The organism is Roseburia amylophila (assembly GCF_025567465.1).
Classification (GTDB): Bacteria; Bacillota; Clostridia; order Lachnospirales; family Lachnospiraceae; genus Roseburia_C; species Roseburia_C amylophila.
This window is the reverse complement of the sequence record NZ_JAOQKI010000017.1, coordinates 1-52,692: the sequence shown is the minus strand read 5'-3', so window position 1 is coordinate 52,692 and position 52,692 is coordinate 1. Positions and strand designations below refer to the sequence as shown.

Genomic DNA, 52,692 nt, shown 5'->3' with positions numbered 1-52,692 from the left:
TGCCATTGTGTGGAGTGACCTCCATAAGATGGATAAATCTTTTACAGAATGGGATTAGCCATCAACACGTTTTGTCCTATAACCCTGATTCGGCCCTGGAAAGTTATATCCCGGCAGTCAGCTTCTGTAAAACAGCAAATCTAATTTTGGAGGAAAACATCATGGGTAAAAGTTATAAACCAATTACAAGTATGAAGGAAGTACCAGAGCAGCTTAGAAAATTACGCCGACAGTATCTGCGTTATCAACAGGCAGAGATTATTTACAGCATTTCTCATAAGAAACTTTTTGAACTCGCCAGTGATGCAGGTGCAATTTACAGAATAGATGGAACCGTATTGATTAACCGGGATATTTTTGATGACTATCTGGAGCGTTTTCATGAACCGGCAACAGGAAATGATAAGGAGAAGAAGACGGATGAGCGGTAATGTATGGATGTTTTCAGATGAAATCGATGATGAAGATCTGGAATTTATGCGCCATGATTACGTGACCTATAACATGGCGTGCGAATACTACAGACTGGGAATCAAACCCGTTGTCCGTATGGCACATGAAGCAGGGGCAGTATATAAAATTGGGAAAAAGGTGTTGATTCGAAGAAGTATATTTGAAGCATATCTGAGAGAGAAGAGAAAGATTTGATGGAGGAGAAGAACATGAGCAATCAGAGAAAAATACTACATGATGACAGGAATGGATTAGATTATGTGTTGGTAGGAGATTATTACCTGCCAGTGCTATCATTACCGGAAGAAACCAGACCGATTGGGTACTGGGGAATGCTTCGAAAAGAATATATGAAAAACTATAAATCAGGTATGTATTCTTATCTTCTGTTGACTGGGAAATTGGACAGCTATCTGGCAGATCTGAATGAACAGGCACAGGAACGGTATGAATTGATTGAGGCACAAATACGAAGTGCGGAGGGAGTTACAGAGGAATTAAAAGCATGTAATCCTATGGAGTGGGTGCGACAGTGTAATAATGTCGAGAATCGTGTGCAGGAAATTGTATTGAGTGAATTGGTATATGTATAGGAGGAGCGTATGAGATACAGGATTGAATATGCTGATGGAAAATGTTGCAATTTCGCAAACAGCAGAAAAGATTTACTGGATTGGTTGAAACTTCTGAAAGATGAACAGATTGTTGATATCCGTAAAATCTATAAAAGCGGTGTTACAGATTCAGTTCTGGATAGTTACCGAAGATATTTAAAATAGTGAAGGGGTAGATGAAGATGTTGAAGCATATATGAGCCAGCACCGTCATGATACAGACATACAGGAATTGAAAACATATTTTACAAGTGTGATAGACTGGATTTCTGGTGTATTTAGTGATGTGGAAAGTGAAATGCGTGGGATTGAGTGGGGAAGATTATTTGAAACTTATCATAACCAACCATATGATCCGGTGGAAGCAGGAAGCGGCACATAAGGAAGCACCGAAAGTAAGAGAAGATAAAGTCAGATAGATGTGAGGACGTGGGAGAAATCCTGCGTCCTTTTTTAATGCGGATAAATATGATAGATGGTAAATAGTGTGTTGTTATTACTCGGTCAACCGACTATGATATATAGTGAATATTTTGTAGAAGATAGAATGTCTGGTGACAGATGAAAAGCAGCATAAAGAATAGCGGTGAAATTCAAACAAAGGAACCTTACATCAAATGTAAGTGGTGTATTTATGCTTTGTGTAGTAAAATTTTAATTGTAAAAAAGTATGAACAAAAAAGAGGTGTTAAGAATGGATTATACAAAAAAACTTTTAGAAGTACGCGACCTGCACAAAGCATATTCCAAAGAGGGCGTTCCCACAAAAGCACTAAACGGAATTACCTTTGATGTTCTAAGTGGCGAATATTTGGGAATTATGGGAGCCAGCGGTTCCGGGAAAACAACATTATTAAATTGTATTGCTACGGTCATTAAACCTACCTCTGGACAAATTTTGCTCTCCGGGGCGAATATAAGTGCCTTTGACGGTGCTAAGTTAGCGGAATACCGTGGAAATAGAATTGGTTATCTGTTTCAAGACTTTGCTTTGCTTGATAATTTGACAGGCAGAGAAAATATTCTGTTGCCCTTATCCATTCACAATATAGATAGTTCCATAGCCGAAAAGCACCTAAATGATATAGCCGGATTTCTTGGAATTACTGATGTTCTTTCAAAGTTTCCGGCGCAAATGTCCGGCGGTCAAAAGCAGCGTGTAGCCGCAGCCCGTAGTTTGATTTCTAATCCAGATATTATTTTGGCTGATGAGCCGACAGGCGCATTAGACACAAAAGCTGCACGGTTGCTTATGGAAAAATTACAGGAAGTCAACCAAGTGCAAGGACGTACCATTTTAATGGTTACGCATGACCCTAACGCAGCAAGTTTCTGTTCCCGCATTTTGTTCATACAGGACGGCGTTATTTTCCATGAATTGCGTCGCAAAGTTCCGACAGAAACACGGGAAGAATTTTATGCGCGCATATTACAGGTAATGGCGCAAATGGGAGGAGGGAGCGCAAATGTTCTTTAACCTTGCATGGAGAAATTCCAAACGTAGCCGCAATGAAAATCTGATTTACTTTCTGACAATGGTAACGGCGGTAGCGGCATTTTACATTGTGCTTTCTCTCGGAGCGCAGGACGTTATACGCTTTTTAAGCAGCCTTGAAAGCGATGCCGTGGAACGGCTGCTTACAAACCTTTTACCTACTGTCTATGTTTGTGCATTATTATTTGTATTTTTCCTTGTAGTATTTGCAAATAAGTATCAGCTCGAATGTCGCAGCCGGGAACTAGGATTATATTTGATGTTTGGTATGACAAAGACCCGATTATTTACGCAAATTATGACGGAGGGGCTTATCACTTCACTTGTCGCCCTCTTGGGTGGACTTATCTGCGGTGGTTTTCTATCCGAAGTTATCAGCCTTGCAACGGCACGTTTAGTCGGACACGGTGTTATTGCACATCAATCAAGTTTTTCATTAAGCGCAGTTTTCTTTACGATATTGGGATTTTTAATCATCCAATGTGTGGCGTTGTTTATACTATGCGGAAAATTGTTTAAGAAAGAAGTCCACCAACTGCTTTATGGAGAAATGGGAAAAAAACAACACACGGGCAGCACACACGGAAGTTTGCTATCCCTTGTAATTGGTACGGCAGTTTTACTTGTTGCATACTGGGTTGTCATAGAACACTTCATGACTGGCGGTGGTGTAATGCTGCTTGTTGCTGTCCTGCTTGGAATTGTTGGAACAATTCTTTTTATCCGAGGCATTGCCCGGCTTTTAAGTATAGTAGCTGCTTCTAACAAACGGAAAGCGACAAATGGACTTTATGTATTTACTTTGCGACAGCTTCACGAGAATGTTGTTTATAAATATATTTCAATTAGTGTTGCGTCTATTCTGATGATGCTTACCATTATGTTTATTGCAAATGGTTCTGCAACTATTATGTCGCATGGGAATGAATTAACAAGAACTTCTGCTGTTTATGATTTTACAGTAATGGGCGAAGAACAGAATGTTGAGCAATACCTTTCCGACGACCAAATGCGAGTTTATGTAGCTAATCTTAACCGTATGGAAACAGGGAACATGAAACGTCCTGCTTCCGGGGAAATGAAATCCTTTGTTGACTGGTCTGTATTAAGAAAAGAGATTGTTCAAAACTTGCCAGAGGGTGTAATAGACCCTGCGACACAAGAAGCTGCCAGTTACGAATTTGGTTCACATCAACCCGCAGCCCTTAATCTGCTTGGATTTATTGATACGGGGAGTGTTTCTCCTTATATGCTCCCAGTTTCATCATATAATCGCCTGTTGGAAGCCGCAGGAGAAAAGCAAATAAATCTTGAAAATGACGAAGCTGTTTTTTACCTCAACCCGGACTTTTTAGAAGATGAACAGGAAGATACCGTTGCTCTGTTAGACAGGATTGCAGAGAACGCACAGACAAGCGGTAATGCGTTGATTTCCATTGACAAAAAGTCAGTTACACTTGTTCCGTCTGTACCGATGAAAGGACTTACTGCTGATGAAAATGTTAAAATTGTAACCGCATTGATTGTTTCCGACGAGATATATCATAACTATGTAGACCCGGACACCTGTTCTGTATATTGGAATTTCTGTATTCCGAATGAGATTGTAGAAGCAAACGGACTGATGCTGTCCGTTATGGAAGCACGCGATTTGCTGAAGCCGTCCGGTCTGTATTACGAAAGCTATCTTGATAATTTCGGGCGGCAACTATTTTATCTTATCTCCGGGAGTTACATGACTTTATATATGGGCTTTATGCTATTGATTATCGCGTGTGCATTGCTTGCTTTGCAATTCTTAACACAAATGCAATCGACAAAATCAAGATATTTGACACTCTCAATTTTGGGTGCGAGGCGAGAACAGATAAAACGGTCAATTTATAAACAAGTTTTATGGTATTTTCTACTCCCCCTAATGTTGGCTTGTATAAGTGGTACGGTTGGTCTTTATGCAATGCAGCAGCATTTATACTCTGACAGCACAAGGATCGGGCAATCTTATCCGTTGTTGATTATTATGGCATTTACTGTCGTTCTTATTATGGCAATTTACGGTGTGGCTGTTGCGCGGACAGCTACACGGGAAATCGGAAAAATAAATTACAAGCCTAATTCATAACAGGCTTACGTGAAAGGAGGTGATCGTATTGGCACGAATTATGGTAGTTGAAGATGATGTTTATATGCGGGAAGAACTGACGGATTTATTGAGAAAGTCGGGGTATGAAACAGCCTCGTTATTTGATTTTGAAAACGCAATACCGGAAATTACAGAGTATTCCCCCGATTTGGTTTTACTCGACATAAATCTTCCATTTCATTCCGGCTTTGAAATCTGCAAAGAATTAAAAGCAAAGCAGCTTGGAACAGTGTTGGTATTGACAGCAAGAGATAAATTGCAGGACGAACTTCACGCATTAGGATTGGGAGCTGATGACTACTTAACAAAGCCGTGTAATATAGAGCGCCTGCTTGCCCGCATTAAAAATTTATTACGACGCAAAGAGGAACAGATACGGCAAGGCTTACTGGACGGGAACGGATTTTTACTTGACCCAAACACCTTTACAATTTATGTGGGGAAGAGTTCTTCCCTCATGCCACCCAATGAGGGAAAAATATTGCTTGCGCTTTTGAAGAAAAGCCCTAATCTTGTTACCAAACATGAGCTGTGCAACGTGCTTTGGGGAACGGAAGAATGCATTGACGAAAATGCGCTGCAAGTAACTTTTACGCGATTGAGGAAAACGCTCCGTGAATTTGGTCTTGAAGAACGGATAGAAACAGTACGCGGACAAGGCTACCGCTTGAAAGAGCAGGTGCGATTATGAAGAAGCTAAAAATATTTTTAACCTATATTTCCTCTAATCGTGTATGGATTATCACACTTGCCTGTTTGGACGTATTCTTTATATTCCTTGCCTGGCTGGCTAATCCAGATTATTTTATCAATTATGTTGCATTGATCATTTTCGTATCATTTGCCACACTTGCTATCCCGCTTGCTATATCAATCAGAAAACGCAACAAGACAGACGCTATTTTTCGGCGTTTTCTATTGGAGCCAGACGATACCAACGAATACTTACTGTGTGAAGCTGTTCCCGCAGTATTACGCCCTTATATCTGTGAATTGGGGCAGCATTTGAGGACGCAGCAGGAATATATCAACGAACAGAAAATTACAGTTACAGATTATCAACACTACATTGAAAATTGGGTACATGAAATCAAAAAGCCGCTATCCCTTATGACCTTGCTACTGGACAATCGAAAAGATGAAATGTCCCCTTTGGTTCATACCCGTATGCTGTATGTACGCGACCATACCCGACAGGATATAGAACAAATTCTATACTTTTCAAGGCTTGGGGCTACTCATAAGGATTACTTTTTTGAGCCGCTTTCAATTCTTGAAATTTGTCGTGAAGCAGTTGAAGATAATTTAACGCTTCTTGAAGAAGCTGGATTTTCTGTTGAATATACCGAAAACGATGCTCAAGTGATTTCTGACAAAAAAGGTTTGATGTTCATTTTAGGACAGATAATCAGCAATAGTGTGAAATATACGGGGAACAATCCTGCTCCTCGACTTCTCTTTTCCATTGCTGATAGTGCGGATAATGAACAGATTTCTTTATCTATGAAAGACAACGGCACAAGCATACCGTTGTCTGACTTACCTTTTGTTTTCGACAAGGGGTTTACTGGAGATACGGGCAGTTACCTTAGTCGTTCTACGGGTATGGGGTTATACCTTGTTCAGAAAATGGCAACTGACCTGTCTATCACGGTGGAGCTAAAAAACAATTCTTGCGGTGGAACAACTGTAACCTTGACGTTCCCGAAAGTGGAGCGTCCATTTGGGAGGTAATGAAATGCAGTTACAAAACGAAACAATAAAAGAGCGCACACCAATAAAAGGCTTGCTCATTGATTGGTTGATTATATTTGGAACATATCTTTTTATCCGTGTATTCTTCGCCCTCTTTGGGCTTCATCAGAATATTGTCATTTTGGGCTGTTGCCTTGCGGTATTGCCATATCTTTTGGGGGCAGTATATTTACAGAAATCCCACAAGCAATGTCCATTATGGCTTTCTGCATCGGCTATTTTAATACCGTCCATTGTTGAAAAAATAGCGATATATTTATTTGGTGCGTACTTATACAATTTAAGCCCGATAAATGTTTTAGGAGTTATGGAAGCGATTAAGAGTAACGCATCATACACAAACTTCATTAAAAATCAATCAGCACAGAATTTAATCAATCTATCATATTTGAATTGGACATACATTCTATGCAGTATAGCTATTTCTGTTTTGGTTATCTTGCTTTTAAATCAGACAAAACAGAAAAGTAATAAAGGATAAAGAGAACTTTATGAAAGTGACATAGTATAAAACATCTGCCACTCGACGGCAAAAGAAAAAAAAACGTCGCACAGCAAATATATAGGGTTAATTGTGAGATGAAAATATGAGAAATTAGCTGTATTTGATATATCTGAATCCGGCAGAGAGATTGGAGAAAAGTTGATACTTTTGCTTGATGAAAGACAACGGAAAGAACTTGCACAGTATTCGCCATATATTGCAATACCAAAGGTGTCTTCGCAAAACAGAAGATATATTCCGATGGATTATCTTGAAGGAGAAATAATTCCAGGCGATAAACTTTTTACAATGCCGTCAGCCACAAGTTACGAGTTTGGAATACTAATGTCCAATGTTCATATGGCATGGACCAGAGCAGTATGTGGTCGACTAAAGAGTGATTATAGTTATTCTAATATGATTGTTTATAATAATTTCCCTTGGCCTTCTCCAACAAATGATCAAAAGGAAAAGATAAGAAAAACGGCACAGGCTATCTTGAATGCTAGAGCACTTTATACAGATAGCAATCTTGCAGATCTTTATGATCCTTTGACAATGCCAACAGAATTACTGAAAGCACATAAAGCAAATAACAGAGCAGTGATGCATGCTTATGGATTTAGCATTAAAATGTCAGAAGCAGACTGTGTTGCTGAATTAATGAGAATGTATCAGAAATTGACAAAAGAAAAATAATGATTACCCCAAAGGGCATTAACCATAAGTGGTTAGTGCCTATTTTTTTGCTTTTTTTCAAAATCATCTGACTTTATACATTCTGCCACATGTGATTAGTGGAAAAATGATTTTTCAAGAAAATCCATGTCCTCACGTTCTCTGGAATATGCAACTAGCGAAGAAGTATTTCATTTATGTACAAAAAACTTGCAAAAAGGGGTTGGTAAATACCATTTCCAACGCTTTATAGGTAGAGGAATAATTATTTTTCAAAATTTCCCAAAATCATGTCCGATTTTGTCGCTCCCAATACAGAGTATATGAAGGGACTAACGAAAGTAAAAGAAAAAATGATAAAAATGTAAAAAAATATCACGAATCTTTTGCATCTTGCAAAGTCATTTGACTTTAGTAATTAGAGGACGTTTTGGAATGTTCCTTTGTTGAACCTTGACAATTGATAAGTGCACCCTGAAAGCCTACCAGGAGTTCTGCCATGACCTTTCTTTTTCTGAAAGCAAGCGGAATCATAATGACACTCCCGATGATGGGCGGTTGATCAAAGCCTTATGATCAGTGACCTGTGTATGCAGGCAGAGGCAGTCTGAGACGGCTGCAGGTGACAGGGAAACGCACAATAGACCGCTGATGCAACAAGTAACTAATAACAATGATTAAAGGGTATCATGCCCGGAAAGGACGTAAAAACTATGAATAGAGTGATTTTAATGGGAAGACTGACAAAGAATCCGGAGATCAAATATGCCGGAAAAGATAATGATATGGCAGTAGCAAGATATACACTGGCAGTGAACAGAAAATATAAACGTGATGGTGAACAGGAAGCGGATTTTATTTCGTGTGTAACATTTGGTAAGAGTGCAGAGTTTGCACAGAAATATCTTCACAAGGGAATGCGGATTGTGATCGGTGGTCGCATCAGCACTGGCAGTTATAAGGATAAGGATGGAAAGACGATTTATACCACAGATGTGATTGTGGAAGAACATGAATTTGCCCAGAACAAGGACAGCGGTGCTGGAGCAGATTCATCAGAAACTCCGAAAACAGATAAAGACGGATTTATGGAAGCGAAGGATGGAGAAAATCCGTTTGACTAATAAAAGCAGAAATCTGTCTAATAAAAATGTGGAGGTTATTTATGAGTGTAAGTTATAACAGATTGTGGAAACAGCTCATTGATAAAAATATGAAGCGAATAGAAATGCAACACCTCACCGGGATTAGTGCAAATATCCTTGCCCGGATGGGAAAAAATCAATATGTATCAATGGAAACAGTCGAGAAAATTTGTAAGAAAATGGATTGTACTATTGACGAGATGATGGAATTTACAGATTAAAGATAGCAAGCCGGATACGGCATAATTCTCTTAGCAAAGCTAAGAGCGCACTTCTATACAGGCAATTACATCTGCCTGTATCGTGCGACCTGCGGTGCCATTCCTGACTTTGAAGAATTTCAATCCGGGAATATAGCGAAATCATAGATTTCGTACAAGGGGATAATTTCCCCTTGCGGCAAGAAGCCTATCCTATTGTAATAACTAATCTATTTTAAAATTGCGGAGGTCAGTATTTCTTTATTGTGAAACAACGACCTCTGTTTTTTATATCCAGGAATCGGCATTTATGAGAAGACCGGTTCTTTTTGTTTACAGAAAAAGGAGGACAGGAAAGTGAGCAGAGCAAAAAATCCGAAATATGAATCCATGTCATTGGAAGAACTGAGAGCCAACATGGAAAAAAGTAAAAAGGAACTGGAACATGCGATCCACAATAAAAATATTCTTGAACAGAGGAAAAGGATAGTGGAGCGAAAGGAACGTTCCCACAGATTGATCGTTAAAGGAGCAGAGTTTGAAAAAGCATTTCCATTATCCAGAGATTTGGAACAGGAAGAAGTTCAGGATGTTATGGAACAGTTGCAGAACAGTAGTTACAACAAGAGTATTGTGCGACAGGTTTACATAGCAGCCTTACACAAAGAGCAACAGCAGATTGCAGAAGCAGTTGAAAGAGCAGAAAAAGGAGATGACAGTTAATGGCATTGTATCATTTTTCGGTAAAGCAGGTGTCCAGAGGAAAAGGTCAGACAGTGGTTAATTCCGCAGCGTATATTTCGGGGCAGAAGCTTTATAACGATTATTATGGACAGACGCATGACTATACAAAAAAGTCTGGAGTAGTTTTCACAGAAATTCTGACGCCGGAATATGTGCCGGAACGTCTGACTGATCGGGAAACACTCTGGAATGAGGTAGAAAAGGTGGAGAAAAGTAAACGGGCACAGTTAGCTTATTCTTTTGATATTGCTTTGCAAAATGAACTGACGCTAGATGAAAATATAGAACTGGCAAGAGCGTTTTGCCGGGAGCAGTTCGTAGCACATGGCATGATTGTAGATCTGGCAGTTCATGAGGGAAAATCAAAGAATGAGGATGAACCAGATAATCCACATTTTCATGTACTTGCTCCAATCCGTCCTTTTACAGAAGATGGAAGATGGGGCAACAAGCAGAAACGGGAATATGTTCTGGATGAAGATGGAAACCGGATAAAAGATGCTAAAGGGAAGGATATATTCAATGCTGTTTCCACTACCGGGTGGAATGATCCGGAGCTTTTAAAGGAATGGAGAAGAGCGTGGACGGAGAAAGTAAATGAAAAATTCCGGGAGTGCCACATGGCAGCCAGAATTGATCACCGTTCTTACAAAGAGCAGGGAATTGACTTGATTCCGACCATACATGAGGGATATGAAGTTCGGGCGATGGAGAAAAAGGGGATTAAAACAATCATCGGGGAACTGAACAGAGCTATTCGACAGTTCAATCAGATGTTTATTTCTTTGAAAGAATCCATTCAGTGGATGAAGACAGCTTATGAAGAAATGAAGGTAGAACTGGATCGCAGACAGAACCCTACACTTCTGGAAAGCCTGCAAGATTATTATGATAAAAAGACACAGGGCAGACTACCGCTCCCAAATTTCTATGCGGAGATGAAACGGAGAGGGAAGAATCTCTCCAACTTACAGGAGTTTGCAAAGTCTATCAATTATCTTCAGACACATCAGATAGAGACAATGGATGACTTGAAGGAACGGATTGATGAACTGAATGGTGTTGTATCAGTCAGTAAAAAAGAGATTTCCGAAAAGCGAGATCAGTTAAAGAAACTGGAAAATCTACAAAAGATGGCAGAAGTAATAAAGATAAACCAGCCATTGATTGATGAATATAACCGTTTCTATTTTCAGAAAAGAAGGGAGAAATATTACCAGCAGCATAAGAAAGAAATCAATTACTATCGCAAATGTGAACGGGAGCTGAAACAGCATCTGGATAAAAATGGAAAAGTGCCAACTGCCAGATGGAAACGGGAAAAAGAAGAACTCCGGACAGCGATCGAAGAGCTGAAAGCAGATAAGCAGCCATATCAAGATGAGTTGGCTTTTGTGAAAAAAGTACAGACCTGTGCAGATATTGCCAGACGTGACCGGGAAATGGCAGAAGCAGATACTTCCGGGCGTTCAGAAGAAAAAAGCGAGAAGCAGACAAAGTTCCCAGCATTTCACGCAGCTCAGACGGAAGATATTTTTGAAGAAAGCGGTAAAGCAGAGCAACAGCCGGTGAATCAGCAGGAGAAGAAGCCAGAAAAGAAGACTTCTCTTCTGAGAAAATTGGATGAAAAGAAGAAAGAGTGTGCAGAGCGTGATGCAAAACAACAGGCAGTGAGGGAAAAACGGAACCATGAGATGAGTTTATAACAGTCTGTCAACAGGACAGATAGGAAAGGATGATGAAAATGCAGTATACAGAAGAACAGATTGCAAGAGCAAACCAGACCGATCTTGTTTCTTTCCTGAACGAACAGGGAGAACAGTTGGTAAAAAGTGGCAGAGAATACCGTTGGAAAAAGCATGACAGTGTAACGATATCCGGAAACCGATGGTATCGGCATAGTCAGAGTAAAGGAGGTTATCCGGTAGATTTTGTAATGGAATTTTATTATGCAACATTCCCGGAAGCAGTGAAAATGCTGATCGGGGAAGAAGGCGAAGGCAGGCAGAAGTCCTGCCCCGCCCCGTCAAAAGACTTCCGATTACCGGAGAAAAATAAAGATAATGAAATGATTGTAAAGTATCTGACAGAAAGCAGAGAGCTTGAGAAAAATCTGGTGATGGAATGGATTGTCAGAGGAGATATTTACGAAGAAAAGAAGCATCATAATGTTGTATTTATCGGCAGAGATGCAGATGGTATTCCAAGATATGCACATTGCCGTGGAACTGGTGAAATGAAATATCGTGGAGATGTAGCCGGTTCTGATAAAGCTTTTGGATTTTGCCACAGAGGAACGGATAATCAGTTGTTTGTGTTTGAAGCAGCCATTGATCTGCTCTCTTTTATTCAGTTGTTTCCCAAAGACTGGAAGAAACGCAGCTACCTGAGTCTGGGTGGAGTCTCCAGTGTGGCACTGATGACCTTTCTTTCTGAACGCCCTCAGATTACTTCTGTTTTCCTGTGCCTGGATAATGACCAGGCAGGGAATGAGGCTTGTGAGAAACTGGCAGGAGAAATCTCAGAAGGATACAGTGTAATTCGTCTGAAACCATCGCGAAAAGACTGGAATGAAATCCTCTGTGATAAAAATACTGACAGAAAGAAAGCAATCGCAGAAACAATCACAATAAAAGTACCAGAAGCAGAAGAACTGGTGCCGATGTTATGTTATGAAGATATTAAGCAGACCAGTGTGGAGTGGTTGTGGTTTCCTTATATTCCATTTGGAAAACTGACAATCATTCAGGGCAATCCGGGAGAAGGAAAAACTTATTTTGCAATGATGCTGACGGCAGCTTGTACCAATCGAAAGTTATTTCCTAATATGGAAGATATTGAACCGTTCAATGTAATTTATCAGACAGCAGAGGACGGTATGGGTGACACTATCAAGCCAAGACTGATAGAAGCAGGAGCAGATCTGAGCCGGGTTATGGTAATTGATGATACGGAAGAAGCATTAACCCTATCTGATGATCGAATTGAAAAAGCAGTCAGACAGAATCGAGTGCGGCTTGTAATCATTGATCCGGTACAGGCATTTATTGGAGCAGATGTGGATATGAACCGGGCAAATGAAGTGCGTCCGGTGTTCCGAAAACTGGGAATGATTGCCGAGAAGACCGGATGTGCCATTGTGCTGATCGGACATCTGAATAAATCTTCCGGAACACAGAGCACTTATCGAGGACTTGGTTCTATTGATATTATGGCAGCAGTGCGAAGCTTGATTTTCATCGGAAAAGTAAGAAAAGATCCAACCACAAGGGTGTTGATTCATGAAAAAAGCTCGCTAGCGCCACCAGGGGAGACAATGGCATTTAAACTGGGAGACGAAGAAGGATTTCGATGGGTGGGAGCTTATGAGATTTCCGCAGATGAATTGTTAGATGGAAAAGAAGGAAAAGCAACAGAAACAAAGCTGGAGCGAGGGAGAAAATTGATCAGGGAACTGCTTGCTGATAAAAAAGAAATTTCAATCAGGGAATTAGACGAAAAGGCAAAGGAGCAGGGAATATCCGGGAGGACAATGCGTGATGTGAGAAGCCGAATGAAGAATGAGTTGGAGTACCAAGTAAATGAAAAGCAGGAGAATAGTATTCGATTAAAAGAATGATGGGTGGCAGAGTCATCGAAGCAAATACAGATTTTTATAGATACCCTATCTGCCACCTGCCGTCTGCCGGTGCATGAATACTTTCAAGTATCAGGAGTAAGTAAAAGTAGATTGACAGATAATATAGAAAAGCGTATTATAATAATAAGAGGTGGGATTTCCCACACAAATGCTTGCGTAGGAGGTGTTGATAATGGAAGCAATGAAAGATTATGTTGCCCATCTGGATAACAAAAAAAGAATTACTCTCAGAGGAGCTGCTTATCAGTATTATAATGTAAAAGAATATGGAAATGGCTGCATTATTCTGGAACCTCGGGAACTGGCAGTGCCAGAGTGCATTTCAGCCAGAACTCTGGCAGATATGGATCGTGCAGTAAGCAATTTTAAAAGAGGCGATGTTTCCCAGGCTATTGACCTGTCAGATTTTTAAAAGGAATGAGAGATGAATTTTAATATACGAATGGGAATTCCTGAAATGCAGGAACTTTGGTTAGATCTGCAGGAGAAATATCGTTCCGGTAATATAAAAAAGAAGGAAGAACAGTTGTATAAAAAATGGGGAAAGGCTTTAAAGCTGTTGTCGGCTGATCCGGGTTATCCGAGTCTTCAAACCCATGAAATAGAGCCATTATCCAGACGTTACGGAATGAAAGTGTGGCAATCTTATCTGGAAAATAAAACCAGTGGCGCAATGAGAATGTACTGGGTTTATGGACCAGACCAGAAAGATATTACAATTATTGGATTGGAGCCACACCCGGAAGATAAGAAAAATGGCGCATACGACCGAATTTCACTGTCGGATTTGTAGAATAAAACTGAATATGGAACTTAACACGAGCAGTTAGTCTATGAAAAATAGGTTAGCTGCTTTTTTCATGCAGAAAAGGAGGTGCGGTGTATGGGATATGCACGTAAAGATGTAGAGAAAACAAAGAAAATAGCAAAGAAATTCGTCCGTTATCAGGAAGGGGCAGAGCTTTACAGCATTGGGCTGACGAAATTCCAGGAGCTGGCGAAAGAAGCCAAAGCAGTGTATAAGATTGACAAGGTTGCCCTTGTAAACTGTGAGATATTTGAAAAGTATCTGGAGACATTCCGGATTGCGTAGGGAAGAAAAAATTGTGGAAGGACGAAAAACAGGGATTGACTTTTTGTCATACGAAAACTATAATGAAGATGTGGAGGAATAAGAACAGATATGGCGAAGACAGGAAGACCAAAGTCGGAAAATGTAAAAAAGAAAGTATTGAGTATCCGGGTGGAAGATTCTATGTATAAGCGTATCTGCGATTATGCCGGAAAGCACAAAATGACTGTGACAGAAGTTGTCCTGCAGGGACTGGAAAGAATTTTGAACAGACCTGAATAACATGAAGTCCTTCCTTTATTGAAGGAGGATTTTATATGGCACAGACAAGAAAAGATCTGCGAGGCAGAGTCTTGCGGAAAGGTGAATCACAGAGACGTTCCGATGAGAGGTATGTATATACTTATACAGATCCCCTTGGAAGACGTAAGTATGTTTATGCACAAGACCTTGTAACGCTTCGAGAAAAAGAAGCACAGCTCATGAAAGACCAGATGGACGGTCTGGATATTTATGTTGCCGGAAAGGCTACAGTAAATTTTGTATTTGACCGCTACATGAGTCTCAAAAACAATCTGAAACCAACGACCAAGAGTAATTATCTTTATATGTATGACCGATTTATCCGGGATACATTTGGAAAGCGGAATATAGCAGAGATTAAGTATTCTGATGTGGTGCAGTTCTATAATCATTTGACCAAGAAGCAGGAACTGAAGATTAACACATTGGAAACCATTCATACGTTATTGCATCCAACTTTTCAACTGGCTGTAAGGGATGACATTATCAGAAAAAATCCTACGGATGGAGTCATGGCAGAATTAAAGAAAAACTTAGGCATGAAGACCGGTGTGAGACATGCACTGACGATTCCACAGCAGAGAGCATTTATGGAATATATTGCTGCGCATCCGATTTATTTTCACTGGTGGCCGATTTTTACGATTTTTCTTGGAACCGGGTGCCGGATTGGAGAAGTTTTAGGGCTTCGATGGGAAGACATTGATTACGAGAAGCGGATTATCAGCATCAATCATAATCTGACGTATTATCCGGTAGGAGAAGACCGGGCATCGGAAAATCACATTTCGACGCCGAAAACAGAAGCCGGAATGCGTACGATTCCCATGTTGGATACAGTGAAAGATGCTTTTGAAATGATCTGGGAAGAGCAGAAAGAAAATGGCTGGACAGATGCAGAGATTGACGGAATGACAGGCTTTGTTTTCTGTAACCGTTATGGAAATATAATGAATGCCCAGTCAGTCAATCGAGCAATCAAGAGAATCTCATCTGCTTATAACGCAACAGAAGAAATAGAGGCAAAAAAAGAGCATCGGGAGCCGGTGCTGTTGCCGGATTTTTCAGCGCACAGCTTGAGACACACATTTTGCACAAGGCTTTGTGAAAGAGAAACAAACCTGAAAATAATCCAGTCGATCATGGGGCATAAGGATATTCAGACCACTATGGATATCTATGCAGAAGCGACAGAGGAGAAAAAACAGGAAACATTTGAACATTTGGCTGCAACAATGGATGTATTTTAAGAAGGGCTTATGAACCCTTTCATCTGACAACAGAAATAACCAAATGACATCAAATTGACAACAGATATGATTTGACAATGATTCATCATGAATGGTGATGAAGAGAAGACAATTTAATAGAAATAGTACAGCGAAGCATCACGAAGGGTAATGAAGAAAAATCAAAAAAATTCCCGACAATGAAGACCCTGAATGATGTAAATAAGAAAAATGATGTAAAATCTAAGGCTACTGAAGAAGTGAAAGCAGAGCCTGAAAAGATTGATTTTTCTAAGGTAAAGATTGAGCCTTTGTTTGAGGAAATGGTAGACTTTGATACATTCAGCAAGTCAGATTTCCGTGCAGTAAAGGTTAAAGAGTGTGTTGCAGTACCGAAGTCAAAGAAACTGTTACAGTTCACTCTTGATGACGGAACAGGCACAGACAGAACCATTTTAAGCGGTATTCACGCTTATTACGAGCCGGAAGAACTGGTTGGAAAGACTCTTATCGCTATCACAAATCTTCCACCGAGAGCTATGATGGGCATTGACTCTTGCGGTATGCTCCTCAGTGCTATTCACGAAGAAGAAGGCGAAGAAAAGCTTCATCTTCTGATGGTTGATGACCACATTCCGGCAGGTGCAAAGCTCTATTAAGATGATGTAAAGATGTACCGTTTTACCAAATAAACGGAACGTACTTCATTTGATAAAAAACTGAAAAAACAGCGATTTACATCAAACTTACATCATTTGATGCAGAAATCGGTGCAAGCAAGAAAAAATCGCATAATAAGCAGAATGAATGGGCAGTCCTTAATGGGATTGCCCATTTTTAGAAGAGAGAGAAATGTAAATCACCGATTAGGTTTTCATTGCAGTGGTTATGGAGAACAGTTATAATGGGGATAAAAGAAAACGACAAATTTGAAGTTATGGAGGAATGATAGTGAGTTATATTACAATGGAAATATGGACTGGAATATGGATATTAGTGAGATTATTTCCAATGGCACTTATTATTTTTGCAGGTGTTATGATTATCGAAGTGGGTATTGAATTTATCCAGAAGAAGAAAATTGAAGTTAAGATTTTAAATTGGTTATGTCAATTCTTATGGATTCTAATAGTTGTATCAATATTAAAAATTACAGGAATTATTGGTGGTAGTTTTGGAATATCCTCACCACTTGATAGTTATATTAGTTTTAAATTATTTGAGGATGGATTTAATGCGGCAACTATTTTGAATATATGTCTATTCATTCCATATGGATTTTTGCCAGTATTTATTTTTAAGAATATCCACAAGCATTGGTGGAATGGCGTTATACTTGGAGCAGTATTTTCGATTGGTATAGAATTTTTGCAAACATTTATTGGAAGGTTTGCACAGTTAGATGATGTGATTATGAATACTTGTGGGACTCTCGTTGGATTTTTGATAGGATGCTTGTTACTTCGTATAACCACAAGGAAAAAATAAATTTCAGTCTGTAGGGATGAAAATTTGAATTCGTAGGAGGTATCGAAAAATGAATAGGAAAACTTTATTCTGTTTTCTGACAGCTTTGATAATGATTTTTGTTCTTGCCGGCTGTAGTGGAAAGAATAGTGGTGGGAATATTGACAATGTTCAAATTCCTGATTGGAAACCATCGGAAATATATTCAGACAGTGATATTGAGGCGGCTTTCCAAACAGTAAAAGACTATTTCGGCAACGAATTTGACGGCTGCACACTGACAAAACTGTCCTATCCCGGAGATACATACGCCGATGAATTTGATGAATGGGCTGAACAATATGACGCGGATGAAGCAATCGTAATATTATCATCTTTCGATGTAGACTCATCAGGCGGGGATGGTTCGCTTAATCCGGATTCAACATATGATGATTGGAAATGGATTCTAATTAGGAATGACAGTGGGAATTGGGAACATGTTGACCACGGGTATTAAAGCGACAAATTCCAGTTGATATTTCACATATTTTAGGAAATTTAATAACTGTTATATTTAATTATCAAATTCTTCGCAAACCCTTGAAAATACTAAGTTTGTAGCAAGTGAGCTTTCCCTTACTCTTTCCCTTGTGTTATATTCTCACATTGGTTTTCATGAACCTTAATATGGGAAAAAATAAGGGAAAGAAAATTTCATAACACAGTATAACAATAACGACATGGTGAACTGATTGAAATGTTTTCGATATTTAACTCTATAACTGATTATTAAAAGAAAATGGAGATAAGATACGATGAGAACAATTTATGCAGAATACAACATAAATCACGATAGTATTGATGTTTACACAAGTGCCGGATATATGCTTCGCATTGATTGCTGGAAAGCTGAAAAAAATCTAAAAACCACATACGGATCAGAATGTGCGCTTACTTCATTGGCTGTGGATGAGCCTTTGGAATATGCAAGATTATATCTTGAGGGTAATTTACAGATGTGGGTAGATGCAGAAGACTCACTAGAGTTATAATCCTTATCCATATAAATAATATGCAAATATATATCCCATCAATATAGCGAATATACTGAAATAAAAGTATCTTTATAATCAATTTTAACCAAAAGAATATGTTCTTAGAGGAGGTGTCTCCCGAAAGAACATATTCTTCTATTATGGGTAATTATAAATATAGAACATGCTTTTCTTGTGCTACAATTTCTTCACTATGAGTTACAACAATAACTGTTTTTCCCTGTTCACTTAACTCATGCAATATATTCATAACAATCTCACTATTTTTTTTGTCTAAGGAACCAGTTGGTTCGTCTGCTAATACAATCGAACATTTCTTTAGCATTAAACGAGCTAACGCAACTCTCTGCTGTTCGCCACCAGATAATTGATAGACTTTTTTGTTAATTACTTTCTGTAAACCAACTTTTTCAAGAGCTTCATTTATTGAAATATCCGTTCTACCTGATTTTTTTATTATTTCTAGATTTTCTTTTACTGTTTTGTTTTCCAAAAGGGCAAAATTTTGAAATAAAAATCCAACAACTTCTTTGAAATATTTCTGCTTTTTTCCTTTTTTTGCCACATCAAAACCATTCACAATAATAGAACCTTTGTCAGGAGTTTCAATACCTCCAATCATATTAAGTAAAGTACTTTTTCCGCATCCACTTTCGCCACTAATTACCAAAAAACGGCTATCTGGAATTTCCAAATGAAAATTTTTGAACAAAATTTTATCATTATATGCTTTGCATAGATTTTCAATTGTTATCATAAGCAACCTCCTTTTAATGATTTCGGTATGTTTGTTTTTTCAACAATTGTGATATTAAAGAAAATAATTGTAAATTCTATTAGTGCCATAAATGAACTAACAAGAATGCTAATTCCTACTTCAGTCTGTACCGATAATAAAGAATAGATAAGCATACCTACTAATATCACAAAATTTTCCACTACAATCATTTTAAGAAGTGTTTTGTGCCGTTCAAATAAACTATATCCAAAGATTTTCATCAAGGAAATTTTCATTGCATTTTCTCGGAACTCTAGTCTACTTACTGTAACAATAATCATAATATTTAAAAGCAATACAATCGTACAAAGAGAACTTAAAAATCCCACGAGTTTTATTAAAAATGTGTGATTATATAAATACTGTTCATGTACGTTTGTAATTACTAGCTGATAATTTCCAAGCATATCTTCATACTTTTTGCTGATATTTCTTAGCTGTTTTTCATCACATTGAAATAAAACTGCTCCTGCTTTATAGCTTTCAAGATACCCACCATTGACTGCTAAATCTTTGTTTGCCTGATAAATAATTATCGGATTTTTGCTTTTTTCGATACCATTTATTCTACTTGTATCTAAATAGGAAAAGTATTCTGTTTCGCTATACTCTATGTACTGAATATTTAATTGTTGTAAATTATCATGATTTAAAACATGGCTCAAGGAGTCATAGGCTAATTGCTTGTTTTTAGCAAAATATCTATTCTTTGGAATGAAAATAATCAAATCAGAAGATTCATTCTCTACTGCATTTATCTGCTTCGTAAAACCTTGTAACATATCTTTTGCATGATTATTTACATATATCACATCATTTTTATCATTTAAAATATTCAAGCATATTACAGGCTTTAATGTGTTATATTCATTCTTGTATAGTTTATTCCAAAAAGCTTCTTCTTTTTCAGCATTAAAATCAGTAGTCTTTACGGTAAAATAATTTGCATCATAATATTCTTCTAACAAATGTTCATTTGTAAATAGGTTATTATGAATACTACTAATATTAGTGGTAATTGTAAAAACAGCGGCTACCCCTGCTATAAATTTTAACGAATAAATTAAAAAATCCACTCCTCTTTTGTGTGTTGCATTTGCGAATGCCTTTCTAATATCAAAAAAGCAAAAAGAACAATATGGAATAGTGGAAAGAATAATTCCAATGGAATATAAAATTGTGACGAGTCTATTCTCATATGCTCCCGATATATAATTTGACAGCAATATTTTTGCAACAATAAATAATGCAATGTCAAAAGTTACATCGAATAAAGCAGCCTTAAATGCTATGAAACCAGCACTTTCTCCTAAGGAAACTCGTACAACAACCTCTTTTTTTCGCCTAACCACTTCAATTACATTTAGAACAATCATCAATGCAATAATCATACCCCATATAATAAAAATCATGTCCTTTTCCGTAGAATTCCAATATTCTGGATAAGTTAAGCTATATTTTTCTGATAATTTCTGATATGCAGAGATAATATTGTCCTCATTTCCTATGTATGAGATAAAGTTTTCATAACCCACAGAGGTACTTTGCAATTCTGAGAGATTATGAAATTTTACTTTCGTAATTCCGGAAACTAAAGCGGTATATTCTGATTCTTCTATGTTTGCAGTATTTTTTAATGTTTGTCTGATTACTTTATCATCGCCATAAATATGAAGTGTTGAAAGGTATTTATTATTGATTTCATTGTACTGAGAAAAAATATGTACATCATTCTCCGTTGCAGTTTCTGATACATCTTTCAGAAACTGCGACATATCTTCACTAGCAACTTCATAGCGTGATGACGTAAAATATGCTGTAGAAAAGTTCCAAAGCTGATCTTGAAATATTTCAGATTGCATAAGTATTCCAAAAATCAGGAAACAAAACAAACATAAGTTTTTAATTGCTTTCATTTATTTCAACCCCAGATTCCATACTTTATTTGCTTTTTCAAATATCGTAGTCAATATTGTGCTATTTTCATCAACAATCCATTGATCTTCTTGATCTTCAGCTTTTTTGCTACTTGACAACATAATTTGAGTATTCAAATCCTTATAGTCATTAAATAGCACGCCTTGACTTATTCCTTGGTGAAATGGTTTTATCCAAATAATTAGTGCATATCGAACATCTGACTCAGCTATCGCAAGATTTCCATTCCAAAGCAAATAATCAGGGACAGACACACTATACTGGAATCCATCTTTATCTGTGTAAATTTTTACTCCAGATTCTTCTATTTCAGGGAAGTCTTTCTGAAATTCGTTATATGGTTTATAACTCCCGAAGTACCAAAATAAATTATAGCAACAGAACAAAATAACCAAAACAATTCCTATATATTTTATTTTTTTCTTCATTTATATACACTCCACAAAAAAGAGTGGTTGGAATTCCAACCACTCAGCCATTATCCCGAACCTTTGTTTAGTAGCTATTACCGTAGGTAATACTATTTCCTTTATGAGCAACCTCAATTTTAGACCAATTACCTTTACCAACATTTGAACCCGAAAAAGAACCATTTCCATTCTTGACATATGCGTAATGATCTTTAGTTGAATGATATGCGTGTGCATAATCTTCATTAATAGCAAGAGTATTATAACCATAAGTCAAAACACCTTTTCCGCCATCAGATGTAGTGCTCAATTCCCACTTTTTATCAAATGTCTTATTCCCGTTTGTAACAGAAAATGCCATTACTGGAATTGATGAAGAAATTAACATTGCACTAATAGCTACCCCTACAATCACTTTCTTTGCTCTCATAAGTTTTACATCCTTTGATCTGCTGTATTTCTATTTATATTTTATCAAATATTTTGTATCTAGTCAATCAGTATCTTGACTTATATAGCGTCGAATTGTAAGATATATTCCTTGTAAAATTAACCAAAAGAACAACAGATTTATTGATAATGCTTTTTTAATTACTTCTCCAAAATAAATGATGACAGCCGCACTTGTCAGTATCATCAGTAGGGTAATAACATCCCAACAGTTTTTCTTATATAATTCTATAACCTTTATTTCTATCAGTATTGCCAGTATCCCTGTCCCTGCCACACATATTCCAACAACCAATATCATCAATAACCAATATATGATTCCGGCTATAATCTCATTTGGAATTTTTGTGCTGATTTGTGCCACAGATTGCCCGGCATCAATCGTCCAACCGATAAAAGTTTGTATGAATGATGCTGCATCATGGAAGAATGATTTGCAATCGGAAAGGAACACATCTGACTGTACTGCCTGAAAAAGAGTGGTTGTCAGCGAATACCATGCAAGAAGGAACAAGGTTGTTTGGAACATTACCGTTTTTGCTTTATATTGTCCTGCAAGTTGCTCTTTTTGTGTTTCGTATCTTGCTTTTGCATTCTGATAGGCTGTCCGGTCACAGGCTTCGCATTTTTTATAGAGTACCGGCTTTTCTACCGGTATCTCTACGATTTTCTGATGTGTCCGGGCATAATCCCGTTGTTGTGTTAAGCATCGTATTTTATCTTGACATTCCTCTATCGTGACGTTTGCGCTTCGCAGCTTCTCTTTCTCGCTCCGCAATGCTCTGTCTGCCAGCTTCAAGTCGTTCTTTAATGCTTGAATATTCCCGGCTCTGTTCTCTTTGTTTAATTTCTCGTTCAAGGTCAGAGATTCGTTGAGCTGCGTCTTCAGTTCCACGATAAGCTGGTCTTTCTGTTCCAACTCTTCTTGTATCTCCTCGGTCAAGAGCAGAAGTTCTTCCAACTGTTCGGCGTTCTTTAATTCTCTGGATTCGTTCATCTATATCACGTCCTTTCTCTACCTGCTGTTCCAGTTCAGCAATTCGGTGTTCTGTTTCAGTAATAAACTGTTTTCGCTGTTCAGCTTCTGTGCCAATATCTGCCATTGCTGATTTTCGTTTTCCAAAAGTTCTATCTTCGTTTTCTGTTCTTCCATCTTGGAAAGTAGTTCCTCGGTATTTGGCAAAATGTTGAGCAGCTCGGATAACTCGCTGTTTAATTTTTGCAATTTCTGATTCTGTTCCTGCATAAGAGAGAGTTGGGTGTCCCGGTTCTGCATTTCCAGAAGCATTTCTGCCATTAAGGTCTGCTGTTCTTCGATTTGCCCAATCATGGACTCCATTAAGGGTATAATTTCCCGGCTTTCTTCTAATGTCATTTAATCGCTCCTTCCATAATGATAATGCACCTGATACTTTCCCAAAGGTGTCCAGTATCTTTTGCAATAACGTGTTTTGTTGTTTTATGATTTGATTTTCCGCTACTTTCCACGAACCTTTTATTTCCTGCCCGGCAAGAAACTTTTGTTCAATCTTTCTTGCGTCAGCACCTTCATGGATGGTAGGAATCTGGAGTTTTCCCTGCTTTTCGTAAGAACGGTGATCGACCTGATTATGCAAAGGCAGATGTTCATTACACACCTTTGCCCACTCGCTCCGCCACAGTTCACAGTTTTTTGGATTGTTCCATCCCGTAGCATCGGTCAGTACCCGTTTCCATTGCAGGCGGTTTCTTGCACCAATCTTCTGGATTCCGTTTTCATCTAATACAGGGATACGGATTCCATGACGGTCAGGGTTTTTCTTATCCTGCCACCAGTTCGGATGGGATTCATCAATCACGATATTTCCGCTTTTATCTCTGACAAAATCCCAATCTTTGACTTCTTTCTTCCCCCAAGAATGATCCGGGTTAAAAGGGCGCATTGTCAGAAGCAGATGGACATGAGGATTGCCATCCCCTTTGTCGTGGATACTCCAATCAGCACACATTCCCTTATCCACAAATGTTTTTTTGATATAGTCGGCTGTATATTGAATCTGTTCCTGTCTGCTCCATTCTTTGGGGAGGGCAAATTCAAATGACCTGCCAAGTTGGGCATCTGCACTTTTTTCAATCTTCAATACCTCATTCCATAACCGTTGTTTCTGAAATGTGATTTTAAATTTTTCTAAAGCAGCTTCTTTATCTTCTGACCTTTTGTATCGGACAGATTTTTGAAAGCGTTTTATATTTTCTTCTGGTACTATCTGCCATTCAGGAGGTGCGTTTTCGCACATCATCAGACTGGTGTAGACCACTTCTTTTTTAGAAGTGTAATAACTGATTCGCCCGGTTTCCTCGTTTTTCATCACATCCCCATTGAGATATGCGGAAGCGGAGATAACAGATTTCCCTTTACTTCGTCCGACTATTTTGATTGTGTAATGAAAAATCGCCATGTCTGGATTCCCCCTTTCTGCACATCCGGCATAGATTTCCGGCAACATTGCTTTCAGTTTTAGAAAAAGCAGTATTGCCGGAACGCCCTCTGCGTAAGAGTGCCCTGCGCATAGCAGCCTGCATGGAATGCGCCCCTCTGGCGAAGAGTGCCTCCTGCGGCATGAGCAGGTCTGGCTGAAAGCCCCGCCGACGGAACGAGCCCGGCAAGCGTGAGCGAAGACCGGTTGCCACTTGTGGCAAACTTATTGGGACGACCTCTGGTTGTCCATAAGTGCGCCCTTCATGAAAAAGCAATGAAGGGAATGAAAAACTCATCCCCCCCCGCCATTACACTTCCTCCATATCGGTATGTGTTTCTTTCTGCATTGCCTTTGAAAAAAATTTCCCATTGGCTTCCTGCTTTTTCAGAAAACCAATCAGCTTTGGGATGTCCTCTTCCTCGATAGGCGCACCGAGAACGGATTCCACCGCACCGCCAACCTGACAGAGCCTATGGGTTCGTTTTTTACTTTCTTCGGCTTTCTTTCGTTTCAGAAGTTCTTTCTTCTGTGCTGCATATCGTTTTGCTTTTTCAAGGCTTTCCTGTTCCTTCTTTTCCATTTCAAGCATTCGTTCTTCATAACTTTTTGTTGATTTTGCCATGATTACATTCCCCTTTCTTTTACAAACATAAGTTCTCGGTTGCGTATCAGAAGAAGCACATGGTATAATCTTCTTGCGTGTAGGTATATCATGGCTTCGGTCTGATAGAACCTTTGGCGGTTTCTTTGGAAGCCGCCTTTTTAATTTGCCGCAGTTCTTGTTACGGCTTTTACATTTCCTCTATCCCTCAAATCACGACCTTCATTCGCTTCCATAAACATTTCCAGAATATCGGTTTTAATCAGGACTTTGCGACCAACCTTTAATACTGGAAGTTTCTTCCATTCTACAAGCTGTCTTAAGGTGTTTCTGCCGATTCCCGTATAGTCAGCAGCTTCTTCGATGGATAATGCAATTTTTCTTTGCGTCATATAATCACCTCCTTATAAATTGCATTATGCAATTCTTGTGATGTAAGTATATCCTTTTCATATCTTTTTGTCAAGCGTTACGAAATATTAAAAATAATTTTTAAGTTGCATATTGCAATTACAGAAAAACAATGCTATAATTCATACATACCGAAAAAGGAGGCAGTCAGCATGAAAGATAAAGAACTACGCAAGCTGATAGGCAGCAGAGTAAAACAGCGCCGTCTGGAATTGAATCTGACACAGCCTTATGTCGCAGAAAAGATGGGTGTTACCGCTTCTACAATCCTGCGTTATGAGAATGGTTCGATTGACAATACGAAAAAAATGGTGCTGGAAGGTCTTTCGGAAGCACTCCATGTATCTGTGGAATGGCTCAAAGGGGAAACAGATGAATATGAAACCGACATTACGGATAAGAGAGAGTTACAGATTCGTGATGCGATGGGAGATATTCTGGAACAGTTACCGCTTGCCCTTACCAAAGAAGAAGATGCTTTTTCAAAAGATTTATTACTGCTGATGTTAAAACAATATGGTCTGTTTTTGGATTCCTTCCAGTTCGCCTGCAAAAACTTCAAGGGGAATGCTGGTCAGACGGATATTGCCAAAACAATAGGGTTTGAATCGAATGATGAATATAATGAGATTATGTTCTTAAGGGAAATCACTCACACCATCAATGCTTTTAATGAGATGGCAGACGTTGTAAGGCTCTATTCCAAGAAACCAAAAACAGCAGAACAAAGGCTTGCAAATCTTTTATCAGAAGTCTTATACGAAGATTCCGAATCGGTATAGTAAGACAACCGGAGTTATGATATACTTACACGCACGAAGCATTTCATCAGTTCCGATTGTCTAATATCGAAAGGAGACATACGATTATGGCAAAAGGATCTGTAAGAAAAAAAGGAAAGAAATGGTACTACCGCTTCTATGTAGAGGACGCAAGCGGCAATCTTGTTCAGAAAGAATGCGTTGGAACAGAAAGCAAAAGTGAAACTGAAAAGCTGCTCCGTCAGGCAATGGATGATTATGAGAAAAAGAAATTTGTTGCCAAAGCGGAAAATCTCACAGTCGGACAGCTTTTGGATGTGTGGGCAGAGGAGGAATTAAAAACAGGTACGCTCAGCAATGGTACGGTGGAGAATTACCTCGGAACAATCCGAAATATCAAGAAACACCCATTGGCAGAACGGAAACTGAAAAATGTAACCTCTGAACATTTGCAATCCTTCTTCGATTTGCTTTCCTTCGGGGGAGTTCATCCCGACGGAAAAGAGAGAAAGGGTTACAGCAAAGATTATATCCATTCTTTTTCCGCAGTCATGCAGCAGTCCTTCCGTTTTGCAGTATTTCCAAAGCAGTATATTACGTTCAATCCCATGCAGTATATTAAACTGCGGTATCAGACGGATGAAGTGGATTTGTTTTCCGATGAGGATATGGACGGAAATGTCCAACCAATTTCACGAGAAGATTATGAAAGATTGCTTGCTTATCTGCAAAAAAAGAACCCAGCCGCAATACTTCCAATCCAGATAGCCTATTATGCCGGGCTTCGTATTGGAGAAGCCTGCGGTTTGGCATGGCAGGACGTAAATCTGGAAGAACAATGCCTTACCATAAGACGCAGCATCCGATATGATGGCTCAAAGCGCAAATATATCATCGGACCAACCAAGCGGAAAAAAGTAAGGGTTGTTGATTTTGGAGATACACTGGTAGAGATTTTCCGTAATGCCCGGAAAGAGCAGTTAAAAAATCGAATGCAGTACGGAGAACTTTATCACACGAACTACTACAAAGAGGTCAAAGAGAAAAACAGAGTGTACTACGAATATTATTGTTTAGACAGAACAGAGGAAGTCCCGACAGATTATAAAGAAATTTCTTTCGTCTGTTTAAGACCGGATGGTTGTTTGGAACTTCCAACTACTTTGGGGACTGTTTGCAGAAAGGTGGCAAAAACATTAGAGGGATTTGAAGGCTTTCATTTCCACCAGTTACGTCACACCTATACAAGCAACCTTTTAGCAAATGGAGCTGCCCCAAAAGATGTGCAGGAATTGTTGGGACACTCAGATGTCAGTACCACAATGAACGTCTATGCTCACTCCACAAGAGATGCGAAACGAAAATCAGTTCGGCTTCTTGATAAAGTGGTGGGCAATGACTAAAAAATTTCCCTTATTTCCCTTGTGATTATCTCATAAGGGCAAAAATAAGGGAAACTACATATCATTTCACTAATGGACAGGCGGGAAAGCCTATAAAATGGGGAAAGTTAGAGGAATAATTATATAAATTTCAGTTTGATTAACTCCCTTTGAGAGAGGAATACCCTTTCTCAAAGGGCTTTTTTAATTTATCCGCATATTCGCAAACTTGGGGCAAGTACCTTTTCTTCATATAATAAAGCCAAAGGAAGGAGAGGATTTGATATGAGTAACAGCTTAGCGGCAGTACATCCGGAATTGGTTGCCGAGTGGTCGGAAAAGAATTTGCCACTGACACCGGACAGCATAACTTTCGGCTCGAATAAAAAGGTATGGTGGAAAGGTGCTTGCGGTCACGAATGGCAGACAACCACAATGCTTGCAAACTCTGAGTTTGTGGCACTCTTGAAGCAGGCAAATACAGACAGTTCAAAGATGGCGGAGGTTATCGGGGTATCAGAGGCACAGCTTCGGTTCGTAACTAATACCGCCTCTGGAATGGGACTTATTAAGTGTGGTTCGGTAGTAATTCCCTTTGATAATCAGATCAGCAAGGATACGGATTTGTACAGGCTGTATAATACCAACATTCATGAGAAGATTGCGGAACAGAAGAAAAAAGAAGCAATGCTGCAGTGATAACAGATGAATTTTTATAGAATCTATAGTATAATCAAGAGGTCGGATGAATGTCCGACCTTGATGATAATAAATTAGATATTCCCTATTTTTAAGAAGAAAGCATATAAGATTCGATATGAAAAATAAATAAGGAAGCAGTTCTAAAATGTATCATTTGTACCGGAGAACATGTGGCTGGATTTTAAGATATGCTTATCGTACACTTTGACGAGAATATGTTGATTGGGGATGCAGCGGACCTGGATGCATTTATGGAAATGTATGGTGTGGAAGCAATTTCCAAGGAATATTTGTAATTATTAGGGAAAAGAAAATTTGAATTTTACGCACTATTAACTTTTGGATATAAAGTGCCGATATTACAGATATAGAAACGGATTTCTGTATCAATTTTCAAGGAGGATGATACCATGATTAGAGCAGCTAATTTAACACAGGTAACAGATTATTATAAGAGCAATACTGTTAGTAAGCAAAATAACACAGAGAAAGCAAAAGATGTGCAGCCCAATGCACAGAAAATAAAATCCAGCGAAGATAAGTTATCTTCTAAGGCACAGAAATATCTGGAAACATTGCGTAAGGATAATGCGGATTTCGATTTTATTATTGCTGATAAAGGCGATGATTTCAGAGGATTAGTAGACCAAAGCGATAAGGAATTTACAGTTGTTTTTTCAAGTGCTGAACTTGAAAGAATGGCATCCGATGAGAAATATGCACGGGAAAAATTGTCTACGGTAAAAACTGCAGTTGAGATGTCAGATAAAATCAATGAACAGTTTGGGTTTGAACGTGCTTGGGGAACGACAGACAATAGTGGAACTGTATTAAATAAGTTAACTATGTCCTTTGATGATGATGGAAAGATGACACTTTTTGCTGATTTGGAGAAGATTACAGAAAAGCAGAAAGAACGGCTTGAAGAATTAAAGGAAAAACGTGCAGAGGAGAAAAAGCAGGAAAAGAAGGATGTAACTGTTAAGCGGACTACAATTCAGGCAAATTCAAAAGAAGAATTACTTGAAAAGATTTCTGAACTGGATTGGAGTAAGATAACAGAAGAAAAGGCAACACAGGGTATGAAGTTTGATATCACTATTTAATCGTAGCATTAACCGGGAATTGGAGGTGTGCTATGATTGCAGGTACAATACGAAACGCTGTGAATCAGATGCAGTTAGTAAATGATTGGGAGCAAAAGAAGGCTACCGGGGATGTTGTAAAGAAGCAAGAGGGTATGACTGTAACAAGTCAGGAAGAAAGCATGATTCAGCATTTCCGAGAGCAACTTGAGCGAGACAAAGAAAGTTCTGCATATAGTCAGATTTATAACAAGATTGCAAGCGGTCAAGAATTAACAGCTTCAGAAGAAGATGCTATTCGTCAGAAAGACCCTAAAGCCTATATGGAATATAAAGCGGCAAGAATGGAACAAGAAGCTTATGAGCGTAGGTTGGAGAGATGTAAGACAAAAGAAGAGGCTCAAAGGCTTCAAGTAAATGAGATGAATGGAAATTTGGCAGAACTAAAAAGTATCGTGAATAATCCAAATATTCCAAAGAGTGAAAAGCTTAAGGAAGCTCAACGTATCATGGGAAATACTTTTAGAGCTGTAGAGTCATTCACAAGATTTGTAAAAAGTACAGAATATAGGGATTTGCCAACAGAAGAGGAAATTGTAGAGACATCTATAGAAAAGGGGCAGGTTGCAGAGGATTCAAACGATACTGAAATGTCTGAACAGTTAACATCAGATACAACTGTTTCAGTAGATGAGGCAGCAAAAATAGTAAATGATTCGAAGCGAGATTTACAATTAAGTGATGTTCACCAAATTGAAAAAGATGTTATAGAGGAAATGAAGGATATCGAAATAAAGCATTTTGGTGAGAAGAAATCATCGGTCAGAATAGACATTACGGTATAGGAATAGTCTGCGTGAAATTTCAGTTTCATGTTGCTTTTAATAATTGAATATTGAATGATTTTACATAGCCGTTAAGGAGTAATTTTTGCTCCCTAGCGGCTTATTTTATTTTTCAAAGTAGGAGGTGAGAAAATTGAAAATTAGAAAGGTTGATGACAAACCGATGGTCATTCACACCAAGGAGAAAGCCAAGATTCATGCCCACGAACCGAAGGGAGCCAAGATTAAGGGGAGTAACATCTATACAGTAGAGAGAGGTCCTAAGACAGCTGGTGCAAAGGTAACTGATACGGATAGAAAGAAGTCCTATCGCAAGAGTACCATTCATCAGTCGGAGCCGAAGAATAAGGGATTATCAAGATTCAAGCAAAACCTTAAGGAATCAAACACTTCCATCAAGACCAAGAACACGAATCTTCACATTGCAGGAAGAACTGGAGCACTTGTAGCGGGGGCAGTAACAGATCAGGTGGAAGGCGGTCAGGAGGTATCGCAGGCAGCATATCTTGCATATGAAGCAAGCCGCCCTGTTACCGGAACTGCTTCTAAGGGGGCTGCACTTTTCAGGAAAAAGGCGGCAGCCGAGGCAAAGAAGCGTATCAAGAAGGTAGAGGCAGGAAAGAAGCTGGCAAAAAAGACAGCAAAGAAAGCTGCCAAAGATACAGCCAAGACTGTAGCTAAAGAGACGGCAAAAGAAACAGCAAAGACTACTGCCAAGGTTGCAACGAAAACTGCTACAAAGGCAGCTGCTACGGCGGCAGGAACAGCGGTTGCACCGGGAGTAGGCACGGCAATCGGCATGGCAGCCGGATATGCGGCAGGTGTGTCCATAGAGGTCAAGGATGAAAAGATGACAAACCGGAGCAGGAAGATAAAGTTCTTTCTGGATAAGATGAAAGCACAGGAGAATCAGACGGATAGTGTGGCAAAGCTGGTAAAGGATCTGATTGTGCGAAAAGCGATTACCTGGGTAAAGGCAGCTGCACCGATTATCGGATTGGTGCTTTTATTACTTGTTCTTGTAGTTGCCATGATTGCGGTTCCGGTTATAGCGGTGATAGCAATCCTTTACAATTCTCCATTTGCTTTATTCCTGCCACCACTTGAATCAGGAGATACCGTGCAGACAGTAACGAGTGCCTATGTGCAGGAGTTTAACCGGGATGTGAACACGAAAGTGAATGAGCATACCGGATATGACCTTGGAGAGCTTGTCTATGTGGATTATGAAGGTATGGAAGAAAATCCAAGCAATTACTATGACATCATGGCAGTCTATATGGTCAAGCATGGTGTCGGAGATACTGCAACAGTCATGAATGATACTTCTAAAGGCTGGCTGCAGGCAGTTGTAAATGATATGTGTTCATACACCACAAGCACCGGAACAAAGGATGTGGAAGAAACAGATGCAGACGGTAATGTAACTACTGTCACGAAGTCGGTTCTGTATGTGAATGTCACACTCAAATCTTATCGGGATATGATTTCGGTGTATGGATTTGACGCTAACCAGGTGGAAATGCTTGAGCAGATTATGAGTGCTGACTTTATGGGACAGCTTGGGTACGCTGGCAGCGGAAGCGGTGGTGGAGGCGGCAGTCCGGGAGTAAGTTCCATGACAGAGGATGAAATCAATGCTATTCTTAGTGGAATCACTGACAGCAGGCAGAAAAAAGTCTGCTCATACGCACTTCACAGAGTTGGTTTTCCATACAGTCAGGATATGAGAGATTCCGGCAATTATTATGATTGCAGTTCTCTTGCATATTACTCATGGAAAGATGCAGGCGTGGATATTAGTTATGGCGGTGCAACCACAGCGGCAGCGGAGGCACAGGGACTGGATGAAGCCGGAAAGACTGTCTCCTTTGATGAGTTACAGCCGGGAGACCTTATGGAATGGTTGTTACACTTGGCAACTGGCTTAATGGCAGATTGTCTTGTGAACAGATAGAACAGCTTTGGTGTGAGCTTATCATACCAAAGCAAAACAAAGAACAAAAAGAAAGCGAGGAATAGCATATGAAGTATTCAATTAAGGTAATCCCGATAAAGAGAAGGATAAAGAGGCAACACCCTTTCGATAATTAGTAATCAAGTTACAGGGGCGGTCAAGGCTGCCCCATTTACAGAATGGAGGAAACAGAATGGATATGGAAGCAGGAAAAACACTTACCAATGAGGAGGTCATAAGAGAACTTCTCGAATTGTTAAAGAAGAATGCCATGAAAGAGCAGGCAAACGATGTATTTGAGATATGCAGCTATGTGGATGGACTGGAGAAAAAGATTGATTCCATGACGGAAGAACTTACTAACATGCAGAACCAGATCAAAGAAATGCAGGAAGATACGCTTGTCAATAATGCTAAAAAGGCATTGTCGGAAGCACAGGAGCGACTTAATGCCAGATGTGAGCAGATAAAGTTACAGGTATTGGAAGTGAAAACACAGGTCAAATCTATAGCAAAGAGCATAGTTGATGAGGCAAAAGAAAAGGGAAGATCTGCATTATACAGGGTGTCTGAGTTCTTAGGAATTAAGAAAAGACTTCTTGATATCAGAGAGAATGTAAGAGGTGCAATCAAGACAACGGATAAGGATATAGCAAAGACAGCACTTCTTGCAAAAGGATTTCGTGAGGCTGGTCAGACAGTAGCCAATAAGTTATAATAGTGTTGAAGACATTACAGATGATATAAGAAAACAAATTGGATGGAGAATACAAGAAAAAAGGATTGAGAAGGGAATTACAGCAGTAGATTTAAGTACCTATTTAAATATAACAGCTAATCAAGTCTCAAGGATTGAAAGAGGTTGTGCCGGGATTGATATTTACAAGTTGATTGTAATTTGTAAAATCCTTGGAGTATCGGCGGATTATATATTGTTTGGAGAAATGAAGGAAGAGAACATAACTATTAGTAAAGAGCAGTTTGAGGCGATAAATGGTCTTATCAGCATGTTCGGAAAGGAAAAATTATGATTGAATACATAACACAAGCACTTTATGGATATCATGAATGGAAGCTATGCCCAAACACATTTCCCTTGCAAGTTATGGGATGCAGGAGAAAAGGGACTTACATTATCTGCTTTTGAATGGGAGGAGGATAGAAAAACGCTGATATATGGGCAGGTAGACTATATGTATGGAGAAGCACTTTATAAGCCTGAAATGAAAGAAGGAAATCCTATAAGGTTATATAGTTTGGATGAAATCACGGAGATATTCTGTAAATTAGGACTTCGTATTTGTAACAGCTTTGCTGATTTCAGTGGAAAGCCGAGTTCTGATAATGATATTCAATTGATGGTTTATTCCATACGGGAATAAATCTTCATCAAATCTTTATTTTTTCCTGTTAGGTTATATTTCAGTAAGAAATGAAATATAGAAGGAAGGATAGTAAAGATGGAAATGATGTTACAGACACAAAATCTATGTAAATATTTTAGAAAACAGAAAGCGGTAAATAATGTTTCACTTAATATCGAAAAGGGACAGATTTATGGACTGCTTGGACCGAATGGCGCTGGTAAATCTACCACATTGAAAATGCTGACCGGTATGATGAAACCAACTGCAGGAAAGATTTACTTTGATGGAAAACTTTTGGATAGGAAAGATTTATCAAAAATAGGAGCGTTAATTGAAAATCCGCCTATTTATGAAAATCTTTCCGCCAGAGAGAATTTGAAGGTAAGACAATTACTGCTTGGTACAGATGAAAACAGAATTGATGAGGTCTTGCAGATTGTATCACTTACAAACACCGGAAAGAAGAAAGCAGGACAGTTTTCTTTGGGGATGAAGCAAAGACTAGGCATTGCAATGGCATTGCTTGGAGAACCGGAACTTTTGATATTGGATGAACCTACGAATGGATTAGATCCAATAGGCATCGAGGAATTACGAGAGCTGATCCGGTCTTTTCCGGAACAGGGAATCACTGTAATTCTCTCCAGTCATATTCTCTCAGAGGTACAGTTACTTGCAGATAAAGTCGGGATTATTTCAGGTGGAATCTTAGGATACGAAGGAGCATTAAAGCAGGGAGATAATCTTGAAGATTTGTTTATGAATGTGGTAAGAAAAAACCAGAAAGCAGGTGAAATCCATGGTTAATATTATAAAAGCAGAACATCAAAAAGCCAAAAGAACCATGCGAAAAAAGTTTATCTTGGGATTTCCTCTTCTTACATTTGTAATGGCATTTATATTTACTCTTGGGATGACAAATGCTTATGCAGAAAGTGTTTGGAACTGGTGGTATACACTTTTGCTGCCGGGGATGATTGCTCTATTTTGTTATCTTTCTGTGGCGCAGGAGAAAAAGATAAAATACTATCATTTAATGACTATTCCCACAGACAGAAGAAAATTGTTGCTGGGGAAAATTATTTATATTGGGTACATGATTTTGTTTTCTAATGTGATTGTGTTTGCAGGAGCAACGCTTGGAGGCTTTCTTCTAACGACACATGTTCCAGTTGGAGGAGCGTTGATTGCAGTATTGTTTCTGACGGTTTCTGAGTTATGGGAGATTCCGGTAGCTTTATTTTTAAGTGAACGATTTGGAATGATTGTAAACCTGCTCGTCTGCCTATTTATTACCGTCAGCGGTGTGGTAATATCACAAACCAGAATCTGGTATGTACTTGTTTCTGCAATCCCTATGCGAATGATGTGCCCGTTGCTTCATGTTTTACCAAATGGACTTGCCGCAGAAGCAGGGAATCCTCTTTTGGATACGGGAGTCATTGTTCTGGGAATGTGTCTCTCAATCATCTGGTTTGTTTTTGTAACGGTTCTGTTTTTGAAATGGTTTGAGAGAAGAGAGGTGAAATAAGATGATTGGAAGATCTCTTAATGCAGACTTGCGAAAGATGAAAGGAACATCTGTGATTCTGGCACACTTACTGATTCCGATTATAACCAGCGTTATATTTTTAATATATTACTTTTTTTCACCATGGAATGAAAATATGAAAGTGATTGCATTTTATCAGGCAATAGGAGCAGGACTTCCGGTACTTATTGGAATTTTTACAGCAAGTGTGATGGAACAGGAACAAAATGCAGGTAATTTTCAAAACCTGTTGTCTTTACCAGATAAACTTACAGCATTTTTATCGAAACTGTTGATGCTACTGGTTTTGTGTCTGTGCTCTATCCTATTGACAGCAATCATATTCGGAATTGGATTTGGAAGAATCGCATCAAGCGATATCGAAATCATGAAAGGATGTATATTTGCAGCATTGCTACTGTGGGGAAGCAGTGTTCCACTTTATCTGTGGCAGCTGATTCTGGCTTTTCAGTTTGGAAAAGGGGTATCCATTGGAGCAGGGATTATATCAGGACTAATTAGTGCATTGATGCTTACCGGACTTGGAGATTATGTGTGGAAATATGTATTTGTCTGCTGGACGGGTAGAGTACCATATACTTATCTGCAATCTATATTGGGAGAAACTAGTGTAGGTGAATGGTTGTCATTCATACCAGGTTGCTTAATATTTACAGGGATTAGTATGGTATACTATTTTTGGTGGGTAAACCACTGGGAAGGAAACAGAATATCGGAATAGAATCGAGGGAAACTATGGCAAAAATACTGGCAGTTGATGATGAACCGGCAATTCTGGAAATGATAGAAAGCATTTTGAATAAGGATGGACATCTGGTTACCAAAGTAAGTAATCCGCTGAAACTTAATATGGAAGAATTACATCGTTATGACCTGATTTTACTGGACATTATGATGCCTGGAATTGATGGCTTCGAATTATGCAAAAGAATCAGGGCACTTGTGGATTGTCCGATTTTGTTTCTTACGGCAAAAACGGAGGAAAACAGTCTGGTAAACGGACTTTCTTTAGGAGCAGATGATTATATTTCAAAGCCATTTGGAGTGATGGAACTTCGGGCAAGGATCAATGCACATCTTAGAAGAGAGCACAGGGAACATTCTGTCCGGATGGTTTTGGGGAGGGTCTGTATTCAAATATCTCAAAAGAAACTATTGGTTGATGATAAGGAACTTCCTCTTACGAAAGCGGAGTACGAAATTTGTGAATTCCTGGCTAAAAACAGGGGACAGGTTTTCTCGAAAGAACAGATTTTAGAAGAGGTCTTTGGTTTTGACAGTGAGAGTAATGACAGTACCATTATCACGCATATCAAAAATATAAGAGCAAAATTTGCGGATTATGATTATACACCGATAAAAACAGTCTGGGGGATTGGATATAAATGGGAAGAGTAAAGAGAAGCAATGCACTCAGCTGGATTTTTATGAGATATGTACTGGTCATGCTTGGATCATTAGTAGGTTTGGTGATTGTTGCTTGGCTGCTGCTGTCCCTTTTGATTAGTGTGGGCTGTATCTATCCGGCGAATTATGCAGAGCAAAAGATTAATGAAGCATATGATACGATTTTACGTGCGGATAAAGTAACTGCTGAGATGATTCCTGCACTTTGTGATTATGTAATCTTTTCAGAGAATGGAGAGAAAATAGGTGGAGATATGTCAGAACAATACGAACAGATAGCATGGAATGTTGCAAAGTACGGAAACGCATCCGGGAAATATTTTTATAAAGTAATTGTAAGGGAAAATGAATATGTTGTATTGCAATATCGCCTGACACCTCAATATCATTCAGCTTTTTTGAGGGAGCATTTTATAGGACCACAGAATGTGATGAGTATTATGTCAGTGATTGGAGCGGTAGCGATTATCATCATTCCGTCCATACGTTTTGGAAAAAGAATCAAAAAGCAGATGCAGCCTGTATTAGACGCAATCAGACAAATAAAGGATCAAAATCTGGAATATGAGACATCCTGTTCCGGTATCAAAGAGTTTGATGACTGTTTATCGGCAATCGATGATATGCGAGATGCATTGCGAGAATCTTTAGAAAAGCAGTGGAAAACAGAGCAGGAAAAGAAACAACAGATGTCTGCTTTGGCGCATGATATTAAAACACCTCTTACGATTGTACGGGGAAATGCAGAACTACTTTCAGAGACTGAACTGACCACAGAACAGAAGAATAATATCACTTATGTTTTGAACGGCACAACACAGATACAAAGTTATGTAAAACAGTTGATAGATGTCACAAAATCATGGAATTGCAGTGATGTTACCTATACAACGGTGAGGTTAGAAGATTTTTTCGCAGATATAAAGGAACAGGCACTCGGACTGGTAGAAATCTATCACCAGAAAATAGATTGGAAGGCGGGACAAAGTGATAAAAAGGTAACGATTGCTTATGATCCAATGTTCCGGGCCGTAATGAATATGATTCAGAATGCAGTGGAGCATACAAAAGAAAATGGAATCATTTATATTGACGCAAAGGAGCAGGATGGCCGGCTGACATTCATTGTGGAGGATAGCGGATCAGGATTTACAAAAGAAGCATTATTGCATGGCACAGAGCAGTTTTTTATGGATGACACAAGTAGAAATGGCGAAGCCCATTATGGGATGGGACTATTTTTTGCAAAAACTGTGGCTGAAAAATATGGTGGAGGTATTAAACTTTCAAATTCTGAAAATACAGGTGGGGCGAGGGTAGAAATATTTTTCCTGAGTAGTCAAGAAACAAGCTAAATAGACCGCAATTAAGCTATGTAAAAGAAATTTTACATGCTTTTATCTAATATGTAAAAGCCTTTTGATAGACATTACTACTACGTTTGCTGTAATCTCATGGAAGAAGGAGGCATACAGAATTATGATAGCTGATAAAATTAAAAATGCTCGTACTATTCTTTATTACATAACTATCATTATACACACCTTGTAAAATATGGTAACGCTTGGTTCAGCAAGATTTCTTTCCCAGTTAGATATAGCTTTGTAGGAAATGGTAACACCTTCCTTAGCTAATTCATCAGCGAGATCCTGCTGGAGCAAGCCTTTCTTTTTTCTATATGATGAAATGATTTCTTCGATTGAGTACATAAATACGCCTCTTTTCTTTCATTTTGTTGATTTCTAATGTCTCTTTTCACTCCATAGTATATAGCAACAGTACCAATTAGAAAAAGCTGATTGCACAAAGGTGTTTGCAAAAAACGACACCTGATATTCAAAAACAGCATAATTCTTTGTAAAATCTTGAAAAAGCTAATATTCAGATATATAATGTTAAGAAAATAAGTGCAATGAAGGAAGAGCATAAGATATAGGAGCGTTACAAATGAGAATATGTTATAATAAGCTTCAAAAACTTATGATTGATAATCAGATGAAAAGACAAGATTTAATGCGGGCAGCAGAGATTACATCATATGCAATAACTAAAATAAATAAGAACGAACCGGTATCTCTTGAGGTATTGATGAATATATGTCAGGTGTTCCATTGTGATATCGGAGATATATGCGAGGTTGTTTTGGACGAGTGAATGAGGAGGTCTGAAGATGGCAACAATTAGCAAGAAAAATATGTTTAATGAAGCTACCCGTGTTCAAATGCCGGCAATGGTTCATTTAACACGACTTGGTTATACTTATTTTGGAAAAATAACTGAAGATATGGCTGGTACAGTATATGACCCTGATACGAATATCTTAATTAATGTTTTCAAGGAACAGTTTGCACGACTTAATCCAACTCATGTAGGAGAAGTGGAACAGACATTGAAAACTATTAGGCAGGAATTAGATAATGATGATATAGGGTACAGTTTTTATAAGCAATTATTGTCTGTTTCTCCTATTAGGTTGGTGGATTTTGAAAATCCAAAGAATAATACATATCATTTTACTGCCGAGTTCACTTGTAAGCGTGACCAAGATGAATTTAGACCAGATATTACATTGTTTGTGAATGGACTTCCACTTGTATTTGTTGAAGTAAAGAAGCCGAATAATCACGGCGGCATGGTTGCGGAAAGCAAAAGAATGAACCAAAAGAGATTTCCTAATAAAAAATTTAGGAGATTTTTAAACATTACGCAATTGATGATTTTTTCTAATAATATGGAATATGACACTATGGGTGGCATTGTTCCAGTTCAAGGGACTTTCTATTGTACGACAGCAAAACAGTCTGCACCGTTCAACTGTTTTAGAGAAGAAAATCCTGCTAATTTGGATATTGCACCTTATAATGCAGATTTTCCATATAAAGATATTGACCCACTTGTGGAAAAGAAAATTTTGACTGATTTTAATTGTCAGGTTATCCATACTTCTCCAGAGTATCAAACAAACTTAGATACCTATACACCGACTAATCGTGTATTGACGTCTATGTGTAGCCCTGAAAGACTGCTATTCATATTGAAATATGGAATCGCCTATGTTCGTTTTCATAAAGAAATAAATGGAAGGATAGAGTTTATTGAGCAGAAACATATAATGCGTTATCAACAGATGTTTGCAGCTTTAACAGTCAGAAGTAAGATTGACGAAGGTGTTAATTCAGGCATTATATGGCATACTCAGGGTAGCGGGAAAACAGCTCTTTCTTATTATCTTACTTATGTTCTATCTGATTATTTCAGCAAGCAAAATAAAGTTGCGAAGTTTTATTTCATTGTTGACCGTCTTGATTTGCTGAAACAGGCTTCAGAAGAATTTGAAGCTCGTGGATTAGTTGTAAAAACAGCAAGTTCCCGTGTAGAACTTATGGAACAGTTCCGGAACAATCAGGCACAAGAAGGAAATACAGGAAAACCTGAAATTACGGTTGTAAATATACAACGTTTTGCTGAAGATGGGTCAAAGGTTGACCTTCCCGCTTATGCAACGAATTTACAGAGAGTGTTTATTATTGATGAAGCACATAGGGGATATAAACCAGAAGGTTCATTCTTGGCTAATCTTCTTGATGCAGATAAAAACGCGATAAAGATTGCATTGACAGGAACACCACTTTTGAAAGAAGAAAGAGAATCTTGGAGAGTTTTTGGTAATTATATTCATACATACTACTATGACAAGTCAATTTTAGATGGATATACGTTGAAAATTATCCGTGAGGATATAGAAACTCAGTATAAAGAACGACTTTCTGAAATTTACGAAAAACTTGAAACTTTGGTGGAAAAGAAGGATGTAAAGAAAAGTCAGATTGTTGAACATGATAACTATGTCAAAGAGTTACTTAGATATATTATTTCTGACCTAAAGAGATTTAGACAAATTCAGGGAGATAATACACTTGGAGGTATGGTCATTTGTGAAACAAGTGAGCAGGCAAGAAAGTTGTTTGCGTATTTTGATGAAATTCAAGCAGAACTTAATAAAGATGCTTCTATGAAAAGTCATTTGCAAGCTAGACTAATACTTCACGATAGTGATGATAAGGATACAAGAGATAAAATTATTGATGACTTCAAAAATAATATGACAGTTGACATTCTTATCGTTTTCAATATGCTTCTTACCGGATTTGATGCTCCAAGGTTGAAACGTTTGTATTTTGGAAGAAAATTGAAAGACCATAATCTGTTGCAAGCAATCACAAGAGTTAATAGACCATATAAAGAGAATCGTTATGGATATGTTATTGATTTTGCAAATATAAAAAGGAACTTTGAGGAAACAAATGAAGCATATCTCAAAGAACTGAACCGTTTTAATGACCCAAATGAAGTTGGTGAGGGAAATGAAACAGATACATTCAAACAGGTTATTGAAGACCCGGCAGAACTCATTAAACAAATGCAGGAAGTGCAGCAGGTTCTTTTTAACTATACCACAGATAATGCAGAAGAATTTAGCTCAGAAATATCCACGATTGAGGATAAGCAAGAATTGCTTAAACTTAAAAAAATTCTTATTGCTGCTCGTGATTGCTGTAATTTGGTAAGAACTTTTGGTGATGATGAGCTGAAGGAAACATTTGCGAAAATGGAATTAACAAAGTTGCCATCATTGATTTCAGAGGTGCAACATCATATTGATAACATAAATCAGAAGGAACTTTTTGCAAGTGATGAAACCACAAAGTTGCTTGTCAATGAAGCAATGGAGGATATTACTTTTAATTTCAGCAAAATCAGTGAGGAAGAATTGAGAATCGTCGGTGGCAAAGATGCAGTAACAGAAAAGTATAAAAAGACTGTTCGTGCTTTTACTCAGAATATTGACCCTGATGATCCAGAGTTTATTACTTTGCAGGAAGCATTTTTGCTTCGCTTTAAGCAACACGGTTTTGAACCTAAGAGTGTATCTGAGATTGAGGAGCAAGGAAAGGAACTGGAAGATATTCTAAAAAAACTTGACGAATTGCAGAAGAAAAATACGGTTCTGCTGAGAAAATATAATGGCGATGCGAAATTCGCAAGGGTTCATAAAAGAATCAAGGAAGAAAATCTTGCCCGAAAAGCAGAAAATAAGCAACCGATTGTTTCGGAATATGATATGTCTATTATGAATGTTTTACTTTCTATTAAGTCTGATATTGATCAAAAGGTATATGACAGAAATGACATATTGAAGAAAGATGCCTATTTTGAGAGAACGGTTATGACACAAATAAAAGCAGGTATTGATAAGTTGGGAATAGCTAGTTCTCGTGAGGACAGAGTGTTTATACAGAGTAGGATTACAAAGCAGTATCTTGATCAGTATAACCATACTTATTCAGTGGCATAAAGGAGAACACAATGGAAGAAACAAAGACAATAAAAGAAAAAACCATAGAGTTGATAGATGCATTAAAAGCGACTTGTCAGACCTATGGTATGGGAAACGATGGTAATGAGTATAAAATTATTACGCAGGTTTTTCTTTATAAATTTCTCAATGATAAGTTTGGATATGAGGTAAAAAAAGTCAGTCCAATTCTTAGAAATGCTGAAAAATGGGAGTTGGCGTATGCTGAAATGTCAGATGCTGACCGCTTGGATATTTTTGATAGTTTACCATCAGATATTCCATTTCTTAACCCAGAGCATCTGATTGCAAATTTATGGAATCAGCAGGCAAAAGGAGATTTTGATTTAATTTTTGACAGCACAATGACAGATATAGCGGATAAGAATATTGATATATTTTCAACTCAGACTGCTCAGAACACTAAAATACCGCTTTTTGAAAAGCTGACACAGTATGTAACTGATGATACAGCAAGAGCACCTTTTGCCCGTGCTTTGGTTGATAAGTTGGTAAACTTTTCTTTTGAAGAAGCATTTGAAAAACACTATGACTTCTTCGCAGATATATTTGAATATCTGATAAAGGACTACAATACCGCAGGCGGTGGTAAGTATGCAGAGTATTATACTCCTCACGCTATTGCAACGATTATGGCAAGGTTGCTTGTTGGTAATGCAACTGATTTACATAGCATTGAGTGTTATGACCCTTCTGCTGGAACTGGAACACTCTTGATGGCCCTTGCTCACAAAATTGGCGAAGATAAGTGTACGATTTTTGCACAGGATATTTCACAACGAAGCAATAAAATGTTGAAACTTAATCTTATCCTGAACAGTTTGGTATCTTCTCTTGACCACGCAATTCAGGGAGATACGTTAATTGCTCCGTATCATAAGAGTGATAATGGACAGGAATTAAGAACTTTTGATTATGTAGTTTCAAATCCGCCTTTTAAGATGGATTTCTCAGATACAAGAGAGCGTATAGCAGCGATGCCTGTTCGCTTTTGGGCGGGAGTTCCGAAAGTACCTGCAAAAAAGAAAGAGAGTATGGCAATTTATACATTGTTCATTCAGCACGTTCTTAATTCATTGAAATCAACCGGAAAAGGTGCAATTGTAGTTCCTACCGGATTTGTAACTGCAAAGTCGGGGGTAGAAAAGAAAATATTACAACATATTGTAGACGAGCATATAGTTTATGGCTGTATTAGTATGCCGTCAAATGTTTTTGCTAATACCGGAACTAATGTATCAGTATTATTTTTCGATAATTCAAGAAAAACAGATAAGGTTGTACTGATAGATGCTTCAAAACTGGGAGAAGAATATAAGGACGGTAATAATCAGAAACGCAGACTTCGTGATTTTGAGATTGATAAGATTGTCGATACATTCCTTAATAAAGAGGCTGTTGATGATTTTTCAGTTGCTGTTACCTATGATGAAATCAAAGAAAAGAAGTATTCGCTTGCGGCTGGACAATATTTTGATGTAAAAATCGAATATGTTGAATTGTCACAGGACGAGTTTAATGCTCGTATGAGTGCCTATGCAGAGAAGTTGCAGGAATATTTTGTAGAGGGCGACAAACTGAAAACAGAAATTATGGAACAGTTAAAGAAGGTAAAGTATGAGTAAACTTACAAAATACAAATTTAGTGATTTATATGAAATGAGTTCAGGTATATCTTCATCAAAAGAACAAGCCGGACACGGTTCCCCATTTATATCATTTAGTACCGTGTTTAATAATTATTTTCTGCCTGAAGAATTACCAGATTTGATGGATACATCTCTTAAAGAGCAAGAAATATTTTCTGTAAAAAAAGATGATGTGTTTATTACAAGAACAAGTGAAACCGTTGACGCTTTGGCAATGAGTTGTGTTGCTGTTAAAGACTATCCGAAAGCAACTTTTAGTGGTTTTGTAAAAAGACTAAGACCGAAAACAACGGGAATAGTGTACTCAAAGTATATTGCTTTCTTTTTGAGAAGTAAGTATTTTCGTAAAGTATTAGATTGCAATACGATAATGACTTTGAGGGCAAGCTTTAATGAGGATATGTTTTCATTTTTGTATTTATATCTGCCGGATTATGAAGAACAGGTAAGAATAGGCGATTTATTATATAAAATGGAAATGAAAATCCGAACAAATAATAAGATAAACGATAATTTACCGTATCAGTCATTGATGGTAGCCTGACCGTTCATCAGCATAGGCAGCAACCAGTCACGAAGTTTAACAAGTTCTTGATTTTCACAAACGTTTTTACTTATTTGTGCATATATAGCTTGAGTAGTTTCGTGATAAGCACATAAAACTGTATCTTCAGGAATAATAATGTGAACGCCGGCTAAATCATCATTGTTTACAGCTTCTTGGGTCGCTCCGTGAGCAAGCATATCTTTATGAATTTCAAAATATGCATTTGAAACATAAGAAGCAATATATTCAAAACTGATTTCGTTGCATTGTAATCCACAAAATCCTGTTGAAAGAATAGAACTTGAAATAATAGGTTGCATTTCTTTGTTTAGGTAAAGATGTTTAATGCTATTTTTCATTTTAGCAAACCATACAGAATTTATACTTGGTTGCATATTAGCACGACTTTCTCTGCCGTCATAATCAACAATAGTTCCTGTTGAAATAGAAGTGCCTTTAACATCGGCTGTTGCTAGGTATGTTTTTGTATTAAAGATTTTAACTCCAGGTTTTATTACGGAAGATAAACAGTTTGAAATTACAGATTGGACTTTCCAGTTTTCAGGAATATTACGCCTCAAAGTATCATTCCAAACCATTTTTCCACCTGAAATCTGATAAGGATTGCCGTTGTTATCAGGAAAATCAAATTGGATAAACCAATAATCGTATAAAAGCATAAGTTGCTGCTCTAAATTATCGTTTAACATATATCCCATAACTCTTGTGAGTGGCAGGAGTTAAAGCAGGGGACTACCGCTCCATAGTTGGTCTCTAAGTTAAATAAAAGGAGAATTGACTATGAAACAGAATTTAATTATGGATATTGTTCAGGGTATGCTGCCTTATTTGAACAATGCACAAACACAGCGATTGCAGGAGGTACTGCAACATACGCTTTTTGATTATGAAGTTGCAAAAACAGAAAGTGATGAAGGATTATCGGAGCAGAACTTGGTTGAATTGTTTCTATCGGCAAAGAGAATTGAGGGCTGTTCCGAGAAAACTTTGAAATATTACAAAGCAACTATACAGGCAATGATTGATAGTATAGGTAAAGGTATTAAATATATTGTAACTGATGATATACGCTGTTACCTTACTGAATATCAGTCAAATAAAAATTCAAGTAAAGTTACGATTGATAATATAAGACGAATACTTTCTAGCTTTTTTTCTTGGCTTGAGGACGAGGACTATATTTTGAAAAGTCCGGTTAGACGAATACATAAGGTTAAAATTGGAACGAATATTAAGGAAACTTATTCAGATGAAGCACTTGAATTGATGAGAGATAATTGCACCGAACTCAGGGATTTGGCTATGATTGATATGTTGGCATCAACAGGTATGCGAGTAGGAGAAATGGTTCTATTAAATCGAGAAGATATAGATTTTAATGAGCGTGAATGTGTTGTTTTTGGAAAGGGCGATAAGGAGAGAATTGTTTATTTTGACGCTAGAACAAAAATACATTTGCAGAATTATTTACAGAACAGAATGGATAATAATCCGGCACTGTTTGTATCATTAAAAGCTCCTTATGAACGATTGAAAATTGGTGGTATTGAAGTGCGATTACGAAATTTTGGAAAACAATTAGGTCTTAGTAAGGTGCATCCACATAAATTTAGGCGTACTCTTGCAACTATGGCAATAGATAAGGGAATGCCCATTGAACAGTTACAGCAACTTTTGGGACATAGAAAAATAGATACGACTTTGCAATATGCAATGGTCAAACAGAGTAATGTAAAATTAGCTCATAGAAGATATATAGGATAGGGTGAATCAAATGATAATCAAAGAAAATATACTAAATAATGGCTGGCATATTATAAAGTTTAGTGATTGTATAAAACAACTTAATACTGGTTTGAATCCTAGAAACAACTTTTCTCTGGGAAGTGGTAAGCTGAAATATATAACAGCAAAAAATTTAACTAAATTTGGTACGATTGATTTCTCAAAATGTGATTTTATTGATGAAGACGCAAAAAAAATTATTCACAAAAGGTCTGATATTAGAAGGGGCGATATTTTATTTTCAAGTAGAGCACCCATTGGACATTGTCATTTGATAACAGAAGATCCAGATTTTTATGATATTGGCGAATCAATATTCTCGATAAGAGTGAATCAAGATGTTGCTTTGCCTGAATATTTATGTTTGTATTTAGCGAGTGATTATTTTGTTAAAGTGGCGTCGAAACATACAACTGGAAGTATTATAATGGAAATACGAATTAGCGATTTGATGAATACAGAAATTATTATTCCACCTCGAGAGATACAGAAGAATATAGCTAAATGTTTGAATAAAATAGACCGAAAAATAGAATTGAATAAGATGGTAAACGATAATTTAGAGCAACAAATAAAAACAATTTTTACATTTCAGTTTTTGCAAAATGCAAATACTGAATGGAAACAGCAATCATTAGCAGAACTTTCCGAAATGTATCAACCGAAAACAATTAGTGGAAAAGATTTAATTGCAGCCGGGAACTATTTTGTGTATGGAGCAAACGGAATTATTGGAAAATACAATCAATATAATCATTCCGAGTCTGAAATAGCTGTCGCTTGTAGAGGAGCAAGCTGCGGCTCCATTCAGATGACATTACCGTTTTCTTGGATTACTGGGAATGCAATGGTGGTAAAGCCGCATTCTAATTTCCCGTATAGAGAATATCTTTATTATTATTTGCTTGCAAAAAATCCAAACTATTTATGTTCAGGTTCGGCACAACCACAACTTACAAGAGAAAACTTAACACTATATTCCTTAAAAGTACCTTCAACAACCGAATTGAACGCTTTTGAAAATTATGCTGAAAAAGTAAGAAAGATAATTATCAAAAATCAACAGGAAAATATCGAGCTTTCAACTTTACGTGATTGGTTGTTGCCTATGCTGATGAACGGTCAGGCTACCATCAGTGATTGATGTGGTAAATTATCGTTTACAGTAGAAGGAGAAACTATATGATGAGTATTTCAGATTGGATAAGTATTATTTGCGCGGGAGTTGCTTTAATAGTCACGGTTATTATTGCCGTTCTGCAAATAAGACAAAGCAACCGTATGGAGAGGTTTGAAAAAAGGCAGGACAAGCGTGATGAGCAGCGTTATCAAGAAAGCGTAAAAGCACAAGCGGTTTCATTTATTTCTAAATATTATAAGGATAGAGGGCTTATTCCATTATGTGCAATAGCCGCGATGTATAATGATTTGTTTTATTACAACAGAGAGATGTATAGGGAATTTTGCTGTTGTACTAAAGAGGTTCAAAATAGAATTTTGGAATATTGTGATTTGGATTTACGAGTTAGTGAGTACAATATTTATGAAAAGTGTTTGGCTACAATAGAAAGTGTACTAAATAAACACTTCCCTGATGATAAAAGTGTTTTTTACGAGGGAGGAAAGTATTTTGCTCGTAGCTTAGAATACTATGCTGATAAACCTGTTCCACATCAAGAGTTTGAGTATCAAAATCATATTACAGATGTTTTGGTTGATGCATTTAATAGTAATGATAAAAGTGTTATGCCTATTCAACAGTTGTCGATGGAATATAATTTTGGGAGTTGTAAAGAAATAGAAGCTTGTCAGTTGGTTACTGTTATCGCAGAGTTTGTAGCAATCTATGGGAATAAAAATAAAAACATTGATAAATCATACGGCTCTCCGGGAGGATACGATGGAGAAGTCATAGAAACAATGGAAGATTTATTCCTTTTAGCATTATTTGAAATATATACAAATTGTGTTTTATAAATATGAGGTAAGAAAAATAATTTTTCAGAGGAAATTTTAGAAAGGTCGGGCTATGGAAACAAAGCCAAGAATTTTATATTTACAAAAGATTTTACTGGAAAGAACAGATGAAGAAAATCCTCTTTCCACAACACAGTTAATCAATATATTGAATGATGAATATGGAATATCTGCACATAGAACAACAATAACAAAAGATATTGCGGCACTTCAGGAGTTTGGAATGGATATTGTTACTATCCACTCTACTCAGAGCAAATACTTTGTAGCCAGCCGCAAGTTTGAATTGCCGGAACTGAAACTGCTGATAGACGCAGTAGAGTCATCGAAGTTCATTACAAAGAAGAAAAGCGAAATTCTAATTGAGAAGATACATACGATGACCAGTCCAGGGCAGGTGGCAAAGCTGAAGCGTAATAACTATGTGGTCAATCGAATTAAGCCGGATAATGAACAGATATATTACATCATTGACGCTATAAACGACGCCATCAATGCAGGCAAGCAGATTTCTTTTCAGTATTATGATTATACTGGATTAAAGAAAAAGGTTCTGAAGAATAAGGGCCAAATTTATAAGCTGAGTCCATACAAACTTCTTTGGAATGGGGATAATTATTATGTTATCGGATATTCTGAGAAGAAAAGCAAGGTTATCAATTTCAGGGTAGATCGTATTGCTTCCAAACCGGAGATATTGGATAAAGATATTATTCCTATGCCTGCTGATTTTGATATTGAGAATTTTACAAAAGAAGTGTTCTTTATGTTCTCAGGCGAGAAAGTTCTTGTGGATTTACGGTGTGATAACAGTCTGATGAAAACAATGGTTGACCGTTTCGGAGAAGATGTAACAACCCTTGCGTACGATATGACTTCTTTTAGAGTACAGACCGAAGTATCAGCAAGTCCTACCTTTTTCGGTTGGGTGTTTGGCTTTAATGGCAAAGTACAGATACTTGAACCAGAAAGTGTGAAAGAACAGTACAGACAAATGATTGCAAAAGCCGATGAGGATATGCAGAAAAGCGAATAATTAAAAATGAAATCCAAAGGAGCGATAGCTATGGATAATAAATTAGAAAAAATCGGTCAAAATAGTTTTATGGATAATTTTGTTAAAACCGATGACATCTTAAAGGATATGTGTGGGATTATCGAGTCTTCACAAAAAGCTGCATATCAGGCTGTTAATACATTGCTCGTACAGAGAAATTGGTTGATTGGTTACAGAATTGCAGAAGAAGAATTAGGTGGAGATGAACGCTCGGAGTATGGATTAGAGGTAATAAAGAAAATTTCTAAAGAACTGACTCAGCGATATGGAAAAGGATATGATAGAAGTAATTTATATCATTGCCTGAAGTTTTATAAAACCTTTCCTGAAATTGTCGACACGGCGTGTAGACAATCCGGTGCTCTGCTTTCGTGGTCGCATTATAGAACCTTATTACAGGTCAAAGACCCTGAAGCTCGTGATTGGTATGAGAAAGAAGCCGCAGAACAGACTTGGAGTGTCCGTACTTTGCAGAGGAACATTTCTTCTCAGTATTATTACCGTATGCTAAGAACTCAGAAAAAAGAGCTTGTAGAAAGTGAAATGAAGGAACTGACAGCACCGTATCAAAATGATAAGTTGGAGTTTATCAAAAATCCGGTAGTTGCAGAGTTCTTAGGATTTTCTCAGAACACAGATTTTACAGAGAGTGACCTTGAGAAAAGTATTCTTTCCAATTTGCAGAAATTTTTGATGGAGCTTGGAAAGGGATATGCTTTTGTGGCAAGGCAACAGCATATTCATACGGAGAAGCAGGACTATTATATTGACCTTGTGTTTTATAATTACATACTGAAATGCTTTGTCCTCATCGACCTGAAAACAGAGAAGATAACACATCAAGATGTAGGACAGATGGATATGTATATCCGTATGTATGATGAATTGAAACGCAGTAAGGGCGATAACCCGACAATTGGTATTGTTCTCTGCTCTGATACAGACGATGATATTGCCCGTTATTCTGTTATGCACGGCAATGAACAGTTATTTGCTTCCAAGTACAAATTATACCTGCCGACAAAAGAAGAACTGAAAGCGGAGATTGAAACTCAAAAGGCAATGTTTTATCTTCAGCAGCAGGATAATGAAGAAAAGGAAATAGAATAGGATTTGGGCAGATTGTCTGCACAATTTATCAGATATTCTTGGACATGTGGATACGAAAGCAACGATGCAAATTTATACAGAAGATACTAAGGATTTGAAGAAGTCTAGGTTTATAAACTTTGAGATATTGTGATTGATTTGTGACCATTTATGGAGATAAGTGTTGAGGTTTGGCTATGAACAACAGTTTAGCAGAAGTATACCCTGGGCTTATTTCGGAGCACTTTAGCCATTAAGGTTATGGTGTTTTTGGCGTTTTGAAGAGAGGGGATTACAACAAAACACATGAGAAAAGAACTGATTATTATGACAATAAATAACAATCAGTTGGAGGAGTATAGGATTATTTAGAGATTAGCAGATAGAATATTATGGAACTTGTTTATGTAATATGTTATAAAGAAGTTTTGCTGTATTTTATACAAATAAACTACTTGCTATGCAGGTGTGTTCACAGACGCGTTGGCTTACAGTAAAAATCTCCAATGTAATACGAAGTATAAGTTCGTCCACCGTACTAAAAACAAAAGAGGTAGTTAAATAAATATGTTGATGGATGGGATGCTATAATGAAAGTATACAATAAACTAGTACGAGATAAAATACCTGAAATAATTAAGGCAGATGGGTGGTGGATTTAAAGATAAAATATTTTTGGAATATGTGGTGGAGAAAGGGTAGATAGCAGAATGCATTGAATTTATCACAAGGATAAAAAATAATATAATCAAATTTAAGAAAATAGTTGATAGAATATGCTATTAAAGATATTTTGGGTAGGGTATTTTTGGAAAAACATCAAGACTAAGAAAGGCACAACAATGACAACCAATCATCTGATTTTAGATTTTTCGCATGTATATTGCGATGAAAACATACCAAAAAATACCGGCATTCACTGGCTGGACTGCTCTGAAATTGAAGAGTGTGATTTGTATTGTTCCAGACAGGCGGAAGAGAAAATCGGAGAAAAAATCAAGCCATATGGAATTCATGGAATCCATTTTCTGGATTCCGGAAATTATCATTATGTGACAGAAATTATGACAAGCCAGATTCAAAAGGAATTCCAGCTTGTTGTATTTGACCATCATACGGACATGCAAAAGCCGATGATTGAGCACATGACAAGCTGCGGAGACTGGGCAGAAAAGGTGTTAGAGACGAATCCATGGTTGCAGCAACTGGTATTAATCGGACCGCAGGAGAAGGATATAGAGCAGCTTTATCAGGAAAATGATGGCTTGATGAATCGTAAGGAAATATCAGAAAAACTCCTTACTTTTTCTGCAGAAGAGATTAGTGCTGGAGAAGACAAAAATAAGATTTCCAAAATAAAAAAGAATCTGCCGGTTTATATATCCATAGACAAAGACATCTTGGATAAACAATATACGGAGACAAACTGGAGCCAGGGGAACATGTCACTTCCGATGCTGGAGCGATTGCTCTCACATTTTCTGGAAAACGGAAATATACTTGGCATTGATATCTGTGGAGAATGTCAGCAGGGAATTCCACTACCGGAATATTTGCAGGCTGAAGAATTGAATGAAGAAACGAATCAGAAATTATTTGAGTTCCTGTCCCATTATATTTTATAACATTCTAAAGTAGAAAATAGGATAAAACCCCACAAGAGGTGTCGGTTGCGGCACCTTTTTTTGTGTGCTAAACTTTAACTTAAGAGATTATATTGAAAGACAAAAAATTGGGAGAGGATGATGGCTGAATGGAAATAGAGACCTCTACTGAAGCGGAAAGAAGACAGTATATCAAAAATGCTTTTCCATGTATTGCAGACTGCGAGATGTGCGGACTTTGCACGGTATTTCGTGGAAAAGACCCGGAACTTGCCTATGCAGATTATATCAGTGGAAAGCGAAGCTATTTAGAGGTATCCCAGGAATATCGATAAAAGAAACGTGGAGAAATAAAAGGGTAAAATGACGGGATAAAAGAAAAGGCAAAAAAATAAAGCCAGAATCAGGAGATGAACTTTATATGACACATGAAGAATTTGAACAGGCAGCGCAATACTGGAACCGCAAAGAGCAGACGGCAATGCCAAAGGAGGCTTTGCAGCAGGCAGACGTATTTATTTTAAATTAGCACCGAACAAAATTGTGGCTTGAAAGTCTGCATTTTGCTCAATGAGTAGTTTCAGATATTGGAGATAAATTATGGTTAGGAAAATAGTAAAAGGAACACACATTTTTTCAGAGAAAGCAATACCGGCAACGCCTGCAGATAAGCAGGTAATAACAGACCTTTTGGATACCCTTCGGGCGAACCGGGAAACCTGCGTTGGAATGGCAGCAAATATGATTGGCATAAACAAAGCGATTATTGTAGTGGCAGCAGGCCCATTTCAATTTGCAATGGTGAATCCGGTGATTACGAAGAAGTCAGGCGGCTACAGTACAGAGGAAAGCTGTCTTTCGCTGGATGGAGCCAAAGCCTGCACAAGATACCAGGAGATAGAGGTGGATTATCTGAATGGTGATTTTAAACCACAACATGGAAAATATTTCGGCTTTACCGCGCAGGTTATCCAGCATGAGATCGACCACTGCAATGGAGTGGTAATATAATGAGCAGAGAA

General features: G+C 37.8%; 58 protein-coding genes and 4 pseudogenes. 52 read left to right on the top strand and 10 right to left on the bottom strand.

Going from position 1 to position 52,692, the window contains the following annotated elements:
• Nucleotides 1-161: 161 nt before the first annotated feature.
• From OCV43_RS10890 to OCV43_RS10770, 25 genes and pseudogenes are all read left to right on the top strand, one after another.
• Nucleotides 162-431: a DUF6462 family protein gene (locus OCV43_RS10890; protein WP_055282113.1), complete on the top strand. Its 270-nt coding sequence runs from the start codon at nt 162-164 to the stop codon at nt 429-431.
• Nucleotides 421-648, top strand: a complete 228-nt coding sequence (locus OCV43_RS10885; protein WP_055282111.1) for a DUF6462 family protein — start codon at nt 421-423, stop codon at nt 646-648. Before OCV43_RS10890 ends, OCV43_RS10885 begins: the two co-directional genes overlap by 11 nt.
• A 14-nt stretch (nt 649-662) precedes the next feature.
• Nucleotides 663-1,046: a TnpV protein gene (locus OCV43_RS10880; RefSeq protein WP_055282232.1), complete on the top strand. Its 384-nt coding sequence runs from the start codon at nt 663-665 to the stop codon at nt 1,044-1,046.
• Between the two features lie 9 nt (nt 1,047-1,055).
• Entirely contained in the window at nt 1,056-1,232 is a 177-nt protein-coding gene (locus OCV43_RS10875) for a hypothetical protein (protein WP_173697015.1), read from the top strand.
• Between the two features lie 31 nt (nt 1,233-1,263).
• The gene (locus OCV43_RS10870; protein WP_055282109.1) at nt 1,264-1,449 is read left to right on the top strand and encodes a hypothetical protein; all 186 of its coding nucleotides are present in this window, start codon (nt 1,264-1,266) and stop codon (nt 1,447-1,449) included.
• A gap of 312 nt (nt 1,450-1,761) precedes the next feature.
• A complete protein-coding gene (locus OCV43_RS10865) occupies nt 1,762-2,544 on the top strand; it encodes an ABC transporter ATP-binding protein (protein ID WP_055282106.1) in 783 nt (260 codons plus the stop codon).
• Nucleotides 2,534-4,684: an ABC transporter permease gene (locus OCV43_RS10860; RefSeq protein WP_055282104.1), complete on the top strand. Its 2,151-nt coding sequence runs from the start codon at nt 2,534-2,536 to the stop codon at nt 4,682-4,684. Before OCV43_RS10865 ends, OCV43_RS10860 begins: the two co-directional genes overlap by 11 nt.
• A gap of 28 nt (nt 4,685-4,712) precedes the next feature.
• Nucleotides 4,713-5,396, top strand: coding sequence for a response regulator transcription factor (locus OCV43_RS10855; protein WP_226838039.1), 684 nt, complete (start codon nt 4,713-4,715; stop codon nt 5,394-5,396).
• Complete coding sequence (locus OCV43_RS10850) at nt 5,393-6,439, top strand: sensor histidine kinase (protein WP_055282102.1); 1,047 nt, start codon at nt 5,393-5,395, stop codon at nt 6,437-6,439. The genes OCV43_RS10855 and OCV43_RS10850 overlap by 4 nt, the downstream gene beginning before the upstream one ends.
• 4 nt (nt 6,440-6,443) lie before the next feature.
• Nucleotides 6,444-6,941 (top strand): hypothetical protein, encoded by a 498-nt coding sequence (locus OCV43_RS10845; protein ID WP_055282100.1) that lies wholly within the window; start codon nt 6,444-6,446, stop codon nt 6,939-6,941.
• 162 nt (nt 6,942-7,103) lie between these two features.
• Nucleotides 7,104-7,643 carry a type IIL restriction-modification enzyme MmeI gene (locus tag OCV43_RS10840; protein WP_317246664.1) on the top strand — a complete coding sequence of 180 codons (540 nt, stop codon included), beginning with the start codon at nt 7,104-7,106 and terminating at the stop codon, nt 7,641-7,643.
• Between the two features lie 692 nt (nt 7,644-8,335).
• Entirely contained in the window at nt 8,336-8,746 is a 411-nt protein-coding gene (locus OCV43_RS10835; RefSeq protein ID WP_148872503.1) for a single-stranded DNA-binding protein, read from the top strand.
• Nucleotides 8,747-8,787: 41 nt separating this feature from the next.
• Nucleotides 8,788-8,988 carry a helix-turn-helix domain-containing protein gene (locus tag OCV43_RS10830; protein ID WP_055282092.1) on the top strand — a complete coding sequence of 67 codons (201 nt, stop codon included), beginning with the start codon at nt 8,788-8,790 and terminating at the stop codon, nt 8,986-8,988.
• Between the two features lie 336 nt (nt 8,989-9,324).
• The gene (locus tag OCV43_RS10825; protein ID WP_055282090.1) at nt 9,325-9,690 is read left to right on the top strand and encodes a DUF3847 domain-containing protein; all 366 of its coding nucleotides are present in this window, start codon (nt 9,325-9,327) and stop codon (nt 9,688-9,690) included.
• Nucleotides 9,690-11,417 carry a MobQ family relaxase gene (gene mobQ / locus OCV43_RS10820; protein WP_148872499.1) on the top strand — a complete coding sequence of 576 codons (1,728 nt, stop codon included), beginning with the start codon at nt 9,690-9,692 and terminating at the stop codon, nt 11,415-11,417. The genes OCV43_RS10825 and mobQ overlap by 1 nt, the downstream gene beginning before the upstream one ends.
• 38 nt (nt 11,418-11,455) lie before the next feature.
• Nucleotides 11,456-13,330, top strand: a complete 1,875-nt coding sequence (locus OCV43_RS10815; protein ID WP_055282228.1) for an AAA family ATPase — start codon at nt 11,456-11,458, stop codon at nt 13,328-13,330.
• Nucleotides 13,331-13,523: 193 nt separating this feature from the next.
• Entirely contained in the window at nt 13,524-13,763 is a 240-nt protein-coding gene (locus OCV43_RS10810) for a hypothetical protein (RefSeq protein ID WP_055282085.1), read from the top strand.
• 12 nt (nt 13,764-13,775) lie between these two features.
• Nucleotides 13,776-14,144, top strand: coding sequence for a hypothetical protein (locus tag OCV43_RS10805; RefSeq protein ID WP_015526702.1), 369 nt, complete (start codon nt 13,776-13,778; stop codon nt 14,142-14,144).
• Between the two features lie 90 nt (nt 14,145-14,234).
• Entirely contained in the window at nt 14,235-14,444 is a 210-nt protein-coding gene (locus tag OCV43_RS10800; protein WP_005609464.1) for a DUF6462 family protein, read from the top strand.
• Between the two features lie 90 nt (nt 14,445-14,534).
• Nucleotides 14,535-14,705 (top strand): hypothetical protein, encoded by a 171-nt coding sequence (locus OCV43_RS10795; RefSeq protein ID WP_172677201.1) that lies wholly within the window; start codon nt 14,535-14,537, stop codon nt 14,703-14,705.
• Between the two features lie 35 nt (nt 14,706-14,740).
• Nucleotides 14,741-15,976 carry a tyrosine-type recombinase/integrase gene (locus OCV43_RS10790; protein ID WP_055282084.1) on the top strand — a complete coding sequence of 412 codons (1,236 nt, stop codon included), beginning with the start codon at nt 14,741-14,743 and terminating at the stop codon, nt 15,974-15,976.
• A gap of 170 nt (nt 15,977-16,146) precedes the next feature.
• Nucleotides 16,147-16,614: pseudogene (locus OCV43_RS10785) on the top strand (lysine--tRNA ligase); the annotation flags it as partial.
• Between the two features lie 292 nt (nt 16,615-16,906).
• Complete coding sequence (locus OCV43_RS10780; RefSeq protein WP_049946793.1) at nt 16,907-17,443, top strand: VanZ family protein; 537 nt, start codon at nt 16,907-16,909, stop codon at nt 17,441-17,443.
• Between the two features lie 49 nt (nt 17,444-17,492).
• Nucleotides 17,493-17,921: a hypothetical protein gene (locus OCV43_RS10775; RefSeq protein WP_055291182.1), complete on the top strand. Its 429-nt coding sequence runs from the start codon at nt 17,493-17,495 to the stop codon at nt 17,919-17,921.
• Between the two features lie 298 nt (nt 17,922-18,219).
• On the top strand, nt 18,220-18,456 hold the full coding sequence (locus OCV43_RS10770; protein ID WP_004843528.1) for a DUF6061 family protein: 237 nt from the start codon (nt 18,220-18,222) through the stop codon (nt 18,454-18,456).
• A 151-nt stretch (nt 18,457-18,607) separates the two neighbouring features.
• Here OCV43_RS10770 and OCV43_RS10765 read toward each other — a convergent pair whose 3' ends face one another.
• The 8 genes from OCV43_RS10765 to OCV43_RS10730 form a co-directional block, all read right to left on the bottom strand.
• Nucleotides 18,608-19,216, bottom strand: coding sequence for an ATP-binding cassette domain-containing protein (locus tag OCV43_RS10765; RefSeq protein WP_005608342.1), 609 nt, complete (start codon nt 19,214-19,216; stop codon nt 18,608-18,610).
• Nucleotides 19,213-21,153 (bottom strand): DUF1430 domain-containing protein, encoded by a 1,941-nt coding sequence (locus OCV43_RS10760; protein WP_005608344.1) that lies wholly within the window; start codon nt 21,151-21,153, stop codon nt 19,213-19,215. The genes OCV43_RS10765 and OCV43_RS10760 overlap by 4 nt, the downstream gene beginning before the upstream one ends.
• Complete coding sequence (locus tag OCV43_RS10755) at nt 21,154-21,603, bottom strand: hypothetical protein (protein ID WP_004843525.1); 450 nt, start codon at nt 21,601-21,603, stop codon at nt 21,154-21,156.
• Nucleotides 21,604-21,670: 67 nt separating this feature from the next.
• The gene (gene mdcF / locus OCV43_RS10750; RefSeq protein ID WP_005608346.1) at nt 21,671-22,015 is read right to left on the bottom strand and encodes a broad-spectrum bacteriocin mediterrocin MdcF; all 345 of its coding nucleotides are present in this window, start codon (nt 22,013-22,015) and stop codon (nt 21,671-21,673) included.
• A 63-nt stretch (nt 22,016-22,078) separates the two neighbouring features.
• Nucleotides 22,079-22,813, bottom strand: coding sequence for a DUF6040 family protein (locus OCV43_RS10745; RefSeq protein ID WP_005608347.1), 735 nt, complete (start codon nt 22,811-22,813; stop codon nt 22,079-22,081).
• A complete protein-coding gene (locus tag OCV43_RS10740; RefSeq protein ID WP_040893156.1) occupies nt 22,752-24,473 on the bottom strand; it encodes a MobA/MobL family protein in 1,722 nt (573 codons plus the stop codon). The genes OCV43_RS10745 and OCV43_RS10740 overlap by 62 nt, the downstream gene beginning before the upstream one ends.
• Before the next feature lie 328 nt (nt 24,474-24,801).
• Entirely contained in the window at nt 24,802-25,116 is a 315-nt protein-coding gene (locus OCV43_RS10735) for a hypothetical protein (protein ID WP_005608351.1), read from the bottom strand.
• 140 nt (nt 25,117-25,256) lie between these two features.
• On the bottom strand, nt 25,257-25,487 hold the full coding sequence (locus OCV43_RS10730) for a helix-turn-helix domain-containing protein (protein WP_004843519.1): 231 nt from the start codon (nt 25,485-25,487) through the stop codon (nt 25,257-25,259).
• A gap of 171 nt (nt 25,488-25,658) precedes the next feature.
• On the opposite strand from OCV43_RS10730, the gene OCV43_RS10725 reads away from it, so the two are divergent.
• The 15 genes and pseudogenes from OCV43_RS10725 (at nt 25,659) to OCV43_RS10660 (ending at nt 37,919) form a co-directional block, all read left to right on the top strand.
• On the top strand, nt 25,659-26,288 hold the full coding sequence (locus OCV43_RS10725) for a helix-turn-helix domain-containing protein (RefSeq protein ID WP_005608353.1): 630 nt from the start codon (nt 25,659-25,661) through the stop codon (nt 26,286-26,288).
• 86 nt (nt 26,289-26,374) lie between these two features.
• The gene (locus tag OCV43_RS10720) at nt 26,375-27,670 is read left to right on the top strand and encodes a tyrosine-type recombinase/integrase (protein ID WP_005608354.1); all 1,296 of its coding nucleotides are present in this window, start codon (nt 26,375-26,377) and stop codon (nt 27,668-27,670) included.
• Between the two features lie 264 nt (nt 27,671-27,934).
• Nucleotides 27,935-28,069 (top strand): annotated as a pseudogene (locus OCV43_RS14065) (zinc-ribbon domain-containing protein); the annotation flags it as partial.
• Nucleotides 28,070-28,348, top strand: a pseudogene (locus OCV43_RS10710) (VirB4-like conjugal transfer ATPase, CD1110 family); the annotation flags it as partial.
• A 413-nt stretch (nt 28,349-28,761) separates the two neighbouring features.
• Nucleotides 28,762-29,457 carry a DUF6033 family protein gene (locus OCV43_RS10705; RefSeq protein ID WP_015521659.1) on the top strand — a complete coding sequence of 232 codons (696 nt, stop codon included), beginning with the start codon at nt 28,762-28,764 and terminating at the stop codon, nt 29,455-29,457.
• 32 nt (nt 29,458-29,489) lie between these two features.
• Nucleotides 29,490-30,281, top strand: coding sequence for a hypothetical protein (locus OCV43_RS10700; RefSeq protein WP_012740998.1), 792 nt, complete (start codon nt 29,490-29,492; stop codon nt 30,279-30,281).
• Between the two features lie 163 nt (nt 30,282-30,444).
• Nucleotides 30,445-32,238, top strand: coding sequence for an NlpC/P60 family protein (locus tag OCV43_RS10695; protein WP_242994322.1), 1,794 nt, complete (start codon nt 30,445-30,447; stop codon nt 32,236-32,238).
• A 193-nt stretch (nt 32,239-32,431) separates the two neighbouring features.
• Nucleotides 32,432-32,947: pseudogene (locus OCV43_RS10690) on the top strand (DUF6674 family protein); the annotation flags it as partial.
• Nucleotides 32,946-33,269: a helix-turn-helix domain-containing protein gene (locus OCV43_RS14140; RefSeq protein WP_416906629.1), complete on the top strand. Its 324-nt coding sequence runs from the start codon at nt 32,946-32,948 to the stop codon at nt 33,267-33,269. The pseudogene OCV43_RS10690 and the gene OCV43_RS14140, both read left to right, overlap by 2 nt.
• A gap of 24 nt (nt 33,270-33,293) precedes the next feature.
• Complete coding sequence (locus OCV43_RS10685) at nt 33,294-33,620, top strand: hypothetical protein (RefSeq protein ID WP_227709682.1); 327 nt, start codon at nt 33,294-33,296, stop codon at nt 33,618-33,620.
• A 78-nt stretch (nt 33,621-33,698) separates the two neighbouring features.
• Entirely contained in the window at nt 33,699-34,412 is a 714-nt protein-coding gene (locus OCV43_RS10680) for a lantibiotic protection ABC transporter ATP-binding protein (RefSeq protein WP_005609481.1), read from the top strand.
• The gene (locus OCV43_RS10675; protein ID WP_262624097.1) at nt 34,405-35,136 is read left to right on the top strand and encodes a lantibiotic immunity ABC transporter MutE/EpiE family permease subunit; all 732 of its coding nucleotides are present in this window, start codon (nt 34,405-34,407) and stop codon (nt 35,134-35,136) included. Before OCV43_RS10680 ends, OCV43_RS10675 begins: the two co-directional genes overlap by 8 nt.
• Before the next feature lies 1 nt (nt 35,137).
• On the top strand, nt 35,138-35,878 hold the full coding sequence (locus OCV43_RS10670) for a lantibiotic immunity ABC transporter MutG family permease subunit (protein WP_227700573.1): 741 nt from the start codon (nt 35,138-35,140) through the stop codon (nt 35,876-35,878).
• Between the two features lie 14 nt (nt 35,879-35,892).
• Nucleotides 35,893-36,555, top strand: coding sequence for a response regulator transcription factor (locus tag OCV43_RS10665; protein WP_008370149.1), 663 nt, complete (start codon nt 35,893-35,895; stop codon nt 36,553-36,555).
• Nucleotides 36,543-37,919 (top strand): sensor histidine kinase, encoded by a 1,377-nt coding sequence (locus tag OCV43_RS10660; RefSeq protein ID WP_227700574.1) that lies wholly within the window; start codon nt 36,543-36,545, stop codon nt 37,917-37,919. Before OCV43_RS10665 ends, OCV43_RS10660 begins: the two co-directional genes overlap by 13 nt.
• A 165-nt stretch (nt 37,920-38,084) precedes the next feature.
• Here the strand turns inward: OCV43_RS10660 and OCV43_RS10655 are convergent, their stop codons facing one another.
• Nucleotides 38,085-38,273: a helix-turn-helix transcriptional regulator gene (locus OCV43_RS10655; RefSeq protein ID WP_262624096.1), complete on the bottom strand. Its 189-nt coding sequence runs from the start codon at nt 38,271-38,273 to the stop codon at nt 38,085-38,087.
• A 238-nt stretch (nt 38,274-38,511) separates the two neighbouring features.
• Here OCV43_RS10655 and OCV43_RS10650 point away from each other — a divergent pair, with 238 nt between their 5' ends.
• Genes OCV43_RS10650 through OCV43_RS10635 form a run of 4 tightly spaced genes read left to right on the top strand, consistent with a single transcriptional unit; the run spans nt 38,512 to nt 44,134 of the window.
• Complete coding sequence (locus OCV43_RS10650) at nt 38,512-38,718, top strand: helix-turn-helix domain-containing protein (RefSeq protein WP_117841911.1); 207 nt, start codon at nt 38,512-38,514, stop codon at nt 38,716-38,718.
• 16 nt (nt 38,719-38,734) lie between these two features.
• Nucleotides 38,735-41,920: a type I restriction endonuclease subunit R gene (locus OCV43_RS10645; protein ID WP_262624095.1), complete on the top strand. Its 3,186-nt coding sequence runs from the start codon at nt 38,735-38,737 to the stop codon at nt 41,918-41,920.
• Nucleotides 41,921-41,931: 11 nt separating this feature from the next.
• Nucleotides 41,932-43,566 carry an HsdM family class I SAM-dependent methyltransferase gene (locus tag OCV43_RS10640; RefSeq protein ID WP_262624094.1) on the top strand — a complete coding sequence of 545 codons (1,635 nt, stop codon included), beginning with the start codon at nt 41,932-41,934 and terminating at the stop codon, nt 43,564-43,566.
• Nucleotides 43,559-44,134, top strand: coding sequence for a restriction endonuclease subunit S (locus OCV43_RS10635; RefSeq protein ID WP_262624093.1), 576 nt, complete (start codon nt 43,559-43,561; stop codon nt 44,132-44,134). Before OCV43_RS10640 ends, OCV43_RS10635 begins: the two co-directional genes overlap by 8 nt.
• Here OCV43_RS10635 and OCV43_RS10630 read toward each other — a convergent pair.
• Nucleotides 44,113-44,847, bottom strand: a complete 735-nt coding sequence (locus OCV43_RS10630) for a restriction endonuclease subunit S domain-containing protein (protein ID WP_262624092.1) — start codon at nt 44,845-44,847, stop codon at nt 44,113-44,115. The genes OCV43_RS10635 and OCV43_RS10630 overlap by 22 nt on opposite strands.
• Nucleotides 44,848-44,938: 91 nt before the next feature.
• On the opposite strand from OCV43_RS10630, the gene xerA reads away from it, so the two are divergent.
• From xerA to OCV43_RS10590, 8 genes are all read left to right on the top strand, one after another.
• Nucleotides 44,939-45,922 (top strand): site-specific tyrosine recombinase/integron integrase, encoded by a 984-nt coding sequence (gene xerA, locus OCV43_RS10625; RefSeq protein WP_262624091.1) that lies wholly within the window; start codon nt 44,939-44,941, stop codon nt 45,920-45,922.
• Between the two features lie 10 nt (nt 45,923-45,932).
• Nucleotides 45,933-47,087: a restriction endonuclease subunit S gene (locus OCV43_RS10620; RefSeq protein ID WP_262624090.1), complete on the top strand. Its 1,155-nt coding sequence runs from the start codon at nt 45,933-45,935 to the stop codon at nt 47,085-47,087.
• A gap of 38 nt (nt 47,088-47,125) precedes the next feature.
• A complete protein-coding gene (locus OCV43_RS10615; protein WP_262624089.1) occupies nt 47,126-47,920 on the top strand; it encodes a hypothetical protein in 795 nt (264 codons plus the stop codon).
• A gap of 52 nt (nt 47,921-47,972) precedes the next feature.
• Nucleotides 47,973-48,956 carry a helix-turn-helix transcriptional regulator gene (locus OCV43_RS10610; protein WP_262624088.1) on the top strand — a complete coding sequence of 328 codons (984 nt, stop codon included), beginning with the start codon at nt 47,973-47,975 and terminating at the stop codon, nt 48,954-48,956.
• A gap of 30 nt (nt 48,957-48,986) precedes the next feature.
• Nucleotides 48,987-50,087, top strand: coding sequence for a PDDEXK nuclease domain-containing protein (locus tag OCV43_RS10605; protein WP_262624087.1), 1,101 nt, complete (start codon nt 48,987-48,989; stop codon nt 50,085-50,087).
• Nucleotides 50,088-50,908: 821 nt separating this feature from the next.
• A complete protein-coding gene (locus OCV43_RS10600; protein WP_262624086.1) occupies nt 50,909-51,691 on the top strand; it encodes an arginase family protein in 783 nt (260 codons plus the stop codon).
• 128 nt (nt 51,692-51,819) lie between these two features.
• On the top strand, nt 51,820-52,005 hold the full coding sequence (locus OCV43_RS10595; protein WP_262624085.1) for a hypothetical protein: 186 nt from the start codon (nt 51,820-51,822) through the stop codon (nt 52,003-52,005).
• 265 nt (nt 52,006-52,270) lie between these two features.
• Nucleotides 52,271-52,681, top strand: coding sequence for a peptide deformylase (locus OCV43_RS10590; protein WP_118057635.1), 411 nt, complete (start codon nt 52,271-52,273; stop codon nt 52,679-52,681).
• Nucleotides 52,682-52,692 lie beyond the last annotated feature (11 nt).

Bases quoted from the DNA above. Each gene is read 5' to 3' on its own strand.
- OCV43_RS10790 (WP_055282084.1), top strand. From the start codon at position 14,741: ATGGCACAGACAAGAAAAGATCTGCGAGGCAGAGTCTTGCGGAAAGGT.
- OCV43_RS10870 (WP_055282109.1), top strand. From the start codon at position 1,264: ATGAGCCAGCACCGTCATGATACAGACATACAGGAATTGAAAACATAT.
- OCV43_RS10765 (WP_005608342.1), bottom strand. From the start codon at position 19,216: ATGATAACAATTGAAAATCTATGCAAAGCATATAATGATAAAATTTTG.
- OCV43_RS10800 (WP_005609464.1), top strand. From the start codon at position 14,235: ATGGGATATGCACGTAAAGATGTAGAGAAAACAAAGAAAATAGCAAAG.
- OCV43_RS10835 (WP_148872503.1), top strand. From the start codon at position 8,336: ATGAATAGAGTGATTTTAATGGGAAGACTGACAAAGAATCCGGAGATC.
- OCV43_RS10860 (WP_055282104.1), top strand. From the start codon at position 2,534: ATGTTCTTTAACCTTGCATGGAGAAATTCCAAACGTAGCCGCAATGAA.
- OCV43_RS10875 (WP_173697015.1), top strand. From the start codon at position 1,056: ATGAGATACAGGATTGAATATGCTGATGGAAAATGTTGCAATTTCGCA.
- OCV43_RS10760 (WP_005608344.1), bottom strand. From the start codon at position 21,153: ATGAAAGCAATTAAAAACTTATGTTTGTTTTGTTTCCTGATTTTTGGA.
- OCV43_RS10845 (WP_055282100.1), top strand. From the start codon at position 6,444: ATGCAGTTACAAAACGAAACAATAAAAGAGCGCACACCAATAAAAGGC.
- OCV43_RS10735 (WP_005608351.1), bottom strand. From the start codon at position 25,116: ATGGCAAAATCAACAAAAAGTTATGAAGAACGAATGCTTGAAATGGAA.
- OCV43_RS10640 (WP_262624094.1), top strand. From the start codon at position 41,932: ATGGAAGAAACAAAGACAATAAAAGAAAAAACCATAGAGTTGATAGAT.
- OCV43_RS10645 (WP_262624095.1), top strand. From the start codon at position 38,735: ATGGCAACAATTAGCAAGAAAAATATGTTTAATGAAGCTACCCGTGTT.
- OCV43_RS10620 (WP_262624090.1), top strand. From the start codon at position 45,933: ATGATAATCAAAGAAAATATACTAAATAATGGCTGGCATATTATAAAG.
- OCV43_RS10880 (WP_055282232.1), top strand. From the start codon at position 663: ATGAGCAATCAGAGAAAAATACTACATGATGACAGGAATGGATTAGAT.
- OCV43_RS10650 (WP_117841911.1), top strand. From the start codon at position 38,512: ATGAGAATATGTTATAATAAGCTTCAAAAACTTATGATTGATAATCAG.
- OCV43_RS10810 (WP_055282085.1), top strand. From the start codon at position 13,524: ATGGAAGCAATGAAAGATTATGTTGCCCATCTGGATAACAAAAAAAGA.
- OCV43_RS10695 (WP_242994322.1), top strand. From the start codon at position 30,445: ATGGTCATTCACACCAAGGAGAAAGCCAAGATTCATGCCCACGAACCG.
- OCV43_RS10660 (WP_227700574.1), top strand. From the start codon at position 36,543: ATGGGAAGAGTAAAGAGAAGCAATGCACTCAGCTGGATTTTTATGAGA.
- OCV43_RS10865 (WP_055282106.1), top strand. From the start codon at position 1,762: ATGGATTATACAAAAAAACTTTTAGAAGTACGCGACCTGCACAAAGCA.
- OCV43_RS10590 (WP_118057635.1), top strand. From the start codon at position 52,271: ATGGTTAGGAAAATAGTAAAAGGAACACACATTTTTTCAGAGAAAGCA.
- OCV43_RS10805 (WP_015526702.1), top strand. From the start codon at position 13,776: ATGAATTTTAATATACGAATGGGAATTCCTGAAATGCAGGAACTTTGG.
- OCV43_RS10675 (WP_262624097.1), top strand. From the start codon at position 34,405: ATGGTTAATATTATAAAAGCAGAACATCAAAAAGCCAAAAGAACCATG.
- OCV43_RS10755 (WP_004843525.1), bottom strand. From the start codon at position 21,603: ATGAAGAAAAAAATAAAATATATAGGAATTGTTTTGGTTATTTTGTTC.
- OCV43_RS10830 (WP_055282092.1), top strand. From the start codon at position 8,788: ATGAGTGTAAGTTATAACAGATTGTGGAAACAGCTCATTGATAAAAAT.
- OCV43_RS10850 (WP_055282102.1), top strand. From the start codon at position 5,393: ATGAAGAAGCTAAAAATATTTTTAACCTATATTTCCTCTAATCGTGTA.
- OCV43_RS10720 (WP_005608354.1), top strand. From the start codon at position 26,375: ATGGCAAAAGGATCTGTAAGAAAAAAAGGAAAGAAATGGTACTACCGC.
- OCV43_RS10700 (WP_012740998.1), top strand. From the start codon at position 29,490: ATGATTGCAGGTACAATACGAAACGCTGTGAATCAGATGCAGTTAGTA.
- OCV43_RS10600 (WP_262624086.1), top strand. From the start codon at position 50,909: ATGACAACCAATCATCTGATTTTAGATTTTTCGCATGTATATTGCGAT.
- OCV43_RS10795 (WP_172677201.1), top strand. From the start codon at position 14,535: ATGGCGAAGACAGGAAGACCAAAGTCGGAAAATGTAAAAAAGAAAGTA.
- OCV43_RS10610 (WP_262624088.1), top strand. From the start codon at position 47,973: ATGGAAACAAAGCCAAGAATTTTATATTTACAAAAGATTTTACTGGAA.
- OCV43_RS10885 (WP_055282111.1), top strand. From the start codon at position 421: ATGAGCGGTAATGTATGGATGTTTTCAGATGAAATCGATGATGAAGAT.
- OCV43_RS10705 (WP_015521659.1), top strand. From the start codon at position 28,762: ATGATTAGAGCAGCTAATTTAACACAGGTAACAGATTATTATAAGAGC.
- OCV43_RS10740 (WP_040893156.1), bottom strand. From the start codon at position 24,473: ATGGCGATTTTTCATTACACAATCAAAATAGTCGGACGAAGTAAAGGG.
- OCV43_RS10730 (WP_004843519.1), bottom strand. From the start codon at position 25,487: ATGACGCAAAGAAAAATTGCATTATCCATCGAAGAAGCTGCTGACTAT.
- OCV43_RS10775 (WP_055291182.1), top strand. From the start codon at position 17,493: ATGAATAGGAAAACTTTATTCTGTTTTCTGACAGCTTTGATAATGATT.
- OCV43_RS10680 (WP_005609481.1), top strand. From the start codon at position 33,699: ATGGAAATGATGTTACAGACACAAAATCTATGTAAATATTTTAGAAAA.
- OCV43_RS10670 (WP_227700573.1), top strand. From the start codon at position 35,138: ATGATTGGAAGATCTCTTAATGCAGACTTGCGAAAGATGAAAGGAACA.
- OCV43_RS10890 (WP_055282113.1), top strand. From the start codon at position 162: ATGGGTAAAAGTTATAAACCAATTACAAGTATGAAGGAAGTACCAGAG.
- OCV43_RS10815 (WP_055282228.1), top strand. From the start codon at position 11,456: ATGCAGTATACAGAAGAACAGATTGCAAGAGCAAACCAGACCGATCTT.
- mdcF (WP_005608346.1), bottom strand. From the start codon at position 22,015: ATGAGAGCAAAGAAAGTGATTGTAGGGGTAGCTATTAGTGCAATGTTA.
- OCV43_RS10655 (WP_262624096.1), bottom strand. From the start codon at position 38,273: ATGTACTCAATCGAAGAAATCATTTCATCATATAGAAAAAAGAAAGGC.
- OCV43_RS10595 (WP_262624085.1), top strand. From the start codon at position 51,820: ATGGAAATAGAGACCTCTACTGAAGCGGAAAGAAGACAGTATATCAAA.
- xerA (WP_262624091.1), top strand. From the start codon at position 44,939: ATGAAACAGAATTTAATTATGGATATTGTTCAGGGTATGCTGCCTTAT.
- OCV43_RS10770 (WP_004843528.1), top strand. From the start codon at position 18,220: ATGAGAACAATTTATGCAGAATACAACATAAATCACGATAGTATTGAT.
- OCV43_RS10725 (WP_005608353.1), top strand. From the start codon at position 25,659: ATGAAAGATAAAGAACTACGCAAGCTGATAGGCAGCAGAGTAAAACAG.
- mobQ (WP_148872499.1), top strand. From the start codon at position 9,690: ATGGCATTGTATCATTTTTCGGTAAAGCAGGTGTCCAGAGGAAAAGGT.
- OCV43_RS10635 (WP_262624093.1), top strand. From the start codon at position 43,559: ATGAGTAAACTTACAAAATACAAATTTAGTGATTTATATGAAATGAGT.
- OCV43_RS10615 (WP_262624089.1), top strand. From the start codon at position 47,126: ATGATGAGTATTTCAGATTGGATAAGTATTATTTGCGCGGGAGTTGCT.
- OCV43_RS10665 (WP_008370149.1), top strand. From the start codon at position 35,893: ATGGCAAAAATACTGGCAGTTGATGATGAACCGGCAATTCTGGAAATG.
- OCV43_RS10685 (WP_227709682.1), top strand. From the start codon at position 33,294: ATGGATATCATGAATGGAAGCTATGCCCAAACACATTTCCCTTGCAAG.
- OCV43_RS10605 (WP_262624087.1), top strand. From the start codon at position 48,987: ATGGATAATAAATTAGAAAAAATCGGTCAAAATAGTTTTATGGATAAT.
- OCV43_RS10630 (WP_262624092.1), bottom strand. From the start codon at position 44,847: ATGTTAAACGATAATTTAGAGCAGCAACTTATGCTTTTATACGATTAT.